Genomic DNA, 57671 nt, shown 5'->3' with positions numbered 1-57671 from the left:
AGCTTATCCTGAGAATTGGAGCGGCCCTCCAGCAGGTGCCGCAGGCAACACCCGGGGGGCTCCCTGCACGCTCATCAGGCGAGGACTCACGGCATTATGCGCAGAGGATAATGCTGCACTTTCTTGAAAAAACAGGAAAAAGCCTGCAAGACAAGGAGAGCATGCTTGTGGATCTCGCGGAAACGCTCTATCTCGGGGCTCCGCGCTGAGCCATGAACCCGCCGGGGGGGCCGCAGCGAACAGACACACGGAACAGGAAGGAACTCCGAAGGACAAAAGCCCTTGCGGCGCTCCGCCAGCTGGCAATGGCTCTCAGGCGGGAAAAGGTCCACAGGCTTCTGCTCATCTGCCTGGTAATTCTTGCCATAGGCGCCCTGGGGTTTTATTTCTTTGAGATCATGCCTGCCAAAGACCCCACGGTGTATGGAACTACGCTTGTTGAAAGAATGGGCAGCTCGCTGTGGTGGTCCTGTGTCACCCTCTGCACGGTGGGCTACGGCGATATCGCCCCCAAGTCACTTGGAGGCCGCACCGTCGGCATATTTGTAATGTTTGCGGGAATTGTGGTAATGTCCCTCATTACCGCCATCATCGCGTCGGTCCTTGTGGAGAGAAAAATCAGGGAGGAGAAGGGCTTGGAAAGCGTCAGTCAGGTAAACCATCTGGTGATGTGCGGGTGGAACGAAAACGCCGCAGAGGTGCTTCTTGCCATCAAGCAGTCGAAGGAGGCTCCCAAGACCGTCGTCCTCATCAACGATCTTGAAGAGGAGAAGATAAACGAGATAAAATACCGCTTCCGTGAGGACCTGGATATCTCCTTCATCAAGGGGGACTTTGTGAATGAGAGTGTCCTTGAGAGAGCCAACATCCCTGAAGCCCACTCGGCCATCATCCTCTCAGATACATCCAGCAGGCAGGACCGCGCCAAGGCTGATGAAAGGGCCATCCTGGCAACCCTTGCAATAAAGCATATCCAGGAGAAGGTGAGAGTCACGGCGGAGCTCATAGACCGCGAGAACGAGGCGCATCTGAGAAGGGCCCGTGCCGATGAGATAGTGATCAGGGGGCAGTACGCAAGCTTCTTTATCGCGAACTCAGCTCTCTCCCCCGGCATTCTCTCGGTGATGGGAGGGCTTTTGAGCCTTGATCAGAAGCATCAGATCCTCAAGATCGAGATTCCCCAGAGATTCATCGGGCAGAAATTCAGGCAGACCTTCGAATACGTCCGTGACGACCTCGGGGCCATTCTTTTCGGGATAATCTCCGTGTCGAAAGGGATGCGCATAGGCGATCTTCTCACCGACGATCTCTCTGCCATTGATCTGTTCATCAAGAGGAAGTTTGAGGAGGCCGGCACAGACCTTGGCGCCTCCGACGATCAGGTGGAGGTCATGATCAACCCTCCTGACGATTACAAGATCAGGGAAAACGACTTTGCCGTAGTGATATATTCCCAGACCGACAAGGAAAAACCCAGGTGAGAAGCAAAATTGACATTCTCAGGAATTACCGGCTCTTCCGCGAAGTGTCCGACGGGCAGCTCCGCGTCATTGCCTCGGTGCTCAGGGAGCGGGAGGCGAAAAAGGGCGAGACCATCCTGGAGGAGAACACTCCGGGCCATGAGATGTATATCCTCGTCGAGGGAAGAGTGGAAGTATCCCATACGCTCACCCTGAAAACAGGAAAGAACACCTTTGCCGACAAGGACAAGTCTCTCAACACTCTCTGCAGCGAATACCATTGTTTCTTCGGCGAGATTGCCCTTGTGGACCCTACGGCCACCAGGACGGCAACGGTGACCGCCCTCACTGACTGCAGGTTCCTGGTCATTGAAAGGCAGGATTTTGAGCGGATTTGCGAGAGTGATTTCCGCCTCGGCTATCTCCTGGTAAGAAACATTGCCGAGGAGATCTGCGGGAGGCTTAAGAAGACGGAGAATGATCTCCTCAAAATCACCACGGCCTTCTCAATCGCCCTCAGCCGATGAGGCAGAGGACGGCCTGTAGCAATACCTCACGTAAAGAAGCCCCGCCAGGTTGCTGATCCCATGGGCAGCCATAGGAACGAGGAGATTTCCTGTCATACTATAGGAATATCCCAGCAGTCCGCCAAGCAGGGCTGTCCATATCCCCGCGAAGATGAGCCTGCGGTGGCCCATGTGGAGCGCTCCGAAGCAGGCGCTCGCCGCCACGATACCCCACTCCTGCTGGAGCACGCCCCTGAAAAGGGCCTCTTCACAGAAGCCTGAGAGAGCCGCAATGGCGAGGATCCCGGCAAAGCCAGAGCTACCGAACAAAGGGAAGTAGAGGTTCTCAAAAATCCACTCAATATGGAGGCTTTTGACTCTCCTCCCTCCCGTGTAGAGCAGAAGGTTGAGAAGCGCCAGGGCAAATCCCAGGAGCACTCCCCACAGCAGTGACAGAGAGGGAACAAGGGAGTTCCACCAGAAGACGCGACGGCACAGGCCCCATACGACGGCTATCACAAGCACGGCGCACTGCATCGCAAAGAGCAGAAACAAAGGGGCCCTCATGCCGCGCAGGACAGCCAGGCATAATCTTCTGTACCGTTTTCTCCTCAAAGCTTCATCTCCTCGCCACTATCAACAATGCCGTCACAGTCCTCCGGGGCAGGGACAACATCACCATTATACCAGCAGGGGGAGGGCCCGTAAAGCCTCGGAGCAGCCCATGATTTATCTGTCCAAAAATTAACATTTTGGTTCATTGCCTCGCCAGGCGAAATCTGATATAATAAACGCGCATGAAGACAAATCCACAGGAGGACGATGTATGGATAGAATTGGACCCGGCAACGCAGATTTCATAAAGAACGCCGCCTCTTCAGGCTCTGCACCCCAGGCACCGCTCAAGGAGAAAGGGGAGAAAGCATCATCTGATCCCCTCGATCAGCTTGATCTCACCAGGCTCCAGGGGAAGGAAAAAATAGAGCTTATCATCGAGTCCGGTGACAAAGCCTCCCTTGACAAGATAAAGAAAGCCATTGTCGAACAGAATCCCCAGAACAAGATAAAGGCAGATCTTCCCCTCATCAACGCTTTCTCCGTGGAGCTCGCGCCCGATTCTCTCGGCGTCCTCCCCGAGCTCAGTAAAATCACCGGTGACGTGAGCGTCTTCCTTGACGGGAGAATCACCATACCGGATCCCATCATCGAAAAGCCGGGCGAAGTGGGCGCCCTTATGGACGTGGCGACAAAGACCATGAATCTTGACAAGGTGTGGGAGAGAGGCTTCACCGGCAAGGACGTGGTAATCTGCGTCATTGACACCGGCATCGCACCCCATCCCGACCTCAAGGAAAAGATTATCGGCTTCCAGGACATGGTGGCGGGAAAAACCGAGGCATACGATGACCAGGGCCATGGCACCCACTGTTCCGGTATTGCCGCAGGCACCGGCCAGGCATCGGAAAATGGCAAATTCAAAGGTGCCGCACCCGATGCCAAGCTTGTGGGCGTCAAGGTTCTCGATGGAAACGGCTCAGGAAGCTTCACCGATGTCATCAAGGGCATCCAGTGGGCTGTAGAAAACAAGGACAAGTATAAAATCAACGTGATCAGCATGTCCCTTGGCGGGCCCGTTTCCCAGTCCGCCAAGAAGGATCCCGTTGCCCAGGCCGTCGAAAAGGCCGTTGAAGCAGGAATCATCACGGTGGTAGCCGCAGGCAACTCAGGGCCCGGGAAAGAAACCATCGGCACTCCCGCCAATGCAGAGCATGTCATCACCGTGGGCGCACTTGACGACAAGGGCACCGTAGAAAGAGAAGATGACGGTATCGCCTATTTCTCAAGCCGCGGCCCCACGAAATACGACAAGCTCGTAAAGCCCGACATCGTGACGCCGGGGGTCAAGATCACTGCAGCCGACGCCACCAGCGAAGGTTATGTGACCATGTCCGGCACCTCAATGGCAACTCCCTTTGCCGCAGGAGTGATGGCCCTTGCCGTGCAGGCAAAGCCCGATATCACGCCCGAAGAGCTGAAGACCCTCGCCATGGGCTCTGCCGACAAGCTCAAGGATCCCAAGATTGACGAAAATACCCAGGGCAAGGGCGTTCTTGATCCCCTTGAGATAATCAACACCCTTGCACCGCCTGAAAGCCAGCCGGCATAAGGGAAAACACCAGAGTTCAGGGAGAGGGGCAGTATGCCCCTCTCTTTTTTTTCATGGAGGAGATTCCTTAAGCTCGGGAGAATTACAACCGGACATTTTGGAGGGGGGTTGGAATGACGGTGAAATCGTTTCCGAGGAATCTTGCGGCACTGGCCTTGATTATTGCAGCTTTCCTCTCCCTTGTGGGCCCCTCTTTTGCCTTTACAGAGAAGCCAGACTGGAATGAAGTCTATATTGTGGGCATCATTGAGCCTTACAACAGGACAGAAATCGCAGGGCGCCTCGAGCTGGCGCCTCTCTTTGTCGAGAGGATGGAGAAGCTCCTCACCGATGCCAACTACAAAGTGGTCCGCATCACCAACGAGATGCTCTACCGTGACGATTTCCGGGTTTATCATGAAACAGAGCCCGACACCCCTCTTGATACCGAACAGATAGTGAGGCTCTCAAAACAGTACAAGCTTGATGCCCTTGTGACAGGAAACATTCTCTCCTACCAGAAGCGCTCAAAAGCCGAATTTTTCCATCTGAAGGAATTCTGGAAGGTTTCACTTGAGGGGCTCGTTTACAGCGGGAAGACAGGGAGCCCCCTTCTGAGGGTGCCGGTGAACAAGGAGGAGCGGATATACCTTGATTCCCAGTCTCCCCCCTGGCAGAAGCAGATCCTGGACATCGACGTGGCGGCGGTGACGGAGTGCGCCGGCAGCTTCCTTGCCGCCATGGGCAGAAAACCCCAGGACCGCGAGGCACCCCTTATTGATATCAGAAAGCCCCAGGACGCCCAGGTGTTACGCTCTACCGTGGTACTTCTCCTCGGGGAGGTGACAGACTCGAGCCCTATCACCTTTCTTTCCGTCAACGGTGAAGAAAAGGAGCTGTTCCCCAAGAAGAACCTTAAGCTCTACTATCCGGTCACCTATATGTACGGCAAGGAAAAAGAGCACGCGACCCTCACGGTGGTTGCCAAGGACATGTATGGCAACACCTCGTCGCGCACCATCGGCCTTACCTGGGGAAAGCCCGTAAGGGGCGAGATCACCAAGGTGCAGGGCAAGGACATCCTCATCAATGTGGGAAGCAGGCAGGGTGTTTCTGGAGGCATGCTGTTCATGGCCTGCAACGTGGAGACCTACCGTGATCCCGCTACGGGCCTTCTCATGTTCAACTTTGTGGAAGTGGGACCCATCTATGTGACTAAAGTGTATACGAACCGCTCGGAATGCACTTTCATCCACCCGGAAAAGGCAGAGCGCATGAAGAAAGGCGACATGGTACGATGAATTTTTGTGGGGAAAAAGGGGTTTTCCCTCCGGCAAAGAATCTTTATGGGATTTTCTGCTGCTATCGAGTGACACGAAGGGGAGGCAGGCAACAGTGCGAAAAATAGCAATAATCACATTGATACTAGTCATATGGGGAGGTTTCAATTCAGCATGCCACGGGGCACCTCTCTTCGGTGATGTGCCTGATACCCACTGGGCTAACGATGCAGTGGCGAACCTCGCTGCGAAAGGGATCGTTGAAGGCTACCCTGACGGCACTTTCAAGGGGGACAGGGCCTGCACGCGCTATGAGATGGCAATGGTCATCGCCCGTTTTCTCGCAAAGAATGACCAGGAGCACGCCACTTTCGCCACGAAGGCAGAGCTTCAGGAAACAAGAAGGCTCGTCATGGAATACCTTGATGAGCTCCAGGCCTATGGAGTGAGAGTAACCAACCTCGAGGAAGATACTTCGAAGCTCAACAAGCGCGTGACAGAGCTCGAGAGGGTGAGATTTTACGGGAGCTTCGAGGCTTCCGGTGTCAGCCAGTTCGTGGGTGGCGACATCCCCTTTATCGGCACGATCAGAGTACCGGGCGTTGACTGGAGCTCCGGGCGTCTTCTCACGTCGGGATCAGGGATGACGGCACTTGCAAAGCTGGGCATTGATGCAAAGATTGCACCGGAAATCAATGCGGGAGTGGAGCTTGCCTCCTTTACGAACCTGGGCGATCCCAATGTGAACAACTACTGGGGAATCGTTCCCCCTTACCTTTCGAACCCTTACCTCGCCGCAGGCACCAACCCTTCCCAATGGTACACCCAGTCGCTGCTGAACATTCCCTGGAGCAGGACCACCATTGACCGGCTCTGGATGGTTCACAAGCCCACGGAAACAAAGGTGATCTGCGGTTCATTCACCCCGGAGTACATTGACAGGAGCGTCCTGGCGGGCCCCAAGAACCCCAACATCCATGGGCCCGATACCCTTCCCTTCTACGGGGCAAAAGTGAGCTCTTACAGGAAAGGGCGCCTCCTCTCTTACGAGGCGGCCTTTGCCACGGTCCCCCAGGACTCTTCAGGCGTCTTTAATTACAATACATGGATGGGTGTGGGAAATGTGGGGCTCAACTGGGACAAGGCCCGCATCGCGTTCAACTACATGCGCACCGTCAACGAGATGTCCTCTTTCGGCACAATCCAGGGAGCGGGAATCATCCCCATACCGCTCCGCAGGCAATGGCTTGACGCGAGAACAAACTCCCTGAGAAGCTTTGTGGGCCCCCAGGCCCAGAATACCGCCGGAGCGAGCGCCAATGTTGACCTCTCAAAAGAGGTGAAGTTCGTGGCCGAATACGCCGCGACAGAATATAATCCCGACACGTCGAAAACAAACTTCAATGCCACGGCGAGAGGCGACCTGCTGAGAGCGGGCTTTTCGGGCTACTTCCAGAAGAAGCTCGCACTCGATCTCTATTATTCCTCGGTGTCTGCAGCCTTTGATCCCTTCCTGCTGAGATACCAGGTGCCTCCCAACATTCCGACAGTGCTCCCGTACGGCAATTACTACACTGATTACTGGCAGTTACACGATTACCTGAAATACCCGAGCAACAGGCAGGGGCTGAGCTTCACGGGGAGCTACAAGTGGCCCGACACGATGCTCTCGGCGAACTGGAGCAGCCTGCAGCAGGTAAGAGCCTGCACCCCTGCGAATGTGCAGAGCATAGGCTATGTAGAGCCCATATTCTCCACGCTGCAGGGCGGGGGAAGCGAGCTGGGGACCATAGGCAGCTGGGGTATCGGCATATCTCATACCTTTCCTACGAAGCTTTCCGCCTTTATCAACTATTCAAACTACACCATCTCCCGTTCTAGCGCATTCCCGCTTGACACCATCAATATCGGCGAGAATTTTTACTCCGGCGGCCTGAGCTATCCCTTCACCAACAAATTCTCTGTGTTTGCAAGCTACACCGTATTCTCTCTCAAGGGTAACTACGGGATCATAAACTCAGACTTCCGCCAGGACATTCCCTCCCTGGGAGCCAGCTACAGTCTGGGGCAGGATTCCTACATAAGGGCATCGTACCGTCTCTTCTCTCTTTCCAACAATGCCGTGGCCCGTTCAAACTGGAGCGGCAACCAGGCCATGATGGAATACAAGATAACGTTCTGAGCCAAAGCAGTAATGGAATGGACCAATTACAACAATCCGTTTAACTCGGTCAAGGTGCTTGCCCACTTCAGGAATCTCCTGGGAATAAGGGACTGGAAGCTCCTACCCCCTGTTTCCGTTGACATCGATCCTTCAAACCGGTGCAATCTGAAATGCCCGTGGTGCATACAAAGCCACGCACAGCAGGATCTTATAAGAAATGACGCAGAGCTCCCCGCCTATATCATGGAGCGCTTCGGGGACTTTCTCTCGCAGTGGGGAGTGAAGGCCTGCTGTATCGGCGGCTCGGGGGAATCTCTGATGAACGAGAATATCAATGTGCTGATAAAGTCCCTCCATGACAACAAAATCCAGACCTCCATGATCTCAAACGGGATTCTTCTTGACAGGCTTGAGCACCCTGAATATTTTGACTTTATCGGGATAAGCGTCGATGCCGCCACGGCCAAAGTCTGGTCCCTTGTAAAAGGCATCTCTGAGAATGAGGAGCTCTTCCAGAGAGTGCTTGATAATATTGCCCATATTGTCCACAAGACAGAGGTGGGCTTCAAGTTCCTGACCTACAAGGACAATGTGCATGAGATCGTGAGCGCCGCCAAGCTTGCCCGCGACCTGGGGTGCAGGCTCTTTCATGCCCGTCCCTGCTATACCACCCAGCCAGAGCAGCATATGTCAATGGAGGAGATACGGAAAGCCAACGAGCTTCTCGATGCCGCCCGTACAATCTATGAGACCGACGCCTTCAAGGTCTACTCGATCTATCACAAATACACCCATGACTTCAAGAAAAAAATCAAGTTCACCAAGTGCAGGGTCACGCCGCTCCGCCTCACCTTCGGTGCCGATATGAAGGCATACCTCTGCTGCGACAGGCGCGGCGAGTACGCCCTCGCACCCTTTGCCCACGGATTTGACCAGGTAATCTCCAAATGGGGCTCCGAGGAGCACTACAAGCTCATGGAATCCATCGACATCAGCAAATGCCCGCGGTGCACCTACAGCGGCTACCAGGAAATCTTTGAAAAGGCTATCTTAAATGACGGGATGAATATCAATCACATATAGAGGCCTCTGCTGCCGCAGACTATACATCAGTATCTCATGGAGGCGGTAGGATAATTTCCGCAAAGAAAGAAATATATGGCCTATGAATGAAGATGAGGTCCTCAGAAGCAGAACCATTGAAATGCTCCAGGACACTCTTTTTTTTGAGAAGAACATCAAGGACGCCCGCCTCTCGGATTTCCAGAACTGCTACAGGGAAGCCGTGAAGTCCATCACTGGCAAACGAGGCTTCGCAACCAGGGAAGATCTGATCGCACACCTCGAATCCATTCCGCACCTTGAGTTCTGGAACGAGATAAACTCCCTCCACAGCGAGATCCATAAAAGGGTGGACACAAGGATGAACGTGGTGACGGAGCTCTTTTTCAAGGGCGAAGAGATGGACACCGTGAGCAGAACCTTTTTCCAGTCAACATTCCAGAGGATAAGGCGGCTCATCGCCACTGCCAAAGGAGAGAACATAAAGACCGTGACCGATATCCTCTATCGTCTCATTATTCTCTCCGTACTCTGCCAGTACAGGAAAAACTGCTTCAAAGATGCGCTGCTATGAGAGCCCCATGCCCCCGGTGCAAGACAATCCACGACGTTCCTGACGGCCAGGAATCACTGACAATCCACTGCGGGTGCGGCGAAGAATTCTTCCTCACGGCGCCACCGCGCAAAAGGGCCTCAGCCCGGCGAAAGCCTGTCCAGTGTTCACGGTGCAACAGGATCTATGATCCCCGGGAGCTCGTGGAAGGGAAAAAAATCTGCCTCACCTGCGGCACGCTGATTGTCCTCAAAGAACGCCAGGACATGGCAAAAGAGAGGGGTGAGCGGCAGATAGCCTACGCGAGGACCGAGATGCGTGCCCTCATTGAGATGTGCACCCTCATGAACACCTCCTTCGACCATGATAGAGTTCTCGGGGAAATCATGAGGATCTCGACGGACATCCTCTATGCAGAGGGCTCCTCTTTGATACTTCTTGACGAAGACAAGGATTCAATGATTTTTTATGTCACCACCGGTGACCGCTCCGAGGAATTAAAGAAAGTAACCCTCCAGAAAGGCGAGGGAATCGCCGGCCACGTGCTGGCCACGAGGAAGCCCCTCATCGTCAACAATACCAGGCAGGATCCCCGTTTCTGCGACAAGGTGGACAGCACGGTGAAATTCACCACAAGGAACCTGCTCTGCGTTCCCCTCTTTGCAGGCAAGAGAATAACCGGTGTGCTGGAAGTGGTCAACAAGCTCAATAACGAGTTCTTTGACGAGTACGACTTGAAAATTGCCGAAGCTATCGCAGGACAGGCGGGCCTTGCCATTGAAAAATCCAGATTCATCGAGGAAAGCATAAAGTCGGAGCGCCTTGTCGCTGTGGGACAGACCATATCAAATATCTCATTCTGCATAAAGCACATTCTCACCAGCCTTGAAGGCTGGTCATCAATGCTGGATATGGCGATACAGGAGAAAGATCATGAAAATATCGGGCGCAGCTTCAGTCAGGTAAGGACCAACATTTCCCGCATCTCCAATCTGGTGATGGATATGCTCTTTTATACCGGGGCTCAGGAAAAGAACCTAGTTCCCGCCGACCTTCAGGCCATCATGAGCGAAGTGCAGGAGGTCCTCAGGGAAGAAGCTGCAGCAAAGGGAGTGAAGATAACGGCCTCCCTTGACGGCCAGCCGGGACTTTGCTACGTGACACCCCAGGATATTTACCGCTGCTTCTTCAACCTTGTCACCAATGCCATTGAAGCCTGCCCTCCGGCGGGAGGGTCCGTGGAGATCGCCATTACCTTCAAGCCCGAGAGCGGCCTTGTATTCGTCGAGATTTCAGACAACGGCGAAGGAATTCCCCCGGAGAACCTCGAGAAAATTTTCTCCGTGTTCTTTACCACCAGAGGATACGGCCATTCGGGCCTGGGCCTTGCCATCTCCCGGAAGATTGCCGAGGATCACGGCGGCGGAATTGTGGTTGAGTCCCAGAGGGGCAGGGGCGCAAGGTTTCTTATCAGGATAGCTTTCTTGGACTCGCCGCCGAGGAGATAAAAAAAGGGCTGCGGGAAATCACAGCCCTGGGAACTGGAGGATGGGAAAGAATAAACTTATGATGCCGGCGCTCCCTTTAAAAGAGCGATATAATTGACAAGCTCCCGGTTATTATTATGTTCTGTCTTTTCAAAACAGACGCCGTACTGATAGGAATCGCTGCTCTTTGACTCCCAGAGCACTTTGACAAGAAACTGTGCCATGTGGCCCTTGATCTCCAGGGTGATCCCCACATTGCTGTTCACTTCGATGTTCTCCGCCGTCTTCAGGCGGAGTCCCCCAAGACTCGCATCAAGCACCATGGCCCTCATGGGCAGCGAAGTCATAGGGTAGCAGAATATCTCCTGGCAGTGGGCATAGCGGGAAAACCTTCTCTTCTCGGCAAAATAGCGGCTGCGAAGGCTGCGGCCCTTTGAGAGCCCACTGTCCTCAAGTATCTTTGTCCTTCTTGATGGCACCTGCTCCGGTGGCTCCCCGAGCCACTTTTTCATGAATCCCAAGAGTCCCATTTCACTCCTCCTCTCCTCTCTCTCTTCTTCCATGGTAATAAAGCTTTGTTACAGAATTGTGAACAGGCGATGAACGGGAAGTGAACAGATTGTTAATAAATTGTTTCAATTGTAAACAGGATGTTTCAATTGTAAATAACAGGTTAACGCGGGATCTCGAAGCAAAAAGCGAGGATCTTCATGAAGGTCAGCGAAGATCGACATGCATGTGATCACCCGTCTTGTAGCGGCTTGAATAGATGTACTCGTTAAAGGGGATGAAGCCCGATTTCCTTGCGAGGTCCTCCAGTGATTTTGACTCTTCTACCGTAAGGCGCTCCACGATGAAATCTATCGCCTTCCCCTCGTAATGCCTGGGATCAAGATGGACGCCCCCTGTGGTGCTTGTGATGATGACACTTCTTCCGGGGAACCGTGTCTTGACCAGGTGCTCGAGGAACTGGAAGCACCGTGCAGACTGCCTGGTCATTCTGAATCCGCGGTATACCACGATCCGGCTTGCCTCCACGGGATCGAGAATCGGCGGGCCCGGCGGGTCCTGAGCCAGGTTCGCCGAGGTGATGATCGTGGCGCTCCCCTTGTACTTCTCAAAGAGATCGTCGTTGAGCTTTGATACCACAAGGTGAACATCGGCAAGGTCCTCCATGGACTGTTCAGGGAAGTTATGGCCCTCGACGACAGTGGAAAAATCAACAGGAATCTTTCTCACGGCGAAGGCTTCCGGCTTTTTTCCCGCGGGGGGCGGGGGGCTCTCTTCCTTGGGGGCTCCCACGGGGCTGAACAGCAGTTCGGGCCTCCTGTCTTCAGGAACCGGAGGCTCGGGAGCCTCGGGCTTTGCGGCGCTCTCACCGCTCCACTCTATGGGAGCGAGGGAGGGCTTTTTTTCCAGCGCGGGGATGGAGAGACCGGCGCCGCTTCTTCCCGTTCCCATGGAAGATTCCTGCGAGCCGGCAAGGGGCAGGGGCGCCATCTTGACGGGCACGTTTATCTTTGGTACGCTGATCTTTGGCATCTTGAGCCTGAACTTGCAGAATCCCGGCACAGAAGCCGCCAGGACAAACGCCATGATCAAAACCGATGTCAGGCAGAGCTTTTTCAACAGAATCCTCCTTGGGGGCCCTCACAGGGCTTCTTTCCACACAGGGATTTCTTTGTAAGTCCATGGGTATTCTCCCTTGCCCCGGCGATTCCTCCTTGCCATGGAGGGGAATATCACCTCGCAGGCTCCCTGCAAAGAGGAGGGTGGGAGCAAGATGAAGAATCACGGGGATATATTTAGAAGTGCTGCACTCCGTGGAGGTTTCTCATGAAAAAGCTCTTTCTCTCTTTGATCATGCTGCTGGGAGTGCTTCTGCTCTCAGCGCCGCTCAGTGCCCAGGATTTCCCGGCCATCATGGAAAAGATGAAAGCCCTCCAGTACAAGATGATGACCGGCCTGAAATACCAGCAGGAGCATGACTACAAGGCGGCAATCAGGGAGTATGAGGAAGCCCTGCTGATCGAGGTTGATCTGAAGAAAAATGTGAAAGGAATGCCCGAAATTGAGAAGGGCGTCAACCAGATGATACTGCAGATCACCCTGAGTATCGCCTCCTGCGCGAGGTTCGATGGGGACCTGGAACAGGCGAGAGAATATTACAAAACGGCCTATCAACTCGCCATAGCCCAGAATTCGATGCAGTCCATGATCACCATCGTCTATGAATATGCGCTTCTCTGCCGGGATATCAACGACTATAACAATTTTACCACCTATTTCAACGCCTTGAAGGAAATCAAGAAAAAATTTGATGAAGTAGACAGCGCAAAGCTGAGCGACAGTGAGCAGGTCATTTATTATGACGTCTATAACAGATACAGGAGCCTCTATCTGACAGATCTTGAATTTCTCTATTCCCTCAACAAGCTTGACGAGGTCATTAAGAGACTTGATGACGGGCAGTACAGGCAGATCGAAAAAAAGCTCTCGGCTTTTACCCCTGAACTGCTCGCCGCTACCTGTAAAAAGCTGAGCGGGAACAACGCCGGGACCATCCTCCCTCTCATTACTCTCATGTATGAAGTGATCATAGGCAATGTCACCTCGAAGATGCTGGCCATCAATTATCATGGAATGTGCGAGAGGTCGCGGGGCAACTATGCTGAGGCTCTCAAAGCCTTTGAAGAATCGCTTGCCTTTATCAGATCTCTTGATATTGAAAAGGAGAAATCCACCATTGACCATATCAAGGAAGCGGCAATCAAGAATGCCGAAAGCCTCGAGCCCTCCACAAAAAGCCAGACACTCTCCATCTTCAATACTTTCAAGGGAAAAGATCTGGAGGAGATGCTCCTGATTTTCCTGATTAACAACAAATACCACCGGGCAAGGACTTACCAGAAGATAGGAAACCTCACCAAGGCAACTGAACTCCTGAGAGAAATCGAGAAAGACTGCACCAGGATATCTCCCTGTTACAGGCAGCAGATCCTTCCCAGCATCTATTACGGTGAGGGTGAACTGGTCCTGGCAACGGGCTCTCCGCAGAAAGCCAGGGAATATGCGACAAAAGCTCTCACGCTTTGCGGGGATTCTCCCTTTCTCATTGAATACCGCTGGAAAAGTGAAAATCTCCTCGGAAAAATCTATGAGCATGAGGGCCTCCTCAATGAAAGCCAGAGAGCATATGAGCAGGCAGTGGCAGACATTGAAGAGCTGATGCTCTCCCTCTATATTGACAAACAGCAGGAGGAATTCTTTCAGGAGAGAACGGAGCCTTACGAAGGAATAATCAGGGTCCTGATCAAGCAGGGGAAGCCACAGGAAGCCTTTTCATATGCTGAGAAAATGAAGGCGGCAAGCCTGAGGCTCCACCTGGGTGAGCTTATCGTGAAACAGAAGCTCACCGGGGAGAAACAGGAGACTCTCCAGTCGCTGGCACTCCAGAATGCCATGGCGCAGAAGGATATGAAAAGAAACGCAGATTCTCCCTCACCTTCAAAAGCACAGGAGGGAGCCCTCAAGAATAAATCCATTGCAATAAAGAAGCAGCTCAATGAGACACTCCAGAGTGACGAGCCCGATTTCAGGAATCTTGTCCTTTCTTCGGCAATCTCCTGCCAGGATGCCCTCAAGGTACTCAATGAAGACACGGCAATCCTGGAATACCTCTACCAGACTTCGGCACCGAAAGGCGAAAACAAGGTCTACCTTTTCCTGGTCACCTCAAGGGAGCAGAAAGTCCTTACCCTCGATATCGCGCCGGAAGAGCTGATAAAGGCTGTTACCGCCCTTTGCAAAACCTACAGCGAAAAAGGCAGCAACTGGGAGGTCCCGGCCTCTTCGCTTTTCTCCTCTCTGGTAGCCCCGGTGCTTCCCCTTATCAAGGGGAAAAAGCACCTGATCATTATTCCTCACCAGGAATTGAACAAGCTTCCCTTCCACGCGCTTCTCGACAGTGAGGACAGGCCCCTCATCGAAAAATTCTCCATCACCTATGCTCCTTCGGTGACGACGCTCAAGCTCTGCAGAGAAAAGAAAACTGCGCCGGGGCAGAAACTTGCTGCCTTTGCCTACGGCAACATTCAGAAGGAGGGGATCTCCCCCCTGCCGGAAACCAACAGGGAAGTGGACTCACTGAAACAAATATATAAAGACGCCGATGTTTTCAAGGAAAAGGACTTCAGCCTCTCAAACGTGCTCAAGGTGCTCAAGGAAAAGAATGTCCTCCATTTTGCCACCCATGGAATGCTTAACGACAACACTCCTGAAAACTCATGCCTTGTCACTTCGTCAGGGATAAACATATCGGTTGACAAGATTCTTGGATTTCAAGATCAGAAGATGCAAGCAAATCTTGTGGTGATGAGCGCCTGCCAGACAGGGAAAGGGAAGCTCTACCCCGGCGATGGGCAGGTGGGCCTCACGCGGTCCTTCATGTATGCCGGGACCCCGTCGGTAGTGGCGAGTCTCTGGAGCGTCTCCGACGAGTCAACGGCGGACCTTATGGAGGCCTTCTACCGCAACCTCGCCTCGGGCCTTGACAAGGGCGAGGCCCTCCGCAAGGCCGAGCTCGAGATCATGGGAAAATATCCCCATCCCTTCCACTGGGCGCCTTTCATCCTCGTGGGAGACTGGACCTAGGCACCTGGGGCGAAGGCCCCGGGGAGCTCGCGGGCAAGGCAGGAGAAGGCGTCGCGGATGCAGACGTCAAAGTTCAGATACTGCCACGTGGCAAAGCGCCCCACACGGGGGATGCCCAGGGAGTCGAAATGCCTGTTGATGATGGCCATTTTCTGGCGGTAGCGCATATCGTAGATCACGTAGGCAAGCTCGGTGAAGCTCCTGTCCACAGGGGGGGCCCCGATACTGTTCTCTACCGCAGCGATCTTCGCCGGTGACTCCTTTCCCGTGTACTCTACTATCCCCGACTCCTTCCCCTTCGGCACCGTGTGGGGCGAGAAGTTGCGGGGATAGGAGATACGGTGATAAGGGAGGGCAGGGTCCGGCACATAGAGCCACGAGATGCCTTCCGTGGGAGGCATTTCGAAGAGAAAGGTCGTGACCGAGTTGTACTTGAGATCGGCAATGGCATTGGCCACTTTGCCGGGAAGGGAGGGCATCGCGGCGGGAAGCTCGGTGAGGGGGATCGCGGAGATAACCTTGTCGCACTGAATGCTCCCGTTGATGAGCCACCCCCCGCCCTGAGCCTCAAGTGTTTTCACGGGAGTATTGAGAAGCACGTCGCCCTTTTCGAGGTTTTTCGCCAGGGCCGCCACAAAGGCCTGGGCGCCGCCATGGCGCGGGTAGAAGAAAGTGGAATGGGGCATCATGCGCTCCGAGGCATCACCGGAAAGGGCAGCTATGATGATTTTCCGCACGTCAGGAATGGGTATCTTGTCCTGCTTCACCCAGAACACTTCCATTTCTCCGAGGGGATAGCGCCAGATCTTTTTATTGTAAGGAATCAGGTACCGTCTTGCGATCTCGCGGCCAAAACGCCAGATGAGCCAGTCTCTGAAGTTCCGCGGCTCCGGGCCTTTGCGGGACATGAGGGACATGATGCAGGAAGCGGCATCAGCAGGCTCGAGCTCCCCCATTGCAAGCTCGAAGGGATAGCTCACCACCTTCCCCCGGTAGAGGATTTTCGCCTGCCGCACGGTGTGAACGAGCTCTCCTGAAGCAAAGCGCCCCATAAGGAAGCTCTTCACTTCAGCATGCTTGCTGTTGAAAATATGGCCCCCGTGAATATCGAAGGTAAAGCCTTTCACGACCCTGGTGCGCATGAGCCCCCCCAGGGTGCTCTCCTTTTCGAGCAGCACGAAGGGGATGCCTTTCTCCTTGAGCCTCGTGGCAAGCGCCACGCCCGAAACACCGCCGCCGAGTATGCCGATTTTCATGTGGTTCCTCTCCTTAGTGCTGAAATGTGGCTATGGGGAGATTCCTGCAAGGTGCCTCCTTTTTCCTGCCTGGCGGAAAAGGACCGCTTCATTGCGCCTCCTTCTCCATGAGCCTGTCGAGCTCTCTAGAGTGGCGCCAGAGCATTTCCTCGCCGGGCGAGGCTATGATAAGCCTTCTCAGGTATTTTTTCGCAGCCTCGTAATTTTTCCTTTCAATGAAAGTTCGGTAAAGAAAAGCGTTTACATCTGGAATATCGGGGTAGGCAAGCTCGTCTCTCCAAAATTTCCCCAGAATCTCCCTGTTTTTCTCCGTGTTCCTCAGGAACAGCCTTGCGCGCTCTCCTTCATAAAGGAGGACCCATGAGGAATCACGCTCTATGAAAGCGGGATGATACTTGTAATGGACAACCACCACGTCTAGATCGTGCTTTTCCACAAATCGGAAAAACGTGGCGCTGTCGAAAAAGGAGCGCTGGATCTCCTCGAAATACGCGTCGGTATAGACATTGTTCCACCTCACATCAATGCTCACCTTGTAACGGGGGTAGAGATACCAGAGAAAATAAGTGCCCACGATATCGTGGCAGTAGAGGCGCTCGGGAAGATCGTTACTGAGGAGGAAATCCTTCATTCCCACGGGGAAAAGGGCATGCTCCAGCCCCTGGCCCGACAGGTCAAGGGCGGCACAGTGCAGGGTGAAGGAGAGAATAATGAAAAAGAGCGCGGCTATTTTGGCGACAGAGGGGAGAGCGGGCCTTCTTGCGAAAAATGCGACAAGCTCCTGGTAATGCCTGTTCCTGGAAAGAAGGGCGCCTCCGTGAAAAAAGATGAAAGAGAGCATGGGGATTGACGCGGTGCTGAAGAGCTGCATGTTCCTTGCAGCCCTGAGCGACGCCACGAGCCAGAAACAGTATATCAGGAGCTCCATTGGCGACGGCTTCAGGCGGTACCGCATAAAGAAAAGGATAAGAGCGGCTATCGTCAGTGCGATGATGGCAAAATAATGGGTATTAAAGGCAAGACGGAGGAAAGGCGATTCCATGTCACTGGCAGATCGCATGAAAACGGGCCTGAAGTAAAGAAAGTCTATCACATACCTGAAATTCTTCCAGCCGTAAGGATTGACAAGAGCGCTGCCCAGGAAGCAGAGAAGCCACAGCAGGCCAAGGGAGAGCAGGAAGCCTTTCAAGGGGGCTCCTTCTCTCATCTTCTGATACGAGAGAAGGGCAAAGCCTGCGCCCATGATGACAAGGCCTATCACAAAGCCACCATGGAGATTTCCCCAGAAGACAAACATGAGGGGAAGGACCAGGAAATGCCTCCACGAGAGGGGCTTCTGCTGGAGATCGATGAGCAGATAAGCCAGAAGGGGAAAGAAGACCGCGCTGTAAGCCATGGGGCGGGGCGAGAGAAACCACCGCCCCAGGTAGACGGCTACCAGAAGGGCTGCCAGTGAAGGAAGAAGGCCGTATCGGCCCCGTGACCACCAGAAAAGCACGAAAAAGCTTGCACCGTAGAGAATAGTCTTGTAGATCACCGTACCCGTGAAGCCGCCGACAGAATAGACGGTGTATATTATCACATGGGCAAGCCATTGATAGTCAACCCAGGGGACCTTGCAGGAAAGGGGAGGCCATGCAAAGGTGTCGTAAACCGGAAGGCCGTGGTGAACCATCTCCCATCCCGTCCGCAGCATCATGAACAGGTCGGGATCGAAGGGAAAGTCAAGGCTGCACTTTATGAAATAGAGCAGGGCAGCAGATGCCAGAACTGTCTCGAGAGAGAGGGAGTATTCCCCCGGGGCTGATGCTTTCATGGGTGCCTGCCAAGGAAACCTTGCCTATGATGTGCTGCTATTCTTTTTCATGGGAGACTATTCCTCTCTTGGTGAAGCCCTGAAGGATTTGGCGCAGGGGCCTGCGAAGTTCCCCCTTGATCTTGCGAATTTGAAGGGAGTGTGAATTCCCATGAACAAAAGCCTCCTGAAAGAGAAAATTGCCCAGGCCCACGGGATAATGAAGGAAAAGGCCATCGACCTCTGGCTCACTTTCGTGAGAGAGAGCGACACTATCAGGGATCCTGCGCTTCAGCTCATACTGGGAAAGGGCGTGACGTGGCAGTCGGCCTTTGTCATTACTGCAACAGGGGCCACATGCGCCATCGTGGGGAGCCTTGACGTGGCGAACATCGAATCCACGGGGCTTTACCGCAGGGTGACGGGGTATGTCGCCGGCATCAAGGAACCGCTCATTGAACTCTTAAGGGAGCACGATCCCGCAAAGATTGCCATCAATACCTCGAAGAACGATGTGATGAGCGACGGCCTCACCCATGGAATGTACTGCCTCCTCATGGATATGCTGGAGGGCTCACCCTATAAAGAGAGGCTTGTCTCATCAGAAGATCTGATGGCGGCCCTGAGAGGAAGAAAATCAGCAGGGGAGATCGCCCTTATTGAGAAGGCAGTCGCCATTACTGAGGACATATTCACTCATGTCACGGGGAGCCTGAAAAGGGGCTACACGGAAAAGGAGGTAGCCTCTCTCATCAATGCCGAGACGGCGGCTCGAAACGTGGTGCCGGCATGGGACACCGCCCACTGCCCCGCGGTCTTCACCGGCCCAGAATCGGCCGGAGCCCACGCATCGCCTACCGAAAGGGTCATCGAGGGCGGCCACGTGATGAACGTGGATTTCGGGGTAAAATATGAGGATTACTGCTCTGACCTGCAGAGGACATGGTATTTCCTCAAAGAAGGCGAGGAAGGGCCGCCGCAGGAAGTGCAGAAAGCCTTTGAAACCGTAAAGGAAGCCATAGAAAAGGCCGCGGAATTTATAAGGCCGGGCATGGAAGGCTACCGCGTCGATGAAGTCGCCAGGGGACACATCACCGCAGCAGGCTATGAAGAATATCCCCATGGCCTGGGCCACCAGGTAGGGCGCTCGACTCATGACGGGGCGGGGCTCCTCTGCCCCCGCTGGGAGCGTTACGGCCTCCTCCCCTTTCTGAAGGTGGAGGAGGGACAGGTCTATACCCTTGAGCCGCGGGTAACCCTTCCCCGCTATGGTGTTCTCACCATGGAAGAGATCATTGTCGTCACCCCGGGGGGCTGCCGCTTCCTCTCCCATCCCCAGAAAGAGCTGTTTCTTGTGGCGCGGTGAGGCCCCTAGGCCTCTATCCGGTAGCCCAGGGACTGCCCGTCGCGGTAAAACATTTTCACCGTCTCGAGAGAAAGCTCTTCGAGATCCATGCCTACCATGGAGAGCTTTTTTAGAAGGTCTGCCGTCACGGTGATGATATGGCACCCGCATTCATCGGCATGGAATATGTTGAGGAGCTCGCGGGGGCTTGCCCAGAGAAGCTCGATATGGGGGAACCCCTTGAGGTACTCTGCCGCCTCCTTCATCATGGGAACGGGATCCCTTCCCGTATCGGCAATCCTCCCTGCGAAGACGGAGACGATGCTCCTTGCCTCCGGCGCCAGGGACTCCGCCGCAGTCCTTATCTGGTCCATGGTGAGGATGGCCGTCACATTAAGGGATATGCCCTCAACGGAAAGCTTCCTGATGAGGGGCGCCGACGACTCGCCCGACGTGGTGGTGATGGGAATCTTCACGTTCACGTTCCCCCCCCATGAGGCGATAATCCTTGCCTCCCTCTCCATCGAGGCGAACTCATCGGAAAAGACCTCAAAGCTCACAGGGAGGTCCCGGATCTCCCTCAGGACCTCCCGGGCAAAGGCGCCATAATCGGCGACACCGGCCTTTCTCATCAGGGTGGGATTGGTAGTGAAGCCCTTCACTATGCCTTTCCTGTACTCCTCTTTCATCTCTTCCACTTTGGCCCCGTCGGCAAAAATTTTTACCTTGAGAGCCTTGATGCTTTTCATTCGATGTCCCCCCTTGCATGAGCTGATATGTAAGCGGCGGCGTCAGCGAGGGAGGCAGCCCGGCTGTCGGGGCTGCTCTTTCCTCTTTTCGCCGCGGAGTGCGGGTTCTCTATCAGGATGGTCCTTGTGCCGCAGGCTTTCCCGCATTCCACGTCGCTGTCACGGTCACCGACCATCCATGCCCGGGCCAGGTCAAGACCGTAGCGGTCACGGGCCTGCTGGAGAAACAGTGGCCCGGGCTTCCTGCAGGAGCAGACCCTGGCAAGCTCCGGGACCACTCCCTCCGGATGGTGATAACAGTAGTAATATTCTGTGAAATGCACCTCTGCGGCCTCCATCAGGCGGCAGAATTTTTCGTGGACTGCATGAAGCGCTTCAAAGGAAGCCTTGCCCTTGGCGAAGCTCGGCTGATTGGAGACAAGGAAGAGGAGAAATCCCTGCTCTTCAAGACTCTTGAGGGCTTCGACGGCACCGGGCATAAGCTCAAAATCCTTCTCATCGTGGGGTGATTCATGCTCGCCGGTGGAAGGATTATAGACAAGGCGGTTTATGACGCCGTCTCTGTCGAGAAAAACCGCTCTCTTCATCTATTTCACAGACTCCCATTTCATCTCATAAGCTTTGAGGCGCGGATGGGTCACCAGAAGGTGACCAAGGAGGGACTGGAAGGATTCTGTGTGGGGAGTCACGGTTTCGCCGTTCACCGCAGGCACCACCACGCAGGCGTCGGCCACCCGGGCCGTGAACCCTCCGTCTCTGCCCACAACGCCCAGTACTGCTGCTTTCCTCTCCTGAGCGTACTTGAGGGCCTCCACGATATTGGCGCTTATTCCCTTTTCGGCATTTCCCCCTCCCACGCTGAACACAAAGACCCCGTCATTTTCTCCAAGGCGGGAAGTAGCAAGCCATGAGGCAAAAATCCCTGCCCACCCCTCATCGTTGACGCGGGCAGTGAGCTCAGAGGCATTGTCAGTAGGAGCATAGGCCTCCATACCCGCTATTTTGCGAAAATCGTTCACCGCATGGGAAGCATTTCCCGCACCGCCGCCCACACCAAGGAAAAAGAGCCTTCCTTTCCTCTCTCTTATCTTTACGAGAAGGTCCACCATCTTCCTGAGGCTTTCCCTGTCAATTGCCGCGACGATGGAGGCGGCCTCAGCGAGATACTGCTCTACATAATCACCGCTCATGGTTTCCTCCCTTGCTCTTGAGTGCCGAAAGATAGTGCTCTGTCTCCCGAAGGCCCGAGGGAGAGCCTATCTCATAGAACCGCTCCGCCGCCTCGAAGCCTCCCATCTGGCCTTCCGCGATGAGAGCGCTGAAAAGCTCCGCCAGGTCAAAAGAAGGGCCGAAACTGGCAAAAGCCTCTGCTTTGAGCACCGTGAGGCCATAATCGATATGCTTCATAGCCTCCCGGGGTGATTTCTTGTCATAGTGCCTCACGACCCCGGCTTCAAAAAGGACGTTGCTCCTGTCCCACCTGTTCTCATTCCTCAGGACCGTCATCATACCCTTCTTCCCCGAGCACCCGAAGGCCGAGACAAGGGCTGCCATGTCCATGTCCAGGTAAGAGTCGCCGTACATCACCAGGAAGGACTCCCCGAGAAGGGGCAGGGCTTTCCTGACGGCTCCCCCCGTGCCCAGGAGGTGCGGCCCGTCGTAAGAATAAAGGACATCAAGGCCAAATGGCTTCCCGTCACCAACGAAAGCCTCTATCTGCTCCCCCAGGTGGCCCACGCAGAGTACGGCTTTTCTTATCCCCTTCATGCGGAGAAGCCGGAGCTGGTGGGCGATGAAAGGCTCTCCCGATACCTCCAGGAGGGACTTGGGGATCATGGTGGTGAGAGGCTGAAGCCTTGTGGCGAGGCCGCCGGCAAGGATGGCCACGGGGACATCAAGGGGGAAAGCGCTCTTACTGCTTGCCATGGCGGGAAAGCTCCAGTTTCCTGAAGGCAAAATATTTTATCACAAGAAAACTGTACACTGTGCAGATCGCAATGGAAAGGGCATGGGACAGCGACTCCCTCCAGGAGGGGGGAAGGGCGAAATGACCGGTGATCCAGTAAATTCCCTGGGCGACTGCCGAGCCCAGCACGATGTACACAAGGCCTGTAAGGGCAAACTTGAACGCCTGGACAGCCGTGGACTCTTCATATGATTTGAACGTGAAGGTCTTGTTCAGGATAAAGCTCACGACGGTGCCAAGGGTGAAAGAGAGGCCCACGCTCACCACGTAGGGGAACCACAACCTGAAAAGAAAACGGGAAAAAAAATTGGCAGATGCGGCAATCCCTCCCACGAGGAGAAACTTTGCAAACTGCCTGGACAGGAACTCTCTCTTGATTCTCTCCAGCATAGGCTTCAGGCTCCCTTGAGGCTTTGTGCCAGATTGTGCGCCCTCTTCACCACCTCGTCCATGTTGATATAGTCAAACTCCCCCCAGCGCCCGAGGAGCTCCAGGCCAAGTGATGAGCAGTAGCTCCTTATTTTCGCCATGTGCTCGCGGTAAAGGCTGTCATAGACCACATAGCCATACTCGATATTTCTTACCTCGGTGACGGCCACGTCATGCCTGTCTATTATTCCGGCGCGGTGAAGGCCCTCCACCACCTTCCCGGTAAGCTCACCGTCGGAAACTTTATAAAGCTCGTGGTTCCTGTGGGTCGTCACCTCGGCGATAAGGGAGGACTTGCCTTCCGGCACGTTTGCAGCGCTGAAGTAGCCCATGAAGCATACCCTGTGGGGAAGGGCGTCGCTCTGGGGAATATAGATCGCGCTTTTATCCATCAGAGCGTCATTGTTAACGCCCACAAGGACAATCCTTACCATGTTATGGCGAAGGGCCCGGGCAGCTTCAAGCACGTCGGCAGGGCATCCATTGAGGGCCTCGAGGGCTTCTGTGACGGGGATGGTCACCACGAGGCGGTCATAGCTCTTTTCACGGCTTCCGTCAGAGATGCGCCACCCATCCCTGGTCCGCTCAATTTCTCTCACGTGGAATCCCGTTTCAATGCGGGCACTTTCCCCGGCGACAGCCTTAATAAGGGCTTCAATGCCTCCCTGGAGGGGATAATAGAAATAAAGCTGGTGCACATACCCCTCGGTCTCTATCCCGATGGCTGATTTCACCACGTCCTCGAGAGGGGGCCTGGGTACGCGCTCCACCCACTCGATCCCCATCCTGTCGAGGGGCTCCTTCCATATCTTCTGGTTGTATGGCACAAGGTATCGCTCGGCGATACCGGTGCCGAACATGTGGTAGATCCATTCCAGGAAGTTGGCGGGAGGAGGATAGTCATTCTTCAGAAACCCCATCAGGCAATCGAAAATATCCTCCCTGTCGAGGCCGCCCAGGCCGTTCTCAAAGGGATATTTCACGTAGCGCCCCTTGTAGAGCACCCAGTTGGCTCTCATGCGGTAGTGCATGTTGCTTCCCAGGAAGCCCTTCAGCATCTCAAGCAGGGCCTCTTTCCTGGAAAAAAGGATATGGCCCCCGATGTCATAGGCAAAGCCATCACGGTGAAAGGTGCGCATGAGCCCCCCGGGGCGCTCTTCCTTCTCCAGGACCTCGCTCTCAGAGGCCATGAAGCGCTGGAGGGCAAGGCCGCTCAGGCCCCCTCCCAGAATACCTGTCAGCATGGCGTTTCTCCTTTCACCGGAAGCGGCTTCTCCCAATCCTCACCAGGGTCCACCAGGCGCTTTCAAGGGGACGCATGGTGGATTTTCCCACCCTCTCGAAATAATCAATGAAGACCACTTTCACCCTGCGCCCCATCCTGAGGGGCCTGAGAAGAAGCTCCACGGGGAGGGCCGCCCCTTTCGGATCGTAGCGGAGCTCATCAATAAGCGTCTTGCGGTAGGCCCTCATACCGCTGTGAAGGTCCGTCAGATGGCGGAGAAAGAGCATGGAGGCGAGAAGGGCAAAGCCCGCATTTGCGAGGTAATTGATAAGCGGCATGGCCTCGGGCTTCTTTTTGAGGCGCGAGCCGTCAACAAGATCATATCCCTCTTCGGTGACAAGTTTTGCAAGCTCGGGAATCATCGAGGCGGGGTAGGTGTTATCGCAGTCAAGAGTCACGACGACATCACCGGAGGCCGAGCGCAGGGCACAGTCCATCGCCGGGCCGTAGCCCCTTGGGGGGAACTGCTTGATTACCTTGACGCCAAGTGACTCGGCAATCTCCGCCGTTCTGTCCTTGCTTGAGTCCACGATAAGAATCTCCGCTCCGGGAGCATGCTTTCTTATGTCTTCAACGACTTTAGCAATGGCATCCTCTTCGTTCATCGTTATCATGGCGACGCTTATCATGAAATGCTCCTTGAGGGAAAGCTCATGTTATCCATGGAACACGATCTTGGCCCCTTCGGGCTCGAAGGTGAACCACATGGGCTCCAGTCCCATGGCCTTCATGGCCGTTACAAGCCTGGTTCTCTCTTTGGGACAGTAAAGGAGAAGGAAGCCTCCTCCGCCGGCACCGACGACCTTGCCTCCTGTGGCGCCATTCTTAAGGGCATGATCATAGACTTCGTCGATAGAGGAGTCGGAAACCTTGTCAGAGAGGCCTTTTTTGGTGAGCCAGTGCTCGTGGAGAATCTCGCCGAACTCGTGGAGCTTTCCCTCTTCAAAAATCTTCCTTGTATGAATCCCTATCTCCTTGATCCGGTGGAGACGATCGAGGGTCCCCCTGTCGCCTTCCCTGCTCTTCCGGTCCTGGACGGTGAGGACCGAGCTTGCCTGCCTGTCCCGTTTCAGGTAAAAGAGAAAGAGGTTGTTCTGAAGCTCCAGCAGGTGCTCCACGGTGATATTCACCGGTTCGACGGTGACTGTTCCGTCCTTATGGAAAGTATAGGCATTGAACCCCCCGAAGGCTGAAGCGTACTGGTCCTGTTTCCCAATGGGCTCCTTGAGTATGCCTATCTCGAGACGGCAGGCGCTCTCGGCAAGGCGCTCCAGGGGGAGGTAAATCCTCTTGTAGGCGTAAAGGCCATTCAGAAGGGCAACGGTGAAAGTCGAGGAGCTTCCCAGGCCGCACTGGGCGGGCACATCGGCTATGGAGACCAGCTCAATCCCGCTCTCTATCTTGGTAAGCTTGAGAGCCTCCCTGAAGATATTGTGCTCAATAGACTCCACCCTGTCCACTATCTCGGTTTTTGAGTATGAGAGGCGGATCGACTCGCTGAAGCGCCTGTTTATGCTGAGGTACACGTATTTGTTGATGGCTGCGGCAAGGAGAAAACCTCCATGCTGCTCATAAAAGGAGGGGAGATCGGTGCCTCCGCCACCCATTGAGAGCCTCACAGGAGCGCGGGATATAATCATTCTCTCACTCCTTCCGGTCAGATCCTGCCCTCAAGGGCATCCTGGTAGAGGGAGGCGACAGAGCGGCTGATGGCTTCACGAGAGGTGAAGCGGTTGGTCCATCCAAGGCTCCGGATCTTTTGAGAATCAAACCTCACCACCGGCACATCGCCCTTCCACCCCCGGGCGCCCCCCGAAAACTCATAGGTGACCTTCCCCAGTCCCATGGCCGAGACGACGATATCGGCTATCTCCTTTACCGTCAGGTAGTCAAGCGTGGCCACGTTGTAATAGTGATAGCCTCCCTCGAGCCTCTTCTCCACGAGTCTCATGGCATTAATCACATCAGAGACCTCTATGTATGATTTGCTCTGCGTGCCGTCTCCCAGGATGCGGAGCCGGGAGGGATCGCTTTTCAGCTTTCTGATGAAATCATATCCCACGCCATGGGTCTGCCGGGGGCCCACGACATTTGCGAACCTGAATATGGCAGCCGTCATGGAGAACATATGGCAGTATGAGCAGACGAGGGCCTCGCAGGCGAGCTTGCTGGCCCCGTAGGTGGAGATTGGAAGGAGCGGCGCATGATCCTCGGTAACTTCCACGAGTCCCGTATCACCGTAAACGCCGCTTCCCGAGGCATAGAGAAGCTTTTTTACCCCGTTTCTCCTCATGGCCTCCACGACGTTATTGGTAAGGTACGTGCCTTCCCAGAAGTCTATGTCGGGCTTTTCCATGGCCTTGGCGATGTCGGGGTTCGATGCGAAGTGATAGACACAGGTGGCACCCTTCATTGCATCAGAAAGGCGCTCCAGATCCTTGATATCGCCTTCCACCACCGTTACCCCTTCATGGTCTCTTAGACTGTCAAGATGCCAGCGCCTCCCCGAGCTGAAGTTATCATAGATAACGAGCGACAGGTCTTTCCCTGCCTCTCCAAGAGCCCTTGCAAGATGGCTCCCTATAAATCCTGCCCCTCCTGCGATAAAATAGCTCTCCAATGATTCCTCTCCTCTTTCCTCTGCCAAAGCCCCGGTGAAGCCTTGTGCACTTTTATGGTGATTTCTTTGTCCAGAGGAAAAAAACCTGTTTTCCCCTCCACTGACCGCCGCGGCGTGAGCGGGGAGGCCATGAAGGAAAATGGCAATTTGTGGTGTATTCACTAGAAAGCCACGGAGAGAAAGAAGGATGAAACCATGGAGCACGCCTCAGGCGCAAAGGGGCTTCCTGCCAATGCTTACTCGGAACTGAAACCCGGCGAGACCTACGAGCCCATAGTCCCTGCCGAGAGCGACATGCAGGAGGTGACACCCCGCTCGGTGATAACGGGCGTCCTGATGGCCCTCATTTTTTCCGGTGCCGCTGCATTCCTGGGCCTCAAGATCGGCAATGTCTTCGAGGCGGCCATTCCCATCGCCATCCTGGCCGTGGGAATCTCTTATCTCATGGCCAGGCGGAGGAAAAGCACCATCCTGGAGAACGTCATCATCCAGTCCATCGGGGCTTCTTCGGGCGCCGTCGTAGCCGGGGCCATCTTCACCCTCCCCGCTCTCCTCATTCTGAAGGGAAACCCCAAGTACGGCATTATCGACGTGAATTTTTTCCAGATATTCATGGCGTCGCTGCTGGGAGGAATCCTGGGCATCGTGTTCCTTATCTTCTTCAGGAAATATTTTGTCTCCGACATGCACGGCAAGTTCCCCTTCCCCGAGGGAACGGCCACTACCGAGGTGCTGGTGACGGGCGAGGAGGGCGGAGACCAGGCGAAGGTGCTGGGCATCAGCATGCTTGTGGCCTCGGTTTACGAGTTCTGCGTATACACCCTTGAGGCATGGAGGGAGACCTTCTCGACAAGGCTTCTCAAGGCAGGGGCGGCCCTTGCCGACCAATGGAAGCTCGTGTTCAAGATTAATGTGACCTCGGCGGTGCTGGGCATGGGCTATATCGTGGGCCTCAAGTATGCCGCCATAATCTGCGCCGGCTCTTTTTTCGCCTGGTATATAGTCATCCCCCTTATCGCCCACTTCGGCCACTACCTGCCGGTCTCCATACCCCCGGCTCCCGAGGGGGTCCTTATCAGCTCCATGGGAGAAGATGAGCTCTTCAAATACTACGCCCGCACCATCGGCATCGGCGGCATCGCATGCGCCGGCATCATAGGCATCATCAAGTCATCGGGCATCATCCTGCAGGCCTTCACCCTGGGATTCAAGGAGATCTTCCAGAAAAGGAGCGCAGATGCGGAAGGCGCCGTGAAGAGAACGCAGAAGGACCTGCCTATGATCTACGTCTTCAGTATTATCGCCATCACCCTGATAATCACCTTCTTTTTCTTTCAGAACGGCGTGCTTGCAAAGATGCAGAATGCCACCACCCTTGCTCTCATTGCACTGCTCGTGGTGATCGTCATATCGTTCCTCTTCACTTCAGTGGCGGCAAGGGCAATTGCCATCGTGGGAACGAACCCTGTCTCGGGCATGACCCTCATGACCCTTATCCTGAGCAGCATCATCCTCGTGCAGGCAGGCCTCAAGGGGCCTTACGGGATGATGGCGGCCCTTCTCATCGGAGGCGTGGTCTGCACCTCCCTCTCCATGTCGGGTTCCTTTATCACCGATCTCAAGATAGGCTACTGGATAGGCGCCACGCCTTATAACCAGCAGCGCTTCAAGTTCCTGGGAACCCTTGTCGCGGCATTTGCAGTGGCGGCCGTCATCATGCTTCTCAATACTACCTACGGCTTCGTGGAAGGCCCCGGCCACCCCGCCGACAAGGTGCTCCCCGCCCCGCAGGCGAATGCCATGGCCGCCGTGATCGAGACCCTCATGTCCGATGCCCCGGTGCCCTGGCTCCTCTACGCCGTGGGGATCATCCTGACCCTCATCCTGGAATCAATCGGCATCCCGCCGCTCGCTTTCGTGCTCGGCGTCTATATTCCCCTCGATCTGAACACGCCGATCCTCGCAGGGGGAATTCTCGCGCACCTGATAGAGAAAAGCCATCCCGACCCCGCAGTGGGAAAGAAAAGAAAGGAAAAGGGGACCCTCATCGCCTCGGGCTACATTGCCGGCGGCGCTATCATAGGCGTAGTGAGCGCCATACTGAAGTTTTACAAGGTGAACTGGAGCCTGGGAATCGCGGAGAAAGACCTTGGAGGGTGGGCAGCCCTGGTCATGTTCCTTGTCCTGGGCGCCTTTACATATTGGTACGCCTGCCGCGGTGAACATAAATCTGCCCCTGAGGATGGAAATGCAGCAGAATAAAGTCTGTTAAGGAGGATAAACTACCATGGCTCTTACCAACACGCTGGAATACGGCGCGATGCAGGCAGTCAAGAACTGCGTCAGAGTGGCTCCCGGCGAAAAAGTGGTCCTCATCACCGACAGAGACACAAAGCACATTGCCGGCGAGATCTACAGGCAGCTCGAAACAGTGACTCCCGGCAACACAAGGATGTTCATCATGGAGGACTTCGGGGACAGGCCCGATGACGGGAGCGCCCCCCTCCACTTCCCCGCCGAGATCGCGAAGGCCATGGAAGAGGAAGGGGTCACGGTAAGCTTTTATGCCGCCCGGGGGAAAAAGGGGGAGCTCCCAAGCTTCCGCTCTCCCATGATAAAAATAGCGGAACGGCGGAAGCTCCGCCACGGCCACATGCCCAATATCACCGACCTTCTGATGACGACCGGCATGGCTGTTGACTATGCGAAGGTGCAGGAGATCAGCAGGAAAGTCTTTGAAATGGTAAAAAAGGCCCGCTTTATCAAGGTCACCACACCTTCAGGCACCGATTTCACGGCAGAGTTCCACCCCGGCTGGCGGTGGCTGGTGAGTGACGGCCATATCACTGCTGAAAAGTGGAGCAATCTTCCCGACGGAGAGGTATTCACCTGCGTATACCGCATCCCCGAGGGGAAAATTGTCGTGGACGGCGTCCTCGGCGATTATTTCTGCGAGAAATACGGCGTCCTCGAGGAGACGCCGGTGACGCTCCAGGTGAAAGACGGCCGGGTCACCGACGTGCAGTGCAAAAACGGGCAGCTTCTGAAGGAGCTCACCGAATATATGAAGCAGGATGAAAACGCGAACCGCATCGGCGAGTTTGCCATCGGCACCAATATCGGCCTTGACAGGCTTGTGGGGAACCTGCTCCAGGATGAGAAATTCCCTGGCATTCATATCGCCATCGGCCATGGATACCCCGAGAAAACGGGAAGCGACTGGAACAGCGAGGCCCATGTTGACGGAGTCATGAAGAATCCCACCATCATCGTTGACGGGACACCCCTCATGGAGCGGGGAAAATTTCTTCTGGAGTGAAACTATGCGGGAAATCAATTCGGGCTTGTTTATCGAAGTCTGCGAAGGAGAAGACAGGGGAAGAATCATCGCACTGCCCCAGGGGCGCATTCCCCTGGGACGGCAGTTTCACCCCGGGGAGCGCAAGGCGAAATGGATTCTCTTTGCCGATCACTCCATCACGCGCTTTCATGCCGTGATGGAGTGGGACGGTGAAGCTCATGCCTTCAAGTTTATCAATAAATCCCACGATGACCTTGCATCGATCAACGGCACCCTCAAGGAGAGCGCCTTCCTCTCGACAGGCGATGAAGTCACCATCGGTGCCATCACCTTCCGGCTCATTGACGAGCTCGGGCCCGGACAGAGGGATAAGTGCGAGCACGTGCCCCTCCATGAGGAAAAGGCTCATGAGAGCGGAGGGGATGACGGGGAATCGCCCCCTCTTTACCACCTGGAAAGGAAAAAAATCACGCCTCAGTTTGTCACCACGGCCCCCCAGGAGATCCAGGAGGGAGAAAAGGTGAAAAAAAAAAGGACCGTGCACCCAAGGGAGTTCACGGGGACACTCCCGAAAAGGCTAGAGGAGGAAAAGCCTGACTTTTCTCTCATCTGCACTTATGGAAAGTGCAGGGGCGAAAAAATTCCCTTTTTATACCGGGATCTCCCCGAGAAAAGGCAGTTCTATGTTTACCTGGATAAGACTCCTTCCCTGAAATGGAGCGACGCTCCACGTGGCACCTTTCTCTTTATCCTCTCATTCGCCAGAAGCGTCTGGAGCATTATTCCCGGGGAAGGCTCCCTCAAGATCAACAACAGGCCTGCAGAGGCTCAGAAATCCCTCCCGCTCAGAACAGGTGATCTGATCAGCACGGATTCAATGCGCCTCGTCTTCATTGAGCACCAGCTCCTTACCGAGCTCTTGAAATGGGAGATTCACGTGATCAAGGGGAAGCCTGAGGACATGGGAAAGCACATCTCCCTCTCAAGAGAGATAACCTCGATAGGAAGGGGAAAAGCCAATGACCTCACCCTCACCGACAGGGATGTGGCCCTCAGGCAGGTGACTCTTCACTACCATCGAAAAAGTTTCTTTCTCGTGCAGCGCTCGTCGCAGCGCCTCAGTTACCTGGGCTCCGCTCTCATCAAAGTGGGAGGACGGAAAAATCTCCACGACGGAAGCGTCATGAGGCTCAGCTCCCATACCACAATTCTGTTCCGCCGGGGAACTCCCCTGGAAGAATGAAATGAATACCAGGCCGAGGAACATTCTCAAGGTTATGGCTACAAACGGGCTCCTCATCGCCCTTGTGGCCATTGTCACCGCAACGGTAAGGATTGCAACGCCCCTTACCGGCGGCTACATCAACCTTGGCGATGTGCTTGTGCTGGCCTGCGGGTATCTGCTTGGCGGCCCAAGAGGCGCTCTTGTAGGCGGCCTGGGCTCTGCCTTTGCCGATCTCTCGGGGGGGCATTTCATCTTTGTGCCGGGGACACTGGTGATCAAGGGGCTGGAGGGCTTCTGTGCCGGCATGCTGGGCCGCGACCTGAACAGGTGCAACAGCCATCTTTTCCGCCTCGCGGGAGGATTCTGCGGAGCTTCAGCCATGGTGGGAGGATATTTCCTCTACGAGCAGCTCATTATGGGTTACTACAAGGCCCTCTCTGCCGTTATCCCCAACGCCATTCAGGGGATCATTGGAATGGCTGGCTCCCTCTTACTCTATCCCCTGCTGGAGAAAGCCTTTCACCAGGTCACTCAAAAAGCCTCGCCCTGAGCAGTCAGTGCAGGAAAAGCCTGGGCAGGTACCCACCCCTCACAAGGGCAAGTACATCCATGGTCAGAGCCACAGACATGTGGATCATGACACCGTACCATATGGAACGGGTCCTCAAGGCGAGCCACCCCAGGACTATCCCTGCCAAAATCGCCGCAAGAGCCTCAAGGGCAGGCTTCGGAAAGTGTATCATGCAGTACGGGATGGTCATGATGAAGATTGAGTATACGCCAAAGGTGCGCTCCAGGGAAAAAAGAATATAGCCCCGGAAAAAGAACTCCAGGGAAAAGAACTGGAGAAGATAAAAGGCCTCGAATATCAGAAAGAGCTGCCATTTACCGGCGCTGGGGAGATAGAAGGGATAGACGGACAGGAAGGATTTCTGGAAGGCGGCAAAAACCACGAAGGGGAGCACGGCGAGATAAAGAGTGCAGTAAATCCATCCGTGGCTCAGCGAGGGTTTTCCGGGAAGGCCGAAATTCCGGGCCTTGTCTTTCAGAACCCTTGAGATGACAAGGAGAGGGAGCCCCACATACCCGACGGCACAGCACACAGACCAGTACACGAAGGAGAGAAGGTTGGCCACATCAGGGGAAAACCTCCTGGTCACCGAGGGGAAAAACTGGAAAAAATTTACCGTGAGGCCGAAAAACTGGATGGCCCAGAGAAAAAGAGGGATTGTCAGAAGCACCGCGATAGTCCCCCTGTCAAGCACCCGCATAGAAGAAAGCATGGCAGAGGGGCCGCTGATACTGTCCTTGACGGATTTCTTCATGATGCTCCTTCCGGGGAGAAGACTTTATAAGAGGTTTTTCAGCATTTCAGAGAGCTTCTCTGCCGACTGGGGTCGCCTTGAGGGCTCCCTGGAAAGGCAGAGCACTACCGCCTTGTCAAGCGGACCCGACACAAGAGGATTATGAGTCCTGGGGCCGGGCACCTGCCTCGGAAACTCATCGACAGAGCGGAGCGTGAGGCAATAATAGAGGGTGGCACCCAGGGAATAGATATCGGACCGCGCATCGGACTGCCCGCTTCCATACTGCTCCGGCGGCGAAAAGCCGGGAGTCCCCATGACGAAAGTGTCCTTGACCTTGAGCGGGTTAAAGAACCTTGAGAGCCCGAAGTCCGCAAGCTTGACGACGCCGGGAGCCGAGACCACAATATTGGAGGGCGTGACATCGCGGAATATGATGGGCTCCGGCTTGTGGCTGTGGAACAGGGCCAGCATCTCGCAAAGCTGCACCCCCCAGCCCACCACCTCCTTCACCGTGAAAGGCCTGTTCCTCTTCATCGACAGGGCGTCAAGAGTCTCTCCCGTGAAAAATTCCTCCACAAGATAACATGCTGATGACGAGGCCTCGTGGTAAAGGAGCCTCGGTATCCCGGGATGCTTGAGAGCCGAGAGAGCCAGAACTTCTCTCTCGTAACGCTCCCTGATTTCCTCTGGAGTGACGGCAAGGGCGCTGTCTGCCATGAGCTCCTTCACCATGACCGGCTCTCCCCCATTAAGATCGAGAGCTTTCAGGACCCTCCCCGCAGGGGTTCTCATCAGACAAGACTCCACCCGGTATCTCCCGAGAATGGTGGTCCCCTCTTCCTTCATGGCTTCCTCCCTTCAAGGTGCCGCCGCTTCCCGTCCCCTTTATCAAGCCACCTATCTATTACTCAAAAAAACCGGAATCCCTCCTCCCGGTCCTGAAATTTCAGCACTGACCGGAATGACAGAGCATTTCAACATGCTCCCCAAAGAGAGCTATTTGTGCTATAATAGGAGATAGCTCCCGCGGAATGAAGCTCCCAGCCGCCAGGCGCCCGGTCAGGGGGGATTACCGGAAGGATTTTTCTGGATTTGCAGGAATACTAAGTGACGCAATCAAGACTAGTGGAGCATATCTTTGATGAGCAATAAAGAGCCAGCCGGTCCCGCAGCGCACCCGCCGGAGAGGATGGAGGGTGTTCAGGATTCCAGGCGGTTCCCCCGTATTCAGAAAATTATCCCCGGCGAGATTCTTCTTGAAGAGCACACCCGCCCTGCAAGAATTTTCGTCCTTGATATCAGCCTTGGCGGCGCTAAATGCACCAACCATTTCAGCATGCCGAAAGACAGGGATTTTCTGCTGAAAATGTACCTGGTGAGAAACGATCCTCCCGTGGAGACAAGGGCCCGCATGGCCTGGCAAAGAGAACTGGCAGCGGCGGGGACCTTCGAGATAGGCATAGAGTTTTCCACCATGACCGACGAGACCAAGGAGCGCCTGTCGCAGTACCTCGAGCAGATCCGCCAGGAAGAGATGGAAAAGGCAGGGCAGCATAAGAAGTTCTCACCTCTCGCAAGGCATGCCTGACCTTAATCCCTCACTTTGATGATGGCCCGGACAGGGCACTGGTAACTGCATTCCCCGCACTGATTGCAGCGCGTCTGATCAATGATGAACTGCTGGGATATCTGGAAAATCGCCTGCGTGGGGCAAATGGGGACGCATATGCCGCACCCCGTGCAGTTGCTGTGTATCTGGAAATAATGATCCCTTCTCGAGGCCGTCACGTAACGATAGCTGGGCCGGTTCACCGGAGCCGGCTGGGACATATCGCCTGCAGACTTCATCTCCCTGACTTTCTCGTCGATCTCCTTCTTGTAGGTCGCGTAGACAAAGGCAAGGGCAAGTCCGAAAACGACGCCCCATCCCCCCAGGAAGATTCCCAGGAAGGTGATTGCACCGATAAGGGCGGCAAAGCCGTAAAAATGGCTCACGCCCCAGGCAATGAAGTCGATAAAGGCCTGGGTGGCGGGGTGGTTCTTATCCTGTAGCACCTCGCGGTAATTTCCCTTCTTGATGACTGCACCGAACTGCTCCTTGAGGAGGATAGTCTTGTCTTTGAGGCTCTGGCGGTCGCGGTCCGCCATGGGAGGCTCGCTCCACTCGCTGCTCTGTCCCTGCGCAGGGTATTGAGGCGGCGGCATCTGGGAGGGCGGGGCATAGGGATACTGCTGCTGCTGCGGATATGAGGGCTGCGGGGGAGGGGGCGTATAGACCGGCGGCGCCTGAGGGGGCGCCGAAGCCCTCCTTCGCGGGGAAGGGCTTGCCTCACCGGTAAGGGTTGCACCGCAATGAATGCAGAATTTGCTCTTTCCCCTTACCACACCTCCGCATTTCGTGCAGGTGCGGGTTTCAAGCTTCGCTCCGCAACGCTGGCAGTTTTTCGATCCCTCAGGGTTCTCTTCGCCGCAATTTGCACACCGCATAGACCTTTCCTTCCTTCCGCAATATCGTCTTCCCGTAAGAATTCATCCACTCAGCTGAAGTTCCTTTCACCGGGCCATAAAAATCTGTTTTACATTTTCTTGTTGTGCCGGTCCTCTATCGCGCATTTCTGCAGAAAGCTCTCGATGCGCTCACGGTTTTCACCGGAAAGCCTGATAAAATTGAGGGCCGCCTGGCAGCCGCCCTCATTGAGCACCTTTGACGAGATAACCTCCACTTCTCCCTCGATGGGAGGGAGATTCCAGAACGGGAAGATGCGGCAGGTGGCGCTCGTGCCCTCATCGAGAAAGGAGGGGCAGATAATGCTCATCTCCTTTGGCGAAAGGCTGTAAAAAAAGGTGGGAAGCCTCTTGTGATGCTCCCACAGCGAGAATTCCACGGGAAGCATCCTGCTGATCTTGAATTCGCCCTCGTCCCTCCTTGGGAGATGCTCTTCGACATACCGGCAGAGCTTTTCAAACTTGTCAAGGTGGAGCTTCACGAACTTGATCCCCACATGGTGAAACTGCTCCCAGAGCGAGCTCTTCCAGACCACCTCGCACCAGAGCGATACCGGCTCTGCAAGCCTGAGGGTAAGGGTGAAAGGCCTGTTCTGCGGGAAATCAAAGGATGAGACTATTTTCAGGCCGCTCGATGAGAAATCAAGGATAAAAAGCTCGATGTCGGTGACCTTTCTCTCCATGGTGACCACGGCAGGGATGCTCTGGAGCAGGGGAAGCATCTTGCGGGGGGCTGTGCGCCGCTCTGAGGACTCCTCATCAGCCCTGGAAAGAATCACTTTGATCGCTTCCGTATCAAAGATATGATCATTTACCCGCTCTGAGAGGAAAATTCTCCGTGCAATCACGTCTTTCTCAAGACTGTAGGTGCGGAGCCTCCCGTCATCGGATCCGATTGCAAGACCACGCAGCGCCGTATTGAGAAAGGCGAGCCTCTCGTTCTCAGCCTTCGTTTCCTCATCAAAGAGAGGATAGATGAGATAGGAGCTCCTGGAGAGGGACTCTTCCCTTGGAGGGGTGATGGTGATGGTGTTCTTGACGAGCCAGAGAGAGATGGTGGTCTGTATCTCCATTCCCCTCGGGTTGATAAGGGGGATGGTCATTGCAAAAAGCTGCGTATGGGTATTCTCGTTGTTCCAGGCTCCCTTGAAGAGGGAATCAAGCCGCTTTTTGACAGCTTCCTCGGTGACACTCTCAAGAGGCTTTTGAAGCTTTTCCAGCAGCACCGGGGGAATTTCCTTGTAATACACCAATTCCCTCCCACTTCGTCATACTCACCACCGGGATATATATGAAGTCCCGGGGGAAACTCAGGGAGTTACCCAGTAAAAAGCGTTCCTGCAGGTGCTGCACATCATCTGCAGCTGTGTTGAGGCTATGTGGATGGTGGTCATCCCGAAATTGATCTCACCGCAGTGAGGGCACCTTGTGGCATAGAGATAGGAGATTGAATTGCACTCACCACACCTGAGGGTTCCCATCACTGACTGGGGGGCTGCAGGAACGCGGGATTCGAGCTTGAGGCGGCTCCCGCAGCTGGGACAATGGTATTGAAGTTTGGCCATCACACGCTCTTTCTTAATGATTTGTTTAATTCTTCTCCCAGAGCGGGGGTATTTCCTCCAGGAAAACTCATGTGAGCGGAGCTTTCCGCTCCCCGCCGGGAATATTGATCCTCAATGAATATTGTCCGGGAAAGGGAGGGGTTTCTTCACCTCCTTCTCGAAATAAATAGCACAGAGCATGGACGGAACATATTGACACAGGAGGGCAACACCGTGGACACTCCTATGACCCTTGAGAGCAAGAACTTGCTCCTGAAAAAAATGCAGGAGAGAGAGCACAAGGCATTGAGCGAGAAAAGCCGGAGGAGGGACTTTGTCCTCTGCTCCCACTTCTCGCCTGAGCTCCCCCCGCAGCTCACCCCTCTCTCCCTCTATTTTCACAACCGCGCATACGGTGATGACGGCGGGATCACCAGGACTTACGTCAACACCCTGGGAATCGGGAAGCCCCCGGAAGGCACGGTCCTCACCCCGATCTGCACCAGGACCTACACCGATCTTGCCACACTCCAGGATCTTGTCTCCTTCCCGGGCCTTCCTTTCTCAGTGAAGCTCGCCAGAAAAGCCCTGTCCTCAGGGGAGCCTTTTTCCTCCGAGGAGGTGAGAGGGCCGACGCTTGACCTGGGAGCCCTTTTTAATATTACGGAATGGCCTTTGTATCTGTTCCGCTTCTTTAAAACCAGGATGACCCTCGTCGATCTGCTGGCGGAATTTCATCATTTCTGCCAGCATGCCTTCCTCCCCTCGCTCAGGGACTACCTGGAAAAGATTGAGAGCATCGCGCCGGGGAAGCTTCCGCCTGAGCGCCTTCTTGAGGCTCTCAACTCAATGATGGATCATGCCTCCTGCCATACTATGAAAGCCCTTGAGACAGGAAGGTTTCTCGCCCACAAAACGGCCACAAACCTTGCACGGTTTACGGCAAGGCACCTGAATGACCGCGAGGGCCTCATGGCGGCAACTCTCATGGGGGGAACAGAGGGAAATCCCTTCCTTGGCATGGAGCAGGCCCTCTGGGCCATGGGAAACCTTGCCCGGGATCGCGAAAAAGTAATAAAGTGGCTCAGGAGCTTCCCCCCGGCTTCATCGCGCACCAGGGGCGACAGTGAATTCAATGCTCTTTTCCAGCGGTTTCTTGAAGAATACGGCTTCATGGCCGATGAACCGCTTGAGCTTGCGGCGCCGGCGTGGCGCTCAGACCACCTCTCCCTGGTGGGCCTTATTCTGTCCCACGCCGAGACCAGGGTGCCTTCACCTGAAAAACTGAGAGCCCTCGACGAGGAAAAAGCGAGGGACCTTGCAAGGGACATCTGCTCCTCTCTGCCCTGCCCCGTGAGAAAAGCCAGGTTCCTGAGCCTTCTGGGCGCCGCCCGCCGCTACAGGCCTTACAGGGAAAACATCCTTTTCCTCTACCTGAGAGAACTGGGTACCATCAGGTCCGCGGTGCGGGAGCTCGGGGAGCGCCTCGGGGCGGAAAAAAAGCTGAAGGCCGCCGATGACATTTTTTATCTTTCCTGGAGCGAGCTTCCCCTCCTCGTCTACGGAACGCTCGCCGGGGAAAAGGCCATGGAACTCGCCGAGCAGAGAAAAGAGGAATTTGAAGCCGCCAGGGACCTCCTCCTTCCCGGGGTGATCGACCGTTATAACTACACGAGCGTAGGTATTCCCTCGGGAGAGCAGTTCCCTCTTGTCCTCAAGGGCAGGCCTTTGGCGGGGGGGCTTGCACGGGGAAAAGGGCGCATAATAAGGGGGCCGGCCGATTTCAGGAACTTCTCCCGCGGAGAGATAGTCATCGCCCGCCATATCGAGGCGCCATGGATACCCTTCCTGGCCAATGCCGGCGGCATAATACTCCAGTGGGGCCAGCGGCATTCGCCGGCAGTAATCATGGCAGGCGAGATGGGCATTCCTGTCATCGGCAACATCCCTTCGCCTCAGGAAAGGATCCCCGAAGGCTCCGTAATAGCGATGAACGGGACCTCGGGGAGGCTTTATGTCCACAGTCCTTTCAGCCATTGACCTCAAAGGAGAGGCGGTCATGAGCATTCTCACCATCGGCATCGACATAGGCTCACGCACGGTGAAGGCCGTCATATTTGACGCAGAGACAAAGGCCATAAGGAGCTCCCTGAGGGGGGACACGACTGCTGATCCCAGGAAAGCCTCGCAGGATCTCTACGAGAGGCTCCTGAGAGAGGCGGGGGTGTCTGCCCGCGACGTTTCGGCAACAGTGGCCACAGGCTACAGCAGGGAGCAGTTTCCCTTTGCCGACAGGCGTTACACTGAGATCGCCTGCCATGCCGCCGGTGTCCACTTTTTTTTCCCGGGGGGACGCACCATTATAGATATTGGAGGGCAGGACAGCAAGGTAATAAGGACTTCCCAGGGAAGTGTCAGCGATTTTGCTATGAATGACCGCTGTGCCGCAGGAACAGGGAGATTTCTCGAGGTGGTGGAGAGGATCCTGGAAATACCTCTCTCCTCCATGGAAGAGGTGGCGCAAAGCTCGGACAATCCCTGTGAAATCAGCAGCATGTGCGTCGTTTTTGCCGAATCGGAGATTGTGAGCCTTCTTGCCCAGGGAAGGTCCCGGAGCGACATACTGGCGGGAGTGGCTAAATCCCTGGCTCACAGGATTTTCAGCCTCTCAAGCAAGACAGGCACGCAGGAGCCGCTGGTCTTCACGGGTGGTGTGGCACGGAACGGTGCAGTCACCCGGGCCCTCATGAACATCTTCAAGATGGAGATCTTCGTCCCGGAGAATCCTTTTATCACCGGCGCTCTCGGGGCGGCACTCCTTGCCGCCAGGATGGCGGGGGAAAAGAGCGCTACTTCGTGACCTTGGGGGGAGGCCCCAGACACGAGTCAATGAAGGCGCCGAAATCCTTTTCTCCTCTGATCTCCGATGAGCGGGCAACCTCCTTGCCCTCGACGAAAAGCACGAAAGTATTGCTTTTCTTGATCTTGTACCTGTCGCCGGTGATGCTGTTGTACTGGCTGTCCATCTTGAGGACCTTGACCCTCATGGCATTTTTCTGCGATACCTTGTCAATGGCGTTGCTGAAGGCATCATAGACGCTCACCCCGGGATTGAAGAAAAACCATACGATCACGGGCATATCGGCCTCAATCACCTCGTTCTGAAAAGTTATCTCCGAGATCTCGGAGATCCACCCCGCCTGGGCTGCCGTCGCCGCTGCCACAAAAAACACTGCCAGACAGAAAAACCCGATAGCTCTTTTCATAGACATACTCCTCTCGAATCAATGTACCAGAAATCCCTGCCCATAATACGCATTAACGGCCCTCTTTCTTCCTGAGCATGATGGTGGTCTTGCTTGATATCTGGATCCTGTCGCCATCGGCAATATGCTTGCCTGAGCCGGAAATGAGTATCTTCCCGTTGATAAATACCGGCTCTGTTTTCACCAGCTTCTGGAGATGGAACTTTCCCTCATGGAAATATATCTTGATATGGCTCTCCGCGAGCTGATCATCGGGAAGTACCACGTCATTGGACGCACCCTTGCCGATGGTAATGCTTTCTTTCCTTATTGCGTACTTTTTTCCTTCCATATCCTTGGAGCCTTTGTATACCAGGATTTCCCATGCACCGGGAGGAGGGGGGGCAGGCTTCTGCACTACCGGGGGGCTTTCCATTTCCTCGGCCTCTTTCTGCCAGTTCTGGAAAAGGGGGCGCTTCCCCTGGCCTTCAGGGTCTTTTGGGGCAGGCGGATGACTTCCCCGGGGGGGTACTTTCGCTGCCTCTTTCCCTTCGCCGGTGAGAAAGTCCAGCACTTCCTTCGTGCCCTGCTCGTAAGGGCTGAAGCTCACGGCATCCTGCTTGAGCCTTGATGCAGCGGCTGCTCCGGGGGGAGCGGCGGGCCGGGAAGCCGGGGGAGCGGCAGGCCGGGAGGCCGGGGGGCGTTGAGTATCTGGTTTCGTGAGAGACTGCTCGAAGGCAAGGTCTTCACTGCGAAGGCGCCTGGTATGACGGCTCTCTTCCGGGTGAGGCTTCTCGGGCGCCTGTTTCGCGGAAGAAAGATATGCTTCAAGGTCTTCCTTGCTGAGCTTGGTGGTGAACCGGCTCTCATCGGGTGAAGGAGAGGGGGGCGCAGCCTCTCCCCCCTCCTTGATAAGGCGCCTTGTGTACCTGCTTTCATCTGAATAAGATTCAGTATCTGCGTGCATCTCTGGGGGGCGCACCGGTGGAGCCAGTGTTTTATCAGGACCTGGCAGGCTTTTTGCGCCGAGTTCCTCATAAAGGCGCTCATATTTCTTATCCTGAGGCATCTCTTTCATCTGGGGAAAGTGTTTCCCGGGATACTCCGTTTTGATCAGATCGATGTTCTTGAAGGGCGAAGGGGCGGGTTTCTGCTCCTTTCCCTTTATCTCGTAATACTCCGTAAGCTTTGCACTGCCGCTGTCCTGAACCTGCTCAGCCACCGGCGGCTCAGACTGCCCGAAAATGCGGCCCTTTGCCACGCCCCCGCCTGAAGCGACCTTCCCTCTTGTGAGATTCATGGGAGTGAACTGGGGGGCCTGTGGAGTGCTCTGGGTGCTGGTTTGGGCGCTTCCCGATGAGAATGCAAGGGGAGTGAACGAGGGGGAGGCCTGTGCACTGCCAGAGGCCTGTGAGCCTTTCAAAAGGTTTACGGGCTTCACAAGGGCTTCTCGATCTTCCCTGGCGCTGCCGCTGTCCACCGGGGGAGATGCCGCCTCCCTTCCGCTCTTCGAAGCGGGGGAATCGCCGATCGAGGCAAATTTAAGAAGCTTCACATCCCTGACCCTGTCATCTTTTGCAGTGAAAAAGACTTTTCCCTTGGCTGCTTCGTCCTCTTCCTCCGGAGGCTCCTCTTCCCGGGGGGGCTCCGGAGGGAGAGGAGAGGGGAACATTCTTCCCTCCTCGCTTATCAACGGCTCCTGGATGCTTGCTTCAAACTCATAGAGAGGGAACGTGGCCCGGGGGTTCGGGGCCTCGTGTGAAGCCTCACTTTCAGAATCGTCCTCGGTGAAGTAATCATAGTTTCTCTCCACTGGCCCGTTCCAGAAGCGGAATGCCACTTCTCCCATCTGTATTCTGTCCTGGTGGGAGAGGACCGCCTGCTTTATCTCCCTGCCATTCACTATGGTGGGCTTGACGCTCGACTTATGGACAATGAGGTAGCTCCTCACGGTGTCATCCCATAAAAGCTGCGCATGAATCCTTGAGAGGGAAGGCTCGTCAAGAAGGATCCAGTTATGCTTTTTCTCCTTGACGGCAAGGCGCCGGCCGACAGTTATCATATCGGCAGTGAGGCGAAAGGTCTGGCCTCTCTCCCTTCCCTTGAGAACCTCAAGCCAGAATACCTGCTTTTCCATAAGGCATTCACCAGAATGATGTTTCAGTCTCTTTGACGGCCGGCAGGAAAGGGATTCCCCGAAATAAGGCGGGAGCGGGGCTTTTCTGCCTGCAATACTCCCTCACATAGTTATCCACTGAGGGGAAAATACCTCTCAATCTTCCATTCCCACAGAAATTTTGACAGGGTACAGGCCTCTCCACTTCTTATTTTATACCAAATCACAGGAATTGCAAGGGTGCTGTGTAGAAGATTATTTCCTGAAAGGAAACAGGTGACTTATGGCGGAACTTGGGCAGATTCACCCCCGGAAAAAGCTTGCCTGCCCCCATTGCAGCGTCCTCCTGACCGATGACGTCCTCGTCTCCATCGTTGAACTGGGGGTCATTGACTGCGCTCATTGCGGGCAGCCCATAAGGCTCCCGGAGAGGGTCGTCGAGGAGCTGAGGAGGAGCGCCCATGTGGGCAGAAATCTTGACATCACCATGTGACAGGCCTTGTATATCCCATGCGAAAGAATGACAGACTGCTCCACGTCCTTGAAGGCCGGCCCACTGAAGTGACACCGGTCTGGATAATGCGGCAGGCCGGCCGCTACCTCAGGGACTACCGGGACCTCAGGGAACGGTATAGCTTCCTTGAGCTCTGCACCGAGCCAGAGAGAATTGCAGAGGTTACCCTTCTGCCTCTCAGGGAGCTTGACGTTGACGGCCTTATCATTTTTTCCGACATACTCCTTCTCCTGCTGGCTCTCGGAGTCGATGTGGCCTTCAAGGAGAAGGAGGGGCCCGTTATCCTGAATCCTATCAGGACAGGTGAGGACATTGCGCGCCTGAAGGCCTTTGAGCCAGAGGAGAAAAAGCTGCCTGTCCTTACTGCGATAAGGATGCTGAGCGGCCGATCCCTGCCCCTTATTGGTTTTTCGGGCGCACCTTTCACTCTCGCCTCGTATGCAGTGGAAGGAGGCCACTCGCGGCATTTCCTGGCTATCAAGACCCTTCTTTATCAGCATCGCCCCCTTTTCGAGATCCTCATGGAAAAGCTTACCAAGGCAGTCACCGGCCTGCTTGAGGCACAGGTGGCTGCAGGCGTTGATGCCGTGCAGCTCTTCGATACCTGGGCAGGCGTGCTTGCCTATGATGACTATGTCACCTTCGTAGAGCCCTATTCCCGGCAGATAGTCCGGGCTCTTGAGAAGAAAGTTCCTGTCATCCACTTCGTGCTTGACAGTGCCCACCTTCTTCCCTCCCTGGCACTGATGGGAAGCCGCGCCATAGGCATTGACTGGAGAATCCCCGTTGACAGAGCAAGAGCAATTGTGGGAGATGGGGTGGCGCTGCAGGGGAACCTTGATCCCGCGGCGCTCTTTGCGCCTCATGAGGTGATAGAAGGGAAGGTCAGGGAAATATTGAGCAAGGCTTCGGGAAAAGGAGGCCACATCTTCAACCTGGGCCATGGGATCCTCCCACAGACTCCCCTTGAGAACGTAAAGTGCATGATCGAGGCGGTCCATACCTTCAGCAGAAGCCCGGACCAGCCATGAAAAAGGACTGCGTGGTAATAGGCGGCGGCATTGCAGGCCTGGCGGCCCTTTATTTTTTTCAGGGGCTCTCCCCGGGGCCTTCCCTTCTTCTTGAGGCGAGAGACCGGACGGGGGGGAACATTCTCACGGAGCAGCTCGACGGTTTTCTGGTGGAAGGGGGTCCCGACTGCTTCCTTGCGAGCAAGCACTGGACCCTTGCCCTTGCCCGGAAGCTTGGAGTCGAGGCCCTCATGACAAGGCCCGATATGAACAGGACCTTCATTCTCTCGGGAGGAAGGCTTCACCCCATCCCCCGGGGCCTCTTTCTGATGGTCCCCACGAGCTTCTTCCCCCTTCTCTTCTCTCCCCTTATAACATGCCGCGGGAAGCTGAGAATGGCAATGGATTTCTTTATCCCCCCCAGGAGGGAAAAGAGCGACGAGAGCCTCCAGTCCTTCGTGGAGAGAAGGCTTGGAAGGGAGGCCCTGGAAAAGATTGCCGAGCCGCTCATCGCCGGCATTCATGCGAGCGTCCCCGACAGGCTCAGCATCAAATCGGCCTTTCCCTCCTTCGTGGAGATGGAGGAAAAGCACGGGAGCCTTATCAGGGGAGCGCTCGTGAGGAAAAGGAGCACCATCCTCCCTGAAGGGCTTTCCTTTTTCATGTCCTTCAGGGAGGGGCTTGGCGAGCTCACCTCCAGGCTTGCGGCAGGTTTTCCCCCTGAGAGCGTCAGGTGTGCCACAAAAGTGAGGTCCCTCAAGGCGGGAAAAGAGGGGGGCTACGAGATTGCCACTGAAGGGGGGGAGCACCTGGAGGCCCGGACAGTGATTCTTGCCACGCCGGCCTACGAGAGTTCACGCCTCCTCGAGGGGCTTGACACAGGTCTCGCAAGGGAGCTCAGCGCCATCCCCTATACCTCGACGGCCACGGTAAGCCTTGGTTACAGGGAGAGTGACCTCTCACACCGCCTCAATGGCTATGGCTTTGTCATTCCGCGCAGGGAAGAGAGAAGAATCATGGCCTGCACTTGGACCTCCTCGAAGTTTCTCCACAGGACGCCGCAGGGCCACGCGCTTCTGCGCGTGTTCCTCGGGGGTACCCACCATGGAGAATGGACTCAGATGGACGATGACGAAATCTACCGGATGATCGGTGAGGAGCTCCGCGACATCATGGGAATCAGCGCCACCCCCGTTCTCAGGCGGCTTTACCGCTGGAAGGATGCCATGCCTCAGTATGTCGTGGGCCATCAAGCTGCCATGGCAAGGATCGATGAGCTGGCGGTCCTCCACAAGGGGCTCTACCTTGCGGGGAGCGCTTACCGAGGCATCGGGATAGGCGACTGTATAAGGGAAGGCGAGGAAGCTGCGGGGAAAGCCTTTCATTACCTGGGGCAGCTGTCATAGACCATACGGGCAATCTGTGCAATGGTCCGGCCTGCTTCCCCCGCTCTTCCCTCTTCAATGTCACAGATAAATACCACCAGCACGGCGTGGGAATTCTTTGACACCTCGATAATCCCCGCGTCGTTTACAATGCCGCAGATAGTCCCTGTCTTGTGAAAGACCTTCACCGAAGAAGGAAGGTTTCCCGGGATCCTCGTGTTAAACTTCGTCCTGGAGAGCACGCCGAGCGCAAGAGCTGTGGAGTGTCTTGAAAGGATCTCTCCTTTGAAGAGCTTCTCGAGAAGGCGCGCCATGTCGGCAGGTGAGCACATGTTGTCAAGCGCTTTGGCCACTGCCACGTCGTCATAGTAAGAGGCGCCGGTCTGACGGGCTGCCGAGGCATCCTCGGCGGCCTGGAAACGCGAGCGTGTAAGATTTCTGTTCTCCTCAAGCACGGCACGGATCGACTTTTTCCGCCCCTCCATTGACTTCTTCCCCCAGAGGGCGGCTATCTGCCCTGCAGACTTCCCTTTCCACTCGCTCCCGAGGCCCAGGGAGATAAGGTAGCCCGGCCTGTTGGGAAGGTAAATGGCGTTATGCACAAGGCCCAGCCCGGGCATAACGCCAGACACAGCCTCTGTGCCGGTGAACTCCCAGAGGATATCGGTGGCCGTGTTGTCACTGACCGTTATCATAAGCTCCATGGCCCGTTCCACGGTGACCTTTGAGCCGGCGGCCTGATCCTGAAGCGAGCCGCTCCCGATGCACTTGTCATGCTCATGGATCACGAGCTGAGAGGAAAGGGACGCCTCCTTCCTGTCAATCTTCTGGAGGACGGCAACAAGGAGGGGCACCTTGAAGACGCTGGCAAGAGGGAAAAGCTCATCACCCCTCATGGAAAAAAATGAGCCCTTTTCCACGTGGCAGAAGGCCAGGCCTATATGCATGCCATCCTTCTTTTTCACGAGGCTTTCGAGCTTTTTCTCAAGAGCAGGGAAGGGATCAGCAGCCGGTGCTGGAAATGCCCCGGCTGCGCCCGTTATCATGAGAGCAGCCAGCAGCCCCAGGATCACCAGCATGTTTTTTTTTGTCATGGTCTTCTCATCCTTCTCACCAGGAGCTTACCAGGGGGATCATGATGCCGCCTGATGCGAGGTTCATGGTGCTTCGCCCGCCGCCGGGACCTTCTGTGATATTAGCCCGCATCAGGGCAGTCCTGGGAAATGCGCCGTTCACGTGGTGGGGGCAGAAATCATATTCCACAAGCTTCTCCGAGAGGTCCCCGCCCCCCTCGATGGCGGTCACCGATGAGCGGGGGTACTCCACTTCGCGCTGGAACACGAAGCCGTCACAGGTCCGATCATCAAGCAGTCTCTTCCATGAGTCGCTGCGGTGGGACTGCCCGAACTCCACTCCCTTCCCGAAGCCTGAGTCCGTAGGCTTTGATATCCACTGCTCCCGCTCCTTCAAGATGCGCCCTCGGTATTCCCCGTTTCTCCCAAGGTTCACTGTGAGAGGCACTACCTCGCGGATATGCTCTATCTCCCCGGCCTGAAAGCCTGCTTCCCTCATCACGGCATCGTCCCAGCAGAGGGCGAATACCTCTTTCGAGCGGGTAAGCCAGGAGCGCGTGGAATTGACAATGAGAAACTCGTCGGGATGGGAAAGGATTGACTCGTAGTCTTCCAGGTCAATGCCCTGCTCGCGGTAAGCCGTCATATAGACCGAATTTCTCCATATCATATCGACCTTTGCTTCGTTGAGGGTTATCTCAGACCCGCGGCGCTTCACTTCAAAAGGGAAGCAGACCCTGATGGAGAGGGGGTGATTAAACTTCTCGCGGGACAGCTTCTCGCAGGCCCGGGCCATTGCGGGAAGATCGGTGAACTTGGGCGGGTAGCCATGCTCAATCACCAGGGCAATGACCTCTGGGAGTCCTTTCCCGAAGCGGTCTCTATACTCGTCAAAAAACCACTGGAGGATATGGGGCGCGAGAAGCCTCGGCTCGTAGTGAAATCCAAGCCTCCCGAGCACCAGGGAGGCGATGCGCTGCCCCACGTCATGGTAATGGATCGCGAGAGGCGCCGCCTGGTTCACTTCAATGATGCGGTACTCGCCGCTCTCACGGTGAAAAAAGCCGTCGATTCGACGCTGGCGCTTCCTTATCGAGGAAGGGGCCTCATAAGAGCACTGGGAGACAAGGTGCCTTCCCCCAGGGGTGAGAGAGGCCATGAGGCGCTCAAGGAGCGGCCTTCCCGCGGGAGAATAGGCATGGTCTTCAAGCCTTATGAGGGCATCAAGAAAGAAATCAAGCTTTCCGAAGACCTGCAGCACTTTCTCAGTATCCAGCACCATGGGAAGGGGGTAAAAAAGGATGGCCCTGCCGCCGATCTGGAGCTCTTCCCGGTAAGCAAGGCGCGCTGCCTCTGAGAGCAATTCCCTGCGGGACTTCCGGTCAAGAGAGCGGAGCTTTTCCTGGAAGCGTTCTTCTTTCAGTTCCATAGGCTCATATCCATTTCGTAGACTTCCATAGGGTAATCCACGTGCCGGTGCCGCGTTTTTTCGCTTCCTTGTATACGCGCCAGGCCACAATGGCATCTTCAAAGCCGAGCCCCGTAGGATTGAAAAAGATGTTCTCATCCTTTGACTGCCTGCCGGGCCTTTTCCCTACCACCACGGGGGCAAAATCCTCAATGAGGCTCTCGGGGATAATGCCGTCACGGACGGCTATGGCGTGGGTCTGGACCCCGCGGTGCTTTCCCTGCTCCCACATATCGGCAATAACGCGGTTCATGCGCTTGAGAAGGACTGATTCATTCTCATAACAGCCTATATTATAGACGGTGACACCTTTCTGCTTCACCCATTTTGCCTGTACCACGGGAACTGCCACGTTTGGAAGGCAGGTGACATAGAAATCAACTCCATCTACCGCCTCATGAGCACTCTGCACGGGCTTTATGGCGAGGCCTGTACGCTCCGCCATCTCGCGGGCAAAGAGGTTTTTCGTATCCCCACGGGAATAGACCCTCACCCTCTTGAGTGAGGGAAGCCCCTTGTGAATGCCCAGGAGCTGGGTGCGCATATTCACTCCTGCCCCCACAAGCCCTATTTCTTCAGTATCAGGGCTGGCAAGCCTCCTGGTGGCAATGAGCGACACTCCGCCTGTCCTCGTGGCGCTTATCACCTGCGCGTCCAGGATGGCTATCGGCGACTTGGTGACAGTGTCAAAAAGGGCAATGAGCCCCGTGGCCCTCGGCAGACCGATATCGGCATTTGAAGGCATGGCGCCCAGGAGCTTGCAGGTGATTATCTCTTCCTCGCCGAGATCGACATAGGCGGGGAGGAAATTCACGAGGCCGATGTTATGCTCATGGTGGTGCGAATGGGCCCTCAGGGTCGTCTTCATGGGATTTACTATCTTCCCCTGATGGAGAAGGGTAAATCCCCGCTCCATATCGGCGGCGGCGAGCTCAACGTCGGCGCCCCCGCAGGCAACCACGTCTTCAAGGGAGAGGAAAAGAATCTGTTTTTCCCTGTTCTTCATCGGCTGCTTCCTTTCTCGAGTGCCATGACCTGAGGCAAAGCCCCGGTGCCGTAGTGAAAATGCGGATCGTCTTTCTCTCAGGGCTTTATCTCTTCGGTCGTTCCGTCCTTGTACACTACCTGGAGCTTCACCAGGTCAGCCCGGACCTGGAAAGAAGTGGACCCGTCGGGGATGTCACGGAGTGCCTGGCGGAAATCGCGCCGCTCCTGGGGGCCCAGCGAGCTTACCGTGACCGTTGCCTGCTCGTTCCTTCCCTCATCAGGGTAGGCTATGGCGAAAACGAGGCTCATCGTGGTGATATTCCTCGCATATTCATTCCTCACCGCCCCCGTGAGAGAGAGGTGAAGAGTCGCTTTCTTCCTGTTCTGCTGATGATTTGCTCCGTCGGTATAAGTGGAATTCGGTATGTCAACGGTTTCGACCTCTTTCCAAGGCTCATACGTGACGCGGAAGCCCTTTTTCTCAAAGTCGACCGCCGCGGAGGGCATCACCGCAACTAAGACGGTGATGAGGGCAAGTGCGCACATGACTGCGTATTTCATCCAGAATCTCCTTTCCTAGCGTTTCCACCATCCTTTTTTCTTTGCCTGTTCAATATCCATCTTCAGCCTTTCCAGCTCGCCCTTCAGGAGCGAGCGGTGGGACTGCATCTCCTCTATGTGTCTCTCCAGATGGGCTATCTTCTCATCCCTCTCTTCCAGAAGGCGCTTCAGGCGGAGAAGCTCACTGCTGAGATCACCCGTCTCTTCAGCGAAAGAGGTTTTTTCCGGAGCCTTTTCAGGGGATGGAGGGAGGGGATGGGCTTCTCCGGCAATGCGGACCGTATCCCTGCTGAGAAGCTCTCCCTTGTGATCGTCTTCGATGCCCCAGCGTATCTCCATAGAACAGGCCTTCCCCTTATAGTTTCTAAATATTTCTATGCTCCTGCCCTCAGCCCTTTTTTCGGGAAAAAATTAGCACTTCTTGGGGGGGAGCGGGGGAGAGACCAGGATAGAACCCTTATGTGGCGACAATAAAAAGGGCTAAGAGGCACATGAGCAGAGCCAGGAGCCCCATGTAGCAGAGAGGCCATCCCGGGTAGGAGAAACTGGGGCCCGAGGTGGCAAGAACTCCTGTGAACACGGCAAGCAGGACGCCAAGCAGCATTATCTTGAGCCTTCTCATCTTCCACGTTTTCTCATCAATCTTTCCATAAGGCTCTCTGGGATATATCACAGGGGGGAAGGCATCTTCCTCGGCAGAGTGCTCTTCAAGGCCTTCCTTCACAGGGTCAAGAAGCATGGAGTGCTCTTCCTTTCATGCTGAATACAAGCAGTCCCTTGCAGCAATACTTTCACTTTGATGATAGCACCTTGTCTATAAAGAACCTGTAAATTTCGCTCTCACCCGGATAAAGATTCCGTTAAGAGTGTTTTTCCTGAATATCGCCTCCCTGCTCTTCCATGACCTGAGAAAACCCGGGGTTCCCGATACAGGAAATTATGGCCCTCCCGCGTAGTCTTAAAGGAGAGCTCCCCTGGAACTTTGTGAAAGGGCATGCCATGAGAACCACCAGGACTCTCTCCACAAGATATGGCTACCTCCTTGCGGTCTTCTCCGTGATAGCGGCAACGGCGCTGTTCTATCCGGGAAAGGATTATTTCGGAAAGGAGCAGTGGGCCCTTCTCTACCTGCTCATCGTCGTGTTCGTCGCTGCCCTTTCAGGCTATAAACCCGCCCTTCTCGTGGCAGTCCTCTCGTTCTTTGCATGGAACTATTTTTTTCTCCCGCCCTACCATACCCTTATTGTCACCGACCCCAAGGACTGGCTCTCCCTTATTGTATTTCTTACCGTGGGGATATTGATGGGGCTCCAGACGGGAAGGCTGAGGGAAAGGGAGAGCCACGCCCTTTCCAGGGAGAAGGAGACAGCCCTTCTGAACCGCTTCAGCGCCCGTATCGTATCGGAGATATCCATCGAGGAGATGGCGGAAGTGCTTATCAAAGAGGTGTCTGAAATTACTTTCGCCAGGGCGGTGGCACTCTATCTTCTCGACGAGAAGGGCATGGTCCGCGAGGTGCTTTCCATTCCCGCTCTCGCCGGAGAAACCAGGGAAACGCTTTTCAGGAGAGCCGAATCAGCCTATCTGGAATCAAAGTCCTCAGGCTTTCCCTCATTGAGCGAGCTCTCCGATCCCTCCAGGATAACCCGGCCCCAGGACCTCTTTCTTCCCCTCCTCACGACTACGCAGCACGCCGGAATGCTCTATGTGGGCGAGCGAAGCGACGGGAAGCCTCATTCCCTCCCGGAAATCCGCCTCCTTATGGCAATTGCCTACCAGGCGGCAGTGTTTATTGAGCGAAAGAGGCTCCAGCACATCTCTATCCAGGCTGATGCTCTCCGCGAGACTGACCGTCTCAAATCAACACTCATCTCATCGGTTTCCCACGAGCTGAAAACACCTCTTGCCTCTGCAAATGCCACGGTGACCAGCATGCTTGAGGGCGATACCAGATGGGATTCCCTGCAGGTCCGTGATGAGCTGCAGACCGTCAAGTCCGATCTTGAGCGCCTCAACAGGAGCATCGGCTCCCTGGTCGATCTCTCCCGCCTTGAGGATGCCTCATGGATCCCGCGGAAAGAGCCTTATGAGCTCGGGGAGATCCTGGGCTCCGTTCTTGCCAACATCCCGGAGAAAAAGAAGGGAAGAATCCTTTTCGCCCTTGAGGAGAATCTTCCCCTCATAGAGGTGGATTTTGTCCAGTGGGCGAGAGGAATACAGAATCTCGTGGAGAATGCCCTCGCCTACAGCCCCGAGAGCTCCCCTGTCACCATAGGGGCAAAGACAGGGAATGGCGAACTGGTCCTGTGGGTTGAAGACGCGGGGCCGGGGATCCCGCCCGAGGAACGGAGCCTTGTCTTTGAGAAGTTCTACCGGGGCTCCTCATCAAAGGGAGTATCATCAGGAACGGGGCTGGGACTTGCCGTCACGAAGGAGATAGTCCGTTTTCACGGGGGAACGATTGCCCTTGAGGCCGTAAAGCCCCATGGGGCAAAGTTCGTCATCACCCTCCCCCTCAGGAAGGAGTCTCATGAGCACTACTGAGAAAAAAGTGAAAATTCTTATCGTAGACGATGAGGAGCAGATCCGCCGCGCCCTCAGATCGATGCTTTCCTCACGATCCTACGAGGTCATCGTGGCCTCCAAGGGCGAAGAGGCCCTCGACCTCGCTATTGATGCGGTGCCCGACCTTGTAATACTTGACATGTCCATGCCGGGAATGGGAGGTCTTGAAGTGTGCCGCGAGCTCAGGACGTGGTTCACCGGGCCCATCCTCATACTGAGCGTACGGGGGGCCGATACGGACAAGATTGCAGCCCTTGACACCGGCGCCGACGATTATATCACCAAGCCCTTCTCCGCAGGGGAGCTCCTCGCGAGGGTGAGAGCCCTCCTCAGGCGCTCCTATCTGAGGATCACCCCTGTGCCGGTGATCACTGTGGGAGAGCTTGAGATTGATATTCCCCGCCGCAAGGTGAGAAGCGGTGGCACCGAGATGTCCCTCACCCCCATCGAGTTTGACATTCTTGCCTACCTTGCCCAGAATGCCGACTGTGTCGTCACCTCCAAGATGGTTCTTGCCCAGGTGTGGGGACCGGAGTACGAGGACATCCAGACGCTCCGCGTCCATATAAGCAACCTGCGCAAGAAAATCGAGCCCCATCCCGCGGTGCCGCGGTATATTCTCACCGAGCCCGGTGTGGGGTTCCGCTTCTCGCTTTCCTAGAAGACTATACAAAATCTTTATATCCCGGCAGAATATCTTTATATCCTCTTCACAGGCACTGCCCTATAATATAATCGCCTTATCATATTTATTGAGCCTTTCTGAAATAAAGGATTATGCCTATGGTCACCCTCCAGAGAAAACACCTGATCCATGAGGCCCGGGAAATAATAAGACCGCTGGGCATCGTCTTCGGCGATATCGGCACGAGCCCCATCTATACGCTTTTTGTCGTGTTTCTTTTTCTCAAGCCAATGGATAAATCCGATATTTTCGGTGTGCTCTCTCTCATGATATGGTCAATGATCCTGGTGGTCTACATACAGTATACATGGCTTGCCATGAACCTCTCCATGAGGGGCGAAGGCGGGATCATCATCCTGCAGGAGATCCTTTCCACGCTCGTCAGACATAAAAAACAGATCCGGATTATCACTCTTTTATCTTTTATCGGACTCTCGTTCATCATCGGGGATGGCGTCATCACGCCGGCAATCTCCATACTGAGCGCGGTGGAGGGCCTGAAGCTCATACCGGGACTCGAAGGCACCCCTCTTTTCATCGTGCTTCTCATTTCCATAATCATCACAATATTTCTCTTCGCTTTTCAGAAACGTGGCACCGACAAGGTCTCTGCGTACTTCAGCCCTATAATGATCATGTGGTTTCTCGCGCTGGCCTTCTCAGGAATAGTAGCCATCTGCGAGTATCCTGCCATACTGGAAGCGCTCTCGCCACATTATGCAGTGCTGTTCTTCATCAAGAGAAAGTTCATAGGGTTCCTTGTGCTCTCAGAAGTGATACTCACCATTACCGGTGGAGAAGCACTCTATGCCGACATGGGACACCTGGGCAAGGAAAGCATCAGGAAAGCCTGGAACTTCGTTTTTGTCTGCCTCGTACTCAATTACCTTGGGCAGGGGGCGCATATGAGCGCCGTGTCCGGCACGACTTCAAGCTCAATCCTCTTTGACATGGTATTCCGGGAATCAAGGCTCCTCTATATCCCCTTCTTGATCCTCACCGTCATCGCCACCGTCATTGCCTCGCAGGCCATGATAAGCGCCATGTTCTCAATTGTCTACCAGGGCATCAACACCGGTATCATGCCGAGGCTTAAGATCGATCACACCTCACAGGAATTGTCCACGCAGATTTATATCGGGTTCGTGAACTGGTTTCTCTTTGCCTGCGTTATCCTGATGCTGCTCATATTTAAAGAGTCAAGCAAGATGGCCCTGGCTTACGGTCTCGCCGTGAATGTGACCATGACCATAACGGCGATAATGCTTATCTGGATATACTCTCTCCATAAGTCAAGGCTGCTCATGGCGCTCTCGGTAATGGTCACCTTCATCGACCTTGCCTTCCTCTTCTCAAATATCAACAAAATTCCCCATGGCGGCTACTGGTCCCTCATCATGGCCATGATCCCCCTGCTGGTGATCCTTCTCTACAAGGCAGGGCAGCGGCGCCTCTATATCGCCCTCAGGCCCATGCCCCTCGCGCCCTTCATGGAGCGCTACAACGAGATGTACAAGACGGCGAGCAAGATCAAGGGGACGGCTATTTTCCTTCTCCGCGATGTAAACCACATCTCGCCCTACATCGTGAACACCATATTCTCCCACAGCATCCTCTATGAATACAACATCATTCTCTCAATATCGATAAAAGACAAGCCTTACGGCATCAAAAGCCACTTTGCCCGGGACCTGGCGCCGAGCCTCAGGGTCTTCGAGATACACCATGGCTACATGGAAGTGGTGAACGTCGAGGAAGTCCTGAAGGAACACGGGATTGACGGAAAAGCGGTCTTTTACGGCATCGAGGATATTGGCACGGGGAAATTTGCGTGGAAGCTCTTCGCCCTCATCAAGGCATTGTCACCTGCCATAGTGCAGTTCTATAACCTCACGCCGCAGAAGCTCCACGGTGTCATCACCAGGGTGCAGATATAAGTATGGTGAGGCCGCGCTTTATTCGTTTTCCTTGCCCTCATCATCATACATTTCTGTCACCACCCTTTTGAGGTTCTCAAAAATCTATCTCTTATCTCTTTTTTATTATACACCATTTGCGTCACTATTGACAGCCCGGAACTCCCTCACCATTTTTGCTCTGGCATTCATGTCCAGCCCAATATCAGGGTGAGCGTCTTCACGGCGAAAAATATCATTCCCTTCACTGCCACAGGGAGAAGAGGGATGTTTTCAGCAAAAGACATTTCATCACTTATTTCAGGCCAAGAATGCTTTTATCGGCGCGGGGACCCACACAGTCTGCCCCTTCTTGATATCACTGCAATCACCATTGCCGCTATAAAGAGATAAGGGAGAATTCCCTTAACTTTTCTTTATTTTTTTTCTTCTCGTAACGGTTTATTTGCACTCCCTTTCTTCAGATTATGCCCGCATTCGGGGCAAAACTTGTAATCGAATAAAAATCGCCAGATTTTGCCACATGCGAGGCATGGAATGTCGAGCGGCTGACCACATTCATTGCAGAACTTTTCGTCCGCACCCGTTGTTTTTCCACATTTCGGACATTTAAAAGCGTCCATGTTTTCCTCCTTTTAGTAAAGTAGAGTAAAGAGCAGGTTCGGTACACCCCAGTCTGTCAGGCTCGGCACCCTCTGTATCCCTTTCGGGAAATCTATTACGATGCGGCAGGGTTCACTTTATGTTACGGACTGCGGGGTCGCAATGACACCGCTTCGATGCTCGGATTGCCCCTGACATCGGGTGGTTGCTACAGGGCAGCCTGACTTTTACCCTGAGCGGACTTTCAACGGCAAGCTGACTTGAGCTTATCTGGGCACGCGAGGAAGCTAGATTTCGGTTCCCCCGGTCTCCGTCGGCCTCCGCAGAAATATACTCCACGAGAAGCGAGAGCACTTCCTTCATAAGTTGTGCGACATTCTCCACCCTGAGCCTGTAGCTTGAAAGGATCTGCTCCAGGAAATCCGAGAATGCGTCATTTCTTGTTCTTGTTTCAAGCACCACCAGAATGCCCTCCTTAAGAATAATGCCCGGGTGAAAGTCTTCACTCAGGCAATCATGGCCTTGTATATCGGGGATCCTGTTAATCGTCCGCGGCTTTCTAATTTTCTGAAGTCATGCGTCCAGAATTCTCTGCCCTACGATGTCGTCCTATTTCTATTGTAACCCCCCGGCGCCCCGGAAATCTATCAGTCCAGAGGTATCTTTTCTGTAAGAGTTCCTGGAGGCATCTCTGTAAGGCCCCGTCCTACAGTGCGGTGTAAGCTCTTGCTCTGTCTCTATAATCAGGCGCGCAAGTTCTATGACCTTGCAGCGCCTGCAGCGGTTTTAAGCCTTGAGCATGGAATATTTCGCTCTCGCCGCAGTTCCTCCCGAAGAGCAGAACCTTTTTTACTTGGGGACATGAGGAAGTCAATGAGGGGGATCCACATGGATCGGCAAACTCTATCAAAATAGTAAGGATTCCATCATGGCAATGGGTGGGAAGGCATGAGGAGGTCAATGAGAGTTATTTCCTCGCACCGAGGGCTATGAGGAGTTCGGCTACTTCTTTGTGGCCTAAGCAAATTGCATAGCGCAGGGGGGTATCGCCATGTATGTCCCCTGCATTTACATCTGCGCCCTTAGAAATGAGCAACTCGACCATCTCTTTGTGGTCTCCAAAGATTGCCCAGTGCAGAGAGGTAATGAAGCTTGCGCTCTTTGCATTTACATCTGCGCCTTGGGAGATGAGCAACTCGGCTATCTCTTTATGACCTTTGAAGCTTGACCAGCGCAAAGGGGTGCAGCCATCCTTGTCTCTTGCATTGACATTCGCACCTTGGGAAATGCAATCTCTCACTGCCTGGAGGTTGCCTGACATTACAGCGTCAAATATATCCCCACTAAACATATTCTTTTCCTCTTTCTTCGCAACTTCTTCCACCATGAAGTAGTTCGTTTCCATTGAAGTTATTCCTCAGAACTGGGCCTCTCACTTGACGGCTGTCCTCTGAAAGACCATAGTGAAGCCGTTATGGTTTTTAAATTTTTTCAAATTTTTTATAGTGAGGGGCGGGGTGTATATATATTCAGGCGGGAGCGGGGCGGTATCCCCGGGGTAGGGAGTGCCTGGGGTAGGTGGAGTTCCCTCCTGCCGTCGCCGTGGCTGTCCTCTGTCCCTGTGATGACGTTCTCTCTTGTCCCTATCATCCATTCTCCTGATTGTCCCTGTTGCCGTCATCACCCTCTCCTGTTCGCCTTCATCTCCTGGGACAAGCTGCCCTCATTGTTGAGCTGGGCTTGCCATCAATACCTCTCTGGAAAATTCTCAAAATTCATGCTTTGCCTTACAGGGCATGGAAATTTGGGCTTTTGGATGAACAAAACCGGTCAATGGAAAGTAGTTCTCCGCACGCCTGCTATCAAGTAGAAATACTTGGTGCCAGTAATAAACCTATCATAAGACAGAGAACACTATAAACAGAGACTATATATCACCGCAGCGCTGGAAACGGACAGCAAGCTCCTGGAAACGGGGGCTTGTTCTTTTTATCATGGAGATGGCGATCCTCACCCTTGTTTCACAAAAAGTGGCACACCTGAATAGGCTTGCCGTGATAAGGAAATTACCGGCTTCACCTCATCATTTTCTATTATCCACGAGCTTGAAGAGAGGACGGCTTGAAAACTGCCATGGTCCGAGATGGGATGTTCCATACTTGGGACAGGGCATTTTCCAAAATGGCTTATTATATGGGATTTATCCTGTTCTGGGTGTATCAAAATCTTGCCAAGTTTTCAGAAAATGAGTGCTTTTTTACGCGAATTTTACCTCGCAATGCCGAAAGACAAAACCCCGCTTTTTCCTGTAACCACGGGGCTTTTTGTGAGTGCCGAAGATCGGGGTCGAACCGATACTCCCTTGCGGGAACTGGTGTTTGAGACCAGCGCGTCTGCCTGTTCCGCCACTTCGGCCAAGGTGTCTTCTATTATAGCACATCAGTGGCAAAAAGTCCTCCCCTTTCATGCCCTATATCGGATCAAGTTTTCCTCGGTAGTTCTGCTCAAGAGCAAAAATTTAGAATTGCTCATCAAGTCTGAGTTCCCGGGGCAGTCCAGTTGGCCAGGAGGGCTTCCACATCGAAAAATTAATTTCTGCAGCATCAAGAGGGGCACCCGTTGGCCCTGCCGGCATGGGTAATGGCCGGGAGAGCGCAGAAACAGGCCGTGGCGATTCTTTAAGAACCTTCAGGGTCATTTTTGACCTTTTCGCCCCTTTTCAGCCCTCTGGCGGCCATCTGGCGACAGCCTCAGAACCTCTTCATTATGGGCTTTTTGAGGTATGCTCTCTTTGCTTTTTTCAGCCCGATATGTTACAATTGATATATGGATACGTTTGATCTCTGTCAAGTTCACTCATGCCTTTTACCTGATGAAGAGGAGCTTCTTCACCTCGCTGATTCTT

At 54.7% G+C, this 57671-nt stretch carries 54 protein-coding genes and 1 tRNA gene (1 of these 55 running past the window's edge); 24 read left to right on the top strand and 31 right to left on the bottom strand.

Translation table 11 applies throughout. The features are described from left to right. The 3 genes in view from RDV48_17540 to RDV48_17530 are tightly spaced (at most 3 nt apart) and all read left to right on the top strand, a layout consistent with a single transcriptional unit that may run on beyond the window. Nucleotides 1–209, top strand: the 3' portion of a protein-coding gene (locus RDV48_17540) for a hypothetical protein (protein MDQ7824609.1). It extends 1690 nt beyond the left edge of the window; 209 of the gene's 1899 nt are visible here — the last part of the coding sequence; the start codon falls outside the window, past its left edge; its stop codon occupies nt 207–209. A gap of 3 nt (nt 210–212) precedes the next feature. Continuing rightward, entirely contained in the window at nt 213–1481 is a 1269-nt protein-coding gene (locus RDV48_17535) for an ion channel (GenBank protein ID MDQ7824608.1), read from the top strand. Then, nucleotides 1478–1987 (top strand): cyclic nucleotide-binding domain-containing protein, encoded by a 510-nt coding sequence (locus RDV48_17530; GenBank protein ID MDQ7824607.1) that lies wholly within the window; start codon nt 1478–1480, stop codon nt 1985–1987. Before RDV48_17535 ends, RDV48_17530 begins: the two co-directional genes overlap by 4 nt. Here RDV48_17530 and RDV48_17525 read toward each other — a convergent pair. After that, entirely contained in the window at nt 1967–2521 is a 555-nt protein-coding gene (locus RDV48_17525; GenBank protein MDQ7824606.1) for a CPBP family intramembrane glutamic endopeptidase, read from the bottom strand. The genes RDV48_17530 and RDV48_17525 overlap by 21 nt on opposite strands. A gap of 271 nt (nt 2522–2792) precedes the next feature. Here RDV48_17525 and RDV48_17520 point away from each other — a divergent pair, with 271 nt between their 5' ends. The 6 genes from RDV48_17520 (at nt 2793) to RDV48_17495 (ending at nt 10679) form a co-directional block, all read left to right on the top strand. Then, on the top strand, nt 2793–4133 hold the full coding sequence (locus RDV48_17520; protein MDQ7824605.1) for a S8 family peptidase: 1341 nt from the start codon (nt 2793–2795) through the stop codon (nt 4131–4133). Nucleotides 4134–4246: 113 nt separating this feature from the next. Further along, nucleotides 4247–5413 carry a hypothetical protein gene (locus tag RDV48_17515; GenBank protein ID MDQ7824604.1) on the top strand — a complete coding sequence of 389 codons (1167 nt, stop codon included), beginning with the start codon at nt 4247–4249 and terminating at the stop codon, nt 5411–5413. 94 nt (nt 5414–5507) lie between these two features. After that, nucleotides 5508–7574, top strand: coding sequence for an S-layer homology domain-containing protein (locus tag RDV48_17510; protein ID MDQ7824603.1), 2067 nt, complete (start codon nt 5508–5510; stop codon nt 7572–7574). Nucleotides 7575–7586: 12 nt separating this feature from the next. Next, the gene (locus tag RDV48_17505; GenBank protein MDQ7824602.1) at nt 7587–8639 is read left to right on the top strand and encodes a radical SAM protein; all 1053 of its coding nucleotides are present in this window, start codon (nt 7587–7589) and stop codon (nt 8637–8639) included. A gap of 82 nt (nt 8640–8721) precedes the next feature. Continuing rightward, on the top strand, nt 8722–9192 hold the full coding sequence (locus tag RDV48_17500) for a hypothetical protein (protein MDQ7824601.1): 471 nt from the start codon (nt 8722–8724) through the stop codon (nt 9190–9192). Then, nucleotides 9189–10679 carry a GAF domain-containing sensor histidine kinase gene (locus RDV48_17495; protein ID MDQ7824600.1) on the top strand — a complete coding sequence of 497 codons (1491 nt, stop codon included), beginning with the start codon at nt 9189–9191 and terminating at the stop codon, nt 10677–10679. The genes RDV48_17500 and RDV48_17495 overlap by 4 nt, the downstream gene beginning before the upstream one ends. 56 nt (nt 10680–10735) lie before the next feature. On the opposite strand, the gene RDV48_17490 is transcribed toward RDV48_17495, so the two are convergent. Continuing rightward, nucleotides 10736–11188, bottom strand: coding sequence for a PilZ domain-containing protein (locus RDV48_17490; GenBank protein ID MDQ7824599.1), 453 nt, complete (start codon nt 11186–11188; stop codon nt 10736–10738). Nucleotides 11189–11375: 187 nt separating this feature from the next. Further along, the gene (locus RDV48_17485; protein MDQ7824598.1) at nt 11376–12287 is read right to left on the bottom strand and encodes a hypothetical protein; all 912 of its coding nucleotides are present in this window, start codon (nt 12285–12287) and stop codon (nt 11376–11378) included. A gap of 207 nt (nt 12288–12494) precedes the next feature. Between RDV48_17485 and RDV48_17480 the strand changes: the two genes are divergently transcribed. Beyond that, complete coding sequence (locus tag RDV48_17480; GenBank protein MDQ7824597.1) at nt 12495–15311, top strand: CHAT domain-containing protein; 2817 nt, start codon at nt 12495–12497, stop codon at nt 15309–15311. On the opposite strand, the gene RDV48_17475 is transcribed toward RDV48_17480, so the two are convergent. Continuing rightward, complete coding sequence (locus tag RDV48_17475; protein ID MDQ7824596.1) at nt 15308–16567, bottom strand: FAD-dependent oxidoreductase; 1260 nt, start codon at nt 16565–16567, stop codon at nt 15308–15310. The genes RDV48_17480 and RDV48_17475 overlap by 4 nt on opposite strands. Before the next feature lie 88 nt (nt 16568–16655). Then, entirely contained in the window at nt 16656–18383 is a 1728-nt protein-coding gene (locus tag RDV48_17470; protein ID MDQ7824595.1) for a hypothetical protein, read from the bottom strand. A 151-nt stretch (nt 18384–18534) separates the two neighbouring features. On the opposite strand from RDV48_17470, the gene RDV48_17465 reads away from it, so the two are divergent. Beyond that, nucleotides 18535–19728, top strand: coding sequence for a Xaa-Pro peptidase family protein (locus tag RDV48_17465; protein MDQ7824594.1), 1194 nt, complete (start codon nt 18535–18537; stop codon nt 19726–19728). A gap of 5 nt (nt 19729–19733) precedes the next feature. Here RDV48_17465 and RDV48_17460 read toward each other — a convergent pair whose 3' ends face one another. From RDV48_17460 to RDV48_17420, 9 genes are read right to left on the bottom strand one after another with little or no spacing between them, the layout of a single operon-like run. Then, nucleotides 19734–20456, bottom strand: coding sequence for a transaldolase (locus tag RDV48_17460; protein ID MDQ7824593.1), 723 nt, complete (start codon nt 20454–20456; stop codon nt 19734–19736). Beyond that, the gene (locus RDV48_17455) at nt 20453–21043 is read right to left on the bottom strand and encodes an HAD family hydrolase (GenBank protein ID MDQ7824592.1); all 591 of its coding nucleotides are present in this window, start codon (nt 21041–21043) and stop codon (nt 20453–20455) included. Before RDV48_17455 ends, RDV48_17460 begins: the two co-directional genes overlap by 4 nt. Continuing rightward, on the bottom strand, nt 21044–21646 hold the full coding sequence (locus RDV48_17450; protein MDQ7824591.1) for an SIS domain-containing protein: 603 nt from the start codon (nt 21644–21646) through the stop codon (nt 21044–21046). After that, on the bottom strand, nt 21636–22382 hold the full coding sequence (locus RDV48_17445; GenBank protein MDQ7824590.1) for a nucleotidyltransferase family protein: 747 nt from the start codon (nt 22380–22382) through the stop codon (nt 21636–21638). Before RDV48_17445 ends, RDV48_17450 begins: the two co-directional genes overlap by 11 nt. Further along, a complete protein-coding gene (locus tag RDV48_17440) occupies nt 22369–22812 on the bottom strand; it encodes a GtrA family protein (GenBank protein MDQ7824589.1) in 444 nt (147 codons plus the stop codon). The genes RDV48_17445 and RDV48_17440 overlap by 14 nt, the downstream gene beginning before the upstream one ends. A gap of 5 nt (nt 22813–22817) precedes the next feature. Then, nucleotides 22818–24095 (bottom strand): FAD-dependent oxidoreductase, encoded by a 1278-nt coding sequence (locus RDV48_17435; protein MDQ7824588.1) that lies wholly within the window; start codon nt 24093–24095, stop codon nt 22818–22820. A 13-nt stretch (nt 24096–24108) separates the two neighbouring features. Further along, a complete protein-coding gene (locus tag RDV48_17430) occupies nt 24109–24765 on the bottom strand; it encodes a glycosyltransferase family 2 protein (GenBank protein ID MDQ7824587.1) in 657 nt (218 codons plus the stop codon). Nucleotides 24766–24792: 27 nt separating this feature from the next. After that, the gene (locus RDV48_17425) at nt 24793–25776 is read right to left on the bottom strand and encodes a sugar kinase (GenBank protein ID MDQ7824586.1); all 984 of its coding nucleotides are present in this window, start codon (nt 25774–25776) and stop codon (nt 24793–24795) included. A 17-nt stretch (nt 25777–25793) separates the two neighbouring features. After that, complete coding sequence (locus tag RDV48_17420; protein MDQ7824585.1) at nt 25794–26756, bottom strand: NAD-dependent epimerase/dehydratase family protein; 963 nt, start codon at nt 26754–26756, stop codon at nt 25794–25796. A gap of 195 nt (nt 26757–26951) precedes the next feature. Between RDV48_17420 and RDV48_17415 the strand changes: the two genes are divergently transcribed. From RDV48_17415 to RDV48_17400, 4 genes are read left to right on the top strand one after another with little or no spacing between them, the layout of a single operon-like run. Continuing rightward, nucleotides 26952–29018 (top strand): oligopeptide transporter, OPT family, encoded by a 2067-nt coding sequence (locus RDV48_17415; protein ID MDQ7824584.1) that lies wholly within the window; start codon nt 26952–26954, stop codon nt 29016–29018. 25 nt (nt 29019–29043) lie between these two features. After that, on the top strand, nt 29044–30075 hold the full coding sequence (locus RDV48_17410) for an aminopeptidase (GenBank protein ID MDQ7824583.1): 1032 nt from the start codon (nt 29044–29046) through the stop codon (nt 30073–30075). 4 nt (nt 30076–30079) lie between these two features. Continuing rightward, nucleotides 30080–31300 carry an FHA domain-containing protein gene (locus tag RDV48_17405; protein MDQ7824582.1) on the top strand — a complete coding sequence of 407 codons (1221 nt, stop codon included), beginning with the start codon at nt 30080–30082 and terminating at the stop codon, nt 31298–31300. 1 nt (nt 31301) lies between these two features. Continuing rightward, nucleotides 31302–31832 (top strand): ECF transporter S component, encoded by a 531-nt coding sequence (locus tag RDV48_17400; GenBank protein ID MDQ7824581.1) that lies wholly within the window; start codon nt 31302–31304, stop codon nt 31830–31832. Between the two features lie 4 nt (nt 31833–31836). On the opposite strand, the gene RDV48_17395 is transcribed toward RDV48_17400, so the two are convergent. Together RDV48_17395 and RDV48_17390 are read right to left on the bottom strand one after the other, a co-directional pair. After that, complete coding sequence (locus RDV48_17395; GenBank protein MDQ7824580.1) at nt 31837–32607, bottom strand: CPBP family intramembrane glutamic endopeptidase; 771 nt, start codon at nt 32605–32607, stop codon at nt 31837–31839. A gap of 24 nt (nt 32608–32631) precedes the next feature. Beyond that, nucleotides 32632–33435, bottom strand: a complete 804-nt coding sequence (locus tag RDV48_17390; GenBank protein ID MDQ7824579.1) for a serine/threonine-protein kinase — start codon at nt 33433–33435, stop codon at nt 32632–32634. 295 nt (nt 33436–33730) lie between these two features. Between RDV48_17390 and RDV48_17385 the strand changes: the two genes are divergently transcribed. Continuing rightward, a complete protein-coding gene (locus RDV48_17385) occupies nt 33731–34177 on the top strand; it encodes a PilZ domain-containing protein (protein ID MDQ7824578.1) in 447 nt (148 codons plus the stop codon). Nucleotides 34178–34179: 2 nt separating this feature from the next. Here RDV48_17385 and RDV48_17380 read toward each other — a convergent pair whose 3' ends face one another. From RDV48_17380 to RDV48_17370, 3 genes are all read right to left on the bottom strand, one after another. Continuing rightward, nucleotides 34180–35076 (bottom strand): 4Fe-4S binding protein, encoded by an 897-nt coding sequence (locus RDV48_17380; protein MDQ7824577.1) that lies wholly within the window; start codon nt 35074–35076, stop codon nt 34180–34182. A gap of 89 nt (nt 35077–35165) precedes the next feature. After that, complete coding sequence (locus RDV48_17375) at nt 35166–36344, bottom strand: PilZ domain-containing protein (GenBank protein MDQ7824576.1); 1179 nt, start codon at nt 36342–36344, stop codon at nt 35166–35168. 60 nt (nt 36345–36404) lie between these two features. Next, nucleotides 36405–36659 carry a hypothetical protein gene (locus RDV48_17370; GenBank protein MDQ7824575.1) on the bottom strand — a complete coding sequence of 85 codons (255 nt, stop codon included), beginning with the start codon at nt 36657–36659 and terminating at the stop codon, nt 36405–36407. A 213-nt stretch (nt 36660–36872) separates the two neighbouring features. Between RDV48_17370 and RDV48_17365 the strand changes: the two genes are divergently transcribed. Together RDV48_17365 and RDV48_17360 are read left to right on the top strand one after the other, a co-directional pair. After that, on the top strand, nt 36873–38678 hold the full coding sequence (locus tag RDV48_17365) for a PEP-utilizing enzyme (protein ID MDQ7824574.1): 1806 nt from the start codon (nt 36873–36875) through the stop codon (nt 38676–38678). Between the two features lie 19 nt (nt 38679–38697). Next, nucleotides 38698–39498, top strand: a complete 801-nt coding sequence (locus tag RDV48_17360; protein ID MDQ7824573.1) for an acyl-CoA dehydratase activase — start codon at nt 38698–38700, stop codon at nt 39496–39498. Here RDV48_17360 and RDV48_17355 read toward each other — a convergent pair. Next, nucleotides 39488–39904, bottom strand: a complete 417-nt coding sequence (locus RDV48_17355; protein MDQ7824572.1) for a thioredoxin family protein — start codon at nt 39902–39904, stop codon at nt 39488–39490. The two genes, RDV48_17360 and RDV48_17355, sit on opposite strands and share 11 nt — an antisense overlap. Nucleotides 39905–39956: 52 nt before the next feature. Then, nucleotides 39957–42020 (bottom strand): FHA domain-containing protein, encoded by a 2064-nt coding sequence (locus RDV48_17350; protein MDQ7824571.1) that lies wholly within the window; start codon nt 42018–42020, stop codon nt 39957–39959. A 262-nt stretch (nt 42021–42282) separates the two neighbouring features. Between RDV48_17350 and RDV48_17345 the strand changes: the two genes are divergently transcribed. Genes RDV48_17345 through hemG form a run of 3 tightly spaced genes read left to right on the top strand, consistent with a single transcriptional unit; the run spans nt 42283 to nt 44929 of the window. Next, nucleotides 42283–42492 carry a hypothetical protein gene (locus tag RDV48_17345; protein ID MDQ7824570.1) on the top strand — a complete coding sequence of 70 codons (210 nt, stop codon included), beginning with the start codon at nt 42283–42285 and terminating at the stop codon, nt 42490–42492. A gap of 17 nt (nt 42493–42509) precedes the next feature. Further along, entirely contained in the window at nt 42510–43544 is a 1035-nt protein-coding gene (hemE, locus tag RDV48_17340) for a uroporphyrinogen decarboxylase (protein ID MDQ7824569.1), read from the top strand. After that, nucleotides 43541–44929 carry a protoporphyrinogen oxidase gene (gene hemG / locus RDV48_17335; GenBank protein ID MDQ7824568.1) on the top strand — a complete coding sequence of 463 codons (1389 nt, stop codon included), beginning with the start codon at nt 43541–43543 and terminating at the stop codon, nt 44927–44929. Before hemE ends, hemG begins: the two co-directional genes overlap by 4 nt. Here the strand turns inward: hemG and RDV48_17330 are convergent. The 6 genes from RDV48_17330 to RDV48_17305 all read right to left on the bottom strand — a co-directional run bounded on the left by RDV48_17330 (nt 44908) and on the right by RDV48_17305 (nt 49736). Next, nucleotides 44908–46002: a serine hydrolase gene (locus RDV48_17330; protein MDQ7824567.1), complete on the bottom strand. Its 1095-nt coding sequence runs from the start codon at nt 46000–46002 to the stop codon at nt 44908–44910. The genes hemG and RDV48_17330 overlap by 22 nt on opposite strands. Nucleotides 46003–46018: 16 nt before the next feature. Further along, nucleotides 46019–47410, bottom strand: coding sequence for a hypothetical protein (locus RDV48_17325; GenBank protein ID MDQ7824566.1), 1392 nt, complete (start codon nt 47408–47410; stop codon nt 46019–46021). 4 nt (nt 47411–47414) lie between these two features. Beyond that, complete coding sequence (locus RDV48_17320) at nt 47415–48455, bottom strand: ornithine cyclodeaminase family protein (protein MDQ7824565.1); 1041 nt, start codon at nt 48453–48455, stop codon at nt 47415–47417. A 77-nt stretch (nt 48456–48532) separates the two neighbouring features. Further along, complete coding sequence (locus tag RDV48_17315; protein MDQ7824564.1) at nt 48533–48997, bottom strand: hypothetical protein; 465 nt, start codon at nt 48995–48997, stop codon at nt 48533–48535. A gap of 15 nt (nt 48998–49012) precedes the next feature. After that, nucleotides 49013–49336, bottom strand: coding sequence for a hypothetical protein (locus tag RDV48_17310; GenBank protein ID MDQ7824563.1), 324 nt, complete (start codon nt 49334–49336; stop codon nt 49013–49015). Nucleotides 49337–49454: 118 nt separating this feature from the next. After that, a complete protein-coding gene (locus RDV48_17305; protein ID MDQ7824562.1) occupies nt 49455–49736 on the bottom strand; it encodes a hypothetical protein in 282 nt (93 codons plus the stop codon). A 260-nt stretch (nt 49737–49996) separates the two neighbouring features. Here RDV48_17305 and RDV48_17300 point away from each other — a divergent pair, with 260 nt between their 5' ends. From RDV48_17300 to RDV48_17290, 3 genes are all read left to right on the top strand, one after another. Beyond that, a complete protein-coding gene (locus tag RDV48_17300) occupies nt 49997–51541 on the top strand; it encodes a DUF4118 domain-containing protein (protein ID MDQ7824561.1) in 1545 nt (514 codons plus the stop codon). Further along, nucleotides 51528–52223, top strand: coding sequence for a response regulator transcription factor (locus RDV48_17295; protein ID MDQ7824560.1), 696 nt, complete (start codon nt 51528–51530; stop codon nt 52221–52223). The genes RDV48_17300 and RDV48_17295 overlap by 14 nt, the downstream gene beginning before the upstream one ends. Before the next feature lie 122 nt (nt 52224–52345). Continuing rightward, the gene (locus RDV48_17290; protein MDQ7824559.1) at nt 52346–54184 is read left to right on the top strand and encodes a KUP/HAK/KT family potassium transporter; all 1839 of its coding nucleotides are present in this window, start codon (nt 52346–52348) and stop codon (nt 54182–54184) included. Between the two features lie 395 nt (nt 54185–54579). Here the strand turns inward: RDV48_17290 and RDV48_17285 are convergent, their stop codons facing one another. The 4 genes from RDV48_17285 to RDV48_17270 form a co-directional block, all read right to left on the bottom strand. Then, on the bottom strand, nt 54580–54786 hold the full coding sequence (locus RDV48_17285) for a zinc ribbon domain-containing protein (GenBank protein MDQ7824558.1): 207 nt from the start codon (nt 54784–54786) through the stop codon (nt 54580–54582). A gap of 112 nt (nt 54787–54898) precedes the next feature. Beyond that, nucleotides 54899–55228 (bottom strand): hypothetical protein, encoded by a 330-nt coding sequence (locus tag RDV48_17280; protein MDQ7824557.1) that lies wholly within the window; start codon nt 55226–55228, stop codon nt 54899–54901. Between the two features lie 505 nt (nt 55229–55733). After that, nucleotides 55734–56171 carry an ankyrin repeat domain-containing protein gene (locus RDV48_17275; protein ID MDQ7824556.1) on the bottom strand — a complete coding sequence of 146 codons (438 nt, stop codon included), beginning with the start codon at nt 56169–56171 and terminating at the stop codon, nt 55734–55736. A gap of 926 nt (nt 56172–57097) precedes the next feature. Next, nucleotides 57098–57181 (bottom strand) — tRNA-Leu (locus RDV48_17270). Between the last annotated feature and the right edge of the window lie 490 nt (nt 57182–57671).

It is taken from the genome of Candidatus Eremiobacterota bacterium (genome assembly GCA_031082125.1).
Classification (GTDB): Bacteria; Vulcanimicrobiota; CADAWZ01; order CADAWZ01; family Ess09-12; genus Ess09-12.
This window is presented reverse-complemented; position numbering and strand designations above follow the sequence as displayed.

Excerpts from the sequence above, each read along its gene's own strand:
- RDV48_17535 (MDQ7824608.1), top strand. The coding sequence starts at position 213 with ATGAACCCGCCGGGGGGGCCGCAGCGAACAGACACACGGAACAGGAAG.
- RDV48_17520 (MDQ7824605.1), top strand. The coding sequence starts at position 2,793 with ATGGATAGAATTGGACCCGGCAACGCAGATTTCATAAAGAACGCCGCC.
- RDV48_17515 (MDQ7824604.1), top strand. The coding sequence starts at position 4,247 with ATGACGGTGAAATCGTTTCCGAGGAATCTTGCGGCACTGGCCTTGATT.
- RDV48_17505 (MDQ7824602.1), top strand. The coding sequence starts at position 7,587 with ATGGAATGGACCAATTACAACAATCCGTTTAACTCGGTCAAGGTGCTT.
- RDV48_17500 (MDQ7824601.1), top strand. The coding sequence starts at position 8,722 with ATGAATGAAGATGAGGTCCTCAGAAGCAGAACCATTGAAATGCTCCAG.
- RDV48_17495 (MDQ7824600.1), top strand. The coding sequence starts at position 9,189 with ATGAGAGCCCCATGCCCCCGGTGCAAGACAATCCACGACGTTCCTGAC.
- RDV48_17490 (MDQ7824599.1), bottom strand. The coding sequence starts at position 11,188 with ATGGGACTCTTGGGATTCATGAAAAAGTGGCTCGGGGAGCCACCGGAG.
- RDV48_17480 (MDQ7824597.1), top strand. The coding sequence starts at position 12,495 with ATGAAAAAGCTCTTTCTCTCTTTGATCATGCTGCTGGGAGTGCTTCTG.
- RDV48_17475 (MDQ7824596.1), bottom strand. The coding sequence starts at position 16,567 with ATGAAAATCGGCATACTCGGCGGCGGTGTTTCGGGCGTGGCGCTTGCC.
- RDV48_17470 (MDQ7824595.1), bottom strand. The coding sequence starts at position 18,383 with ATGAAAGCATCAGCCCCGGGGGAATACTCCCTCTCTCTCGAGACAGTT.
- RDV48_17465 (MDQ7824594.1), top strand. The coding sequence starts at position 18,535 with ATGAACAAAAGCCTCCTGAAAGAGAAAATTGCCCAGGCCCACGGGATA.
- RDV48_17460 (MDQ7824593.1), bottom strand. The coding sequence starts at position 20,456 with ATGAAAAGCATCAAGGCTCTCAAGGTAAAAATTTTTGCCGACGGGGCC.
- RDV48_17455 (MDQ7824592.1), bottom strand. The coding sequence starts at position 21,043 with ATGAAGAGAGCGGTTTTTCTCGACAGAGACGGCGTCATAAACCGCCTT.
- RDV48_17450 (MDQ7824591.1), bottom strand. The coding sequence starts at position 21,646 with ATGAGCGGTGATTATGTAGAGCAGTATCTCGCTGAGGCCGCCTCCATC.
- RDV48_17445 (MDQ7824590.1), bottom strand. The coding sequence starts at position 22,382 with ATGGCAAGCAGTAAGAGCGCTTTCCCCCTTGATGTCCCCGTGGCCATC.
- RDV48_17440 (MDQ7824589.1), bottom strand. The coding sequence starts at position 22,812 with ATGCTGGAGAGAATCAAGAGAGAGTTCCTGTCCAGGCAGTTTGCAAAG.
- RDV48_17435 (MDQ7824588.1), bottom strand. The coding sequence starts at position 24,095 with ATGCTGACAGGTATTCTGGGAGGGGGCCTGAGCGGCCTTGCCCTCCAG.
- RDV48_17430 (MDQ7824587.1), bottom strand. The coding sequence starts at position 24,765 with ATGATAAGCGTCGCCATGATAACGATGAACGAAGAGGATGCCATTGCT.
- RDV48_17425 (MDQ7824586.1), bottom strand. The coding sequence starts at position 25,776 with ATGATTATATCCCGCGCTCCTGTGAGGCTCTCAATGGGTGGCGGAGGC.
- RDV48_17415 (MDQ7824584.1), top strand. The coding sequence starts at position 26,952 with ATGGAGCACGCCTCAGGCGCAAAGGGGCTTCCTGCCAATGCTTACTCG.
- RDV48_17410 (MDQ7824583.1), top strand. The coding sequence starts at position 29,044 with ATGGCTCTTACCAACACGCTGGAATACGGCGCGATGCAGGCAGTCAAG.
- RDV48_17405 (MDQ7824582.1), top strand. The coding sequence starts at position 30,080 with ATGCGGGAAATCAATTCGGGCTTGTTTATCGAAGTCTGCGAAGGAGAA.
- RDV48_17400 (MDQ7824581.1), top strand. The coding sequence starts at position 31,302 with ATGAATACCAGGCCGAGGAACATTCTCAAGGTTATGGCTACAAACGGG.
- RDV48_17395 (MDQ7824580.1), bottom strand. The coding sequence starts at position 32,607 with ATGAAGAAATCCGTCAAGGACAGTATCAGCGGCCCCTCTGCCATGCTT.
- RDV48_17390 (MDQ7824579.1), bottom strand. The coding sequence starts at position 33,435 with ATGAAGGAAGAGGGGACCACCATTCTCGGGAGATACCGGGTGGAGTCT.
- RDV48_17385 (MDQ7824578.1), top strand. The coding sequence starts at position 33,731 with ATGAGCAATAAAGAGCCAGCCGGTCCCGCAGCGCACCCGCCGGAGAGG.
- RDV48_17380 (MDQ7824577.1), bottom strand. The coding sequence starts at position 35,076 with ATGCGGTGTGCAAATTGCGGCGAAGAGAACCCTGAGGGATCGAAAAAC.
- RDV48_17370 (MDQ7824575.1), bottom strand. The coding sequence starts at position 36,659 with ATGGCCAAACTTCAATACCATTGTCCCAGCTGCGGGAGCCGCCTCAAG.
- RDV48_17360 (MDQ7824573.1), top strand. The coding sequence starts at position 38,698 with ATGAGCATTCTCACCATCGGCATCGACATAGGCTCACGCACGGTGAAG.
- RDV48_17355 (MDQ7824572.1), bottom strand. The coding sequence starts at position 39,904 with ATGAAAAGAGCTATCGGGTTTTTCTGTCTGGCAGTGTTTTTTGTGGCA.
- RDV48_17350 (MDQ7824571.1), bottom strand. The coding sequence starts at position 42,020 with ATGGAAAAGCAGGTATTCTGGCTTGAGGTTCTCAAGGGAAGGGAGAGA.
- RDV48_17345 (MDQ7824570.1), top strand. The coding sequence starts at position 42,283 with ATGGCGGAACTTGGGCAGATTCACCCCCGGAAAAAGCTTGCCTGCCCC.
- hemE (MDQ7824569.1), top strand. The coding sequence starts at position 42,510 with ATGCGAAAGAATGACAGACTGCTCCACGTCCTTGAAGGCCGGCCCACT.
- hemG (MDQ7824568.1), top strand. The coding sequence starts at position 43,541 with ATGAAAAAGGACTGCGTGGTAATAGGCGGCGGCATTGCAGGCCTGGCG.
- RDV48_17330 (MDQ7824567.1), bottom strand. The coding sequence starts at position 46,002 with ATGACAAAAAAAAACATGCTGGTGATCCTGGGGCTGCTGGCTGCTCTC.
- RDV48_17325 (MDQ7824566.1), bottom strand. The coding sequence starts at position 47,410 with ATGGAACTGAAAGAAGAACGCTTCCAGGAAAAGCTCCGCTCTCTTGAC.
- RDV48_17320 (MDQ7824565.1), bottom strand. The coding sequence starts at position 48,455 with ATGAAGAACAGGGAAAAACAGATTCTTTTCCTCTCCCTTGAAGACGTG.
- RDV48_17315 (MDQ7824564.1), bottom strand. The coding sequence starts at position 48,997 with ATGAAATACGCAGTCATGTGCGCACTTGCCCTCATCACCGTCTTAGTT.
- RDV48_17310 (MDQ7824563.1), bottom strand. The coding sequence starts at position 49,336 with ATGGAGATACGCTGGGGCATCGAAGACGATCACAAGGGAGAGCTTCTC.
- RDV48_17305 (MDQ7824562.1), bottom strand. The coding sequence starts at position 49,736 with ATGCTTCTTGACCCTGTGAAGGAAGGCCTTGAAGAGCACTCTGCCGAG.
- RDV48_17300 (MDQ7824561.1), top strand. The coding sequence starts at position 49,997 with ATGAGAACCACCAGGACTCTCTCCACAAGATATGGCTACCTCCTTGCG.
- RDV48_17295 (MDQ7824560.1), top strand. The coding sequence starts at position 51,528 with ATGAGCACTACTGAGAAAAAAGTGAAAATTCTTATCGTAGACGATGAG.
- RDV48_17290 (MDQ7824559.1), top strand. The coding sequence starts at position 52,346 with ATGGTCACCCTCCAGAGAAAACACCTGATCCATGAGGCCCGGGAAATA.
- RDV48_17285 (MDQ7824558.1), bottom strand. The coding sequence starts at position 54,786 with ATGGACGCTTTTAAATGTCCGAAATGTGGAAAAACAACGGGTGCGGAC.
- RDV48_17275 (MDQ7824556.1), bottom strand. The coding sequence starts at position 56,171 with ATGGAAACGAACTACTTCATGGTGGAAGAAGTTGCGAAGAAAGAGGAA.